The organism is Pseudomonas sp. 22526 (assembly GCF_052044735.1).
Taxonomy (GTDB): domain Bacteria; phylum Pseudomonadota; class Gammaproteobacteria; order Pseudomonadales; family Pseudomonadaceae; genus Aquipseudomonas; species Aquipseudomonas piscium.
The window spans coordinates 328828-386177 of the sequence record NZ_JBQENK010000004.1 but is presented as its reverse complement, the minus strand read 5'-3'; the positions used below and the strand labels follow the sequence as shown (position 1 = coordinate 386177).

The window sequence follows — 57350 nt, the reverse complement described above, 5'->3', positions numbered from 1 at the left end:
GCTGAATTTGAGCAGGGTCATGAGCTTCTCCAAAAACCGGGCGCGCATTCTACCTGAGTTGAGGCCTCAGAAGGCCGGCATTTTCGCTCCTGAAGCACCCTGAACAACATTTGCCGCGAACTGGCGACAAGAGGCCGGCAAAGCTTTCACCCGTTGCTGGCAAAAGGCTAAGCTAGGCAATAACTCAGTGTTGGCATTGTCGGCACTTGTCATGATTTCTCTGCCCGGATGTCTCATGCGCAGTCGCCTTTTCAGTCTTTTATCCTGCCTGCTTCTTTCTGCCTCTGCCGTGCACACCGCTCAGGCCGCGGACCTCTCACTCCAGCGTCAATATTACGATGAAGCCAAGCGCGCCCTGGCCAAGGGCGACTCCGGCCCGTATTTCCGCTACAGCCAGGTCCTGGCCGACTACCCGCTCGAGCCCTATCTGGCCTATGACGAACTGACCGCCCGGCTCAAGACCGCCAGCAACGCCGAGATCGAAAAGTTTCTCCGTGAACACGGCGACCTGCCCCAGGCCAACTGGATGAAACTGCGCTGGTTGCGCTGGCTGGCCGAACGCGGCGACTGGGCCACCTTCGTCAAGTATTACGACCCCAAGCTGAACTTCACCGAGCTGGACTGCCTGAACGCGCAATACCAGTTGGGCCACAACCTCAAGGCCGAAGGTTACGCCGCCACCGACAAGCTCTGGCTCAGCGGCAAATCCCTGCCGGCCACCTGCGACGCGCTGTTCGCCCAGTGGGCCGCCGAAGGCCAGTTGACTGAACAGAAACGCTGGCAGCGTGCCAAACTGGCCGCCGAAGCCCGCAACTATCCTCTGGCCAACAGCCTGGTCAAAAGCATGACCAGCCTCGCCCCTCAGGGCCGGCTGCTGGTGGACGTTGCCCAGAAGCCCGAGCTGCTCAGCCAGCCGTCGCGCTTCACTCCGGCCAGCGAAGCCATGTCCGACGTGGTCGGCCTGGGCCTGCGCCGCCTGGCTCGCCAGGATCCGGACAGGGCCATGGCCCTGCTCGACGGTTATGCCAGCAGCATGCACTTCTCCCGTGACGAAAAAGTGGCGATTGCCCGGGAAATCGGCCTGACCCTGGCGCGGCGCTTCGACAGCCGCGGCCTGGACGTGATGACAAAATACGATCCCGAGCTGCGCGACAACACGGTTTCCGAATGGCGCCTGCGCCTGCTGTTGCGCCTGGCTCGCTGGGAAGATGCCTACCAGTTGACCCGCAAGCTGCCCCAGGACCTGGCGACCACCAACCGCTGGCGCTACTGGCAGGCACGCAGCCTGGAACTGGCCCAACCGCAGAACCCTCAGGCACAGACCCTCTACAAAGGCCTGGCCAATGAGCGCGACTTCTATGGTTTCCTCGCGGCCGACCGCACCCAGCTGCCTTATCAGTTGAACAACAAACCGCTGGTGCTCAGCCAGCAGGTGATCAACAAGGTGCGCAATACGCCCGGCGTGCGGCGCGCCCTGGAGTTCCATGCCCGCGGCCAGATCGTCGATGGCCGTCGTGAGTGGTACCACGTCAGCCGTCATTTCAACCGTGACGAAATGGTCGCCCAGGCCAAGCTGGCCTACGACCTGAAATGGTACTTCCCGGCCATCCGCACCATCAGCCAGGCGAAATACTGGGACGACCTGGACATCCGCTTCCCGATGGCCCACCGCGACACCCTGGTGCGCGAAGCCAAGGTCCGCGGCCTGCACTCGAGCTGGGTATTCGCGATCACTCGCCAGGAAAGCGCGTTCATGGACGACGCCCGTTCGAGCGTCGGTGCGGCCGGCCTGATGCAACTGATGCCCGGCACCGCGAAGGAAACCGCGCGCAAGTTCAGCATCCCGCTGGCCTCGCCGCAGCAAGTGCTGAACCCGGACAAGAACATCCAGCTCGGCGCCGCCTACCTGAGCCAGGTGCACAGCCAGTTCAACGGCAACCGGGTACTCGCCTCCGCCGCCTACAACGCCGGCCCCGGCCGCGTGCGCCAATGGCTCAGGGGCGCCGACCACCTGAGCTTCGACGTCTGGGTCGAGAGCATTCCGTTCGACGAGACCCGCCAGTACGTGCAGAACGTGCTGTCCTATTCGGTGATCTACGGCCAGAAACTCAATTCGCCACAGCCACTGGTGGATTGGCATGAGCGGTATTTCGACGATCAGTAAGCGATAACGCCTCATAAAAAATGCCCGCAGCGATGCGGGCATTTTCGTTTCCAACGCTGGCTCAGGAGGCAGGCTGACCATCGCTGAACTGCAGCGCCGCCAGACGCGCATACAGCGGATTGCTGGCGACCAACTCCTGGTGGGTCCCCACCGCCACCAGCCGCCCCTGATCCATCACCGCGATCCGATCGGCGTTTTTCACCGTGGCCAGGCGATGGGCGATCACCAGGGTGGTGCGATTCTTCATCAGGCTCGGCAAGGCCTGCTGGATCAAATGTTCGCTCTGGGCATCCAGGGCGCTGGTGGCTTCATCCAGCAACAGGATCGGCGCATCCACCAGCAGCGCCCGGGCAATCGCCAGGCGCTGGCGCTGGCCACCGGAAAGTCCCAGCCCCGCATCGCCGAGATGGGTCTGGTAACCCTCGGGCATTTTCTCGATGAAGTCGTGGGCGTAGGCAATCCTTGCCGCCTCCCTGACCTGCTCCGGGGTGGCCGAGGGTTTGCCATAACGAATGTTCTCTTCGATGCTGCCGAAGAACAGCGCCGGGCTTTGCGACACCAGGGCAAAACAGCGACGCACATCCTGCGGGTCGAGTTGGGTCAAGGGCACGCCATCGAGCAGAATGCGCCCCTGCTCCGGGTCATAGAAACGCAGTAGCAGATCATAGATAGTCGACTTGCCCGCCCCCGACGGCCCGACCAGCGCCAGGGTCTCCCCCTCGCGAACAGTCAGGCTCAAGCCATCGACGGCATAACTGTCCGGACGCGACGGATAAGAGAAGCGCAGGTTCTCCAGCACCAGCTCGCCCCGCACCCGCTCGGGCAAGGTGGCCAGACCATCGCTCGGCGGCTGGATGAGGTTTTCCGAACGCAGCAACTCGGCAATCCGCTCCGCCGCGCCGGCGGCTCGTTGCAGCTCGCCGATCACTTCGCTCAGGGTGCCGAAGGCACTGCCGACGATCAGGCTGTAGAAGACAAAGGCCGCCAGCTCGCCGCTGGAAATGCGCCCGGCGATCACATCCATGCCGCCGACCCAGAGCATCACCCCGACCGCCCCCAGCACCAGCACGATCACCAGGGTAATCAGCCAGGCACGCTGGACGATACGCCGGCGCGCGGTGTTGAACGCCTCCTCCACCGTCAGGGCGAAACGCCGCTCATCCTGAGGCTGGTGGTTATAGGCCTGGACGGTCTTGATCTGGCCCAGGGCTTCCGCCACGTAGCTGCCGACATCGGCGATACGGTCCTGGCTCAAGCGCGACAGGCTGCGTACCCGACGGCCGAAAATCAGGATAGGCACCAACACCAGAGGCAAGGCGATCACCACGATGCTGGTGAGTTTGGGGTTGGTGACAAACAGCAGCACGATGCCGCCGATCACCATCAGCGCATTGCGCAAAAACAGCGAGAGCGAGGACCCGATCACCGATTGCAGCAAGGTGGTGTCGGCAGTCAGCCGCGACTGGATCTCCGAACTGCGGTTGTTCTCATAGAAGCCCGGGTGCAGGTAGATCAGGTGATTGAACACCTGCCGACGGATGTCCGCCACGCAGCGCTCGCCGATCCACGACACCAGGTAGAAACGCACGAAGGTCCCCACCGCAAGCCCCAGCACCAGCAGCAGAAACAGGCCGATAGACTGGTTGAGCAGGTCCGGTGATCCGGTCATGAAGCCCTGGTCCACCAACAGGCGGATGCCCTGCCCCATGGACAGGGTGATACCCGCGGTCACCACCAGCGCCAGCAACGCCCCCAAGGCCTGCCAGCGATAAGGCGCGATGAAACGACTGGCCAGGCGAATCGCCCGGCGTTGACGCGAAGAAAGCATGAAGTTCATCCGGGAGCACACCTGGGAACCGCCCCGCCCCATCCATCGCTGGGTGATCCAGCACAGTCATGAGGCGCAGCCCTGTTTGTCGGAACCGATTTCCTGGAATCTGTCTTCCTGGAATCTGGCTAAATCACAATGAGTCAGATTAATTATGTCCGCTGATACTGGAGCCTAGATGCTATTGGTCTAAGGTCCGAGTGGAAGTCCACAGGCATTTCTGTTGGACTGAGGACTTAACCGGATAGAAAACGCCGTAGTGGGACCTTGCAGGGAGTTGTCACAGCTTGGTCACCTGGCGGTTTTAAAGTAAGCGCACAACCTGATGAGGAGACAGGCCATGTCCTTGCAAAACAGCAGCAATGACAAGATTGAAGTGATTCGTACCCACCCCGACCAGTCTCTGGGATGCGCCATTATCGACGCTCAGGGTCGCGAAGTACCGATCACCGAAGACATGATCCAGAACGCCTGCCGCGAACTGGAAAAGCGACTGGTCAAGCCTGCGCAGCAAGATTGACACATAGCCTCACGTCCTCTTGACCCGGCCCTGAAGCCGGGTTTTTTATGCCTGCCAGAAACGTCCCGGCTCCAGACCCGATCAGCGAACCGACACCGCCCCCAGGGCCGATACGATCTGCTGCAAGCCTGGCGCTTCGCCCTGGATACGCACGGCCAGCCCATCGATTTCACGTCGCGGCGGATAACCCTTGCGCAACGCATCGAAGGCCGCGCGCTGCTCGGCCACGCTGCCCACCAGGCTGCGGCGGAAATCCGCATCGTCGCGCCGCGGGTCGTAAACCGCCCGACAGATCATCGCCAGGGACCAGGCCGGATCGCTATTGGCATCGAGGCTCACTTCCGACAGCCATGGCCGGGGCAGCAGGTCGCGCAAATGAATCGCTTGCGGCTGGCCGAGGTAATCGCAGAGCGCCTGATAGATCTGCGCCGTCCCGCGTTGCCGGCCATCGAGGCTGTAACCGGCGATATGCGGCGTGGCCAGCACGCACAGGTCGGCCAGGGCCACATCGACCTGGGGCTCGCCTTCCCAGACATCCAGCACCGCCTGTAGGTCTTCACGCTCGAGCAGCACTTCGCGCAGGGCGCTGTTATCCACCACCGCGCCGCGGCTGGCGTTGATCAGCCAGGCACCGGGGCGCAGCCGGCGCAGGCGCTGCTTGTCCAGCAGGTGCCAGGTCGGCAACTCGCCGGCCTTGGTCAAGGGTGTGTGCAGGCTGATGACATCGCACTGCTCAAGGATCTGCTCCAGGCTGACGTAGTCGCCCCCTTCCGCCACCTGTCGTGGCGGATCGCAGACCAGGACCTTCCAGCCCAGACCGCGCAGCACCTCGATCAGCCGTCCACCGACCTCGCCCGCGCCCACCACGCCGTACGTGCGTTGCGTCAGGTCGGCGCCTTCGATTTCCGCCAGGGTCAGCAGGCTGCCCAGCACATAGTCGACCACCCCGCGCGCATTGCAGCCCGGCGCACTGGACCAGCGAATGCCCGCCTCGTGGAAATACTCGAGGTCCAGGTGATCAGTACCAATGGTGCAGGTCCCGACAAACCGCACCTGGCTATTTTCGAGCAAAGCACGGCTGACCTGGGTCACCGAACGCACCAGCAGCACATCGGCGCCCTCGATCGCGGCGCGGTCGATGGCCCGCCCCGGAAAACGGCGGATCTCGCCGAAGCCGGCAAAAAAGGCATCGAGCAGGGGAATATTTTCGTCGGCAACAATCAGCATGGCAGGCTCCTTTCGCGGAGCCGCAGTTTAGGCGTAGAAGGCCATTTTGGGCCAGCAAGCAATCCACCCTGTCGCCCTCCGCCAGCACTTACAAATCGACAACAGAGGTTTTTTCCTGACTCATCTGTCAATGCGTAGAATACGCCGCCCTGCGCATCAACCCTGTGGACGCTTCGCCTGTGAATTCCGTGACCGATACCCCTGCCGCCTCCCTCAACCGCCCGGCCCGGGTGCGCCTTGAACTGCGCAGCCTGCTGGCCCTGTCCTTGCCGATCATGATCGCGCAGCTGGCGACCACGGCCATGGGATTCGTCGATGCGGTGATGGCCGGCCGGTACAGCCCACGGGACCTGGCGGCGGTGGCGCTGGGCAACTCGATCTGGATCCCGGTATTCCTGTTGATGACCGGCACCCTGCTGGCCACCACGCCCAAGGTGGCCCAGCGGGTCGGCGCCGGCACCTATGGCGAGATCGGCCCGCTCGTGCGCCAGGCGCTGTGGCTGGCCCTGGCGGTCGGCCTGAGCGCCAGCCTGATTCTGCTCAGTGCCGAGCCGGTGCTGCACCTGATGAAGGTCGACCCGACGCTGATCGGCCCCTGCATGGAATACCTGCACGGCATCGCCAGCGGCCTGCCGGCGGTGGCGCTGTATTACGTGCTGCGTTGCTGTAGCGATGCCCTGGGCCGTACCCGGCCGAGCATGGTCATCGGCCTGTTCGGCCTGGCCCTGAACATCCCCATCAACTACGTGTTCATTTATGGCCACCTCGGCGTGCCGGCCATGGGCGGCGTCGGTTGCGGCTGGGCCACGGCCATCGTGATGTGGGCAATGATGCTGGCCATGGCCGGCTGGACCCGCTGGGCTCCGGCCTACCAGAGCAGCCAGCTGTTCAAGCGTTTCGACTGGCCGCAATGGGCGGTGATCAAGCGTTTGCTGAGCGTTGGCCTGCCGATCGGCATCGCAGTGTTTGCCGAATCGAGCATCTTCGCGGTGATCGCCCTGCTGATCGGCAGCCTCGGCGCCACGGTGGTCGCCGGGCACCAGATCGCCCTGAACATCAGTTCCCTGCTGTTCATGATTCCGTATTCCCTGGGCATGGCGGTTACGGTGCGGGTCGGCCAGGCCCTGGGCGCCGGCAACCCGCATCAGGCACGCTTCGCCGCTGGCGTCGGCCTGGGCGCGGCGCTGGCCTTCGCCCTGTTCTCCGCGAGCCTGATCCTGCTGCTGCGCGAATCCATCGCCTCGATCTACACCCCGGACACCGCGGTGATCCAGGTGGCGGCGATGCTGATCGTGTACGCCGCGCTCTACCAGTTCTCCGACGCGATCCAGGTGATCTGCGCAGGGGCCCTGCGCGGCTACCAGGACACCCGAGTGACCATGGTCCTGACGCTGCTCGCCTACTGGGGCATAGGTTTGCCGGTGGGTTATGTGCTGGGGCTGACCGACTGGTTCGGCCCGGCCAGCGGCCCGAGCGGGCTGTGGGAAGGCTTGATTGCCGGCCTGAGCTGCGCGGCGCTGATGCTGTCGATCCGCCTGGCGCGCAGCGCGCGCAAGCGAATCCGCATCAGCCAGGCGGCGGGTTAACCGGACTTCTTGCGAATCCAGTACAGGTAGGTGCCGGCTTCTTCCTGCTGAGCGACCAGCTCATGGTCGAGGAACACGCAGAACTTGGGGATGTCGCGGCGGGTCGAGGGATCGGTGGCGATCACCTTGAGCAGGCCGCCGGGCTGCAGGTCACGAATATGCTGGTGCAGCATCATGACCGGCTCCGGGCAATTGAGCCCGGTGGCATCCAGCGTGCCGTCGACCGGCGTATCGATGATTTGACTCATAACTCACTCCTGAAACTGGCCGGCATTGTCGCGCAATGCCGGCATCGACGCTATCTGTGACATTGCGCCGCAACTCTGATCAACGGGCCTTGGGCTTCTTTTCATCCAGCCGGCGCAGGTGGCAGGTCACTTCTTCACGGTCGTGGTACAGCTGCTTGCAGCCGATGGCCACGCGAATGCCACGGGCCTTGAAGCCGTCCTCGATCCGTTCGAGCAAACGCTTCACTTCCGCGTAACGCTGTTTCATCGGCAGCTTCAGGTTGACCACCGCTTCGCGGCAATGACCCTCGCCGATCCAGGTTTCCAGCAAGGCGGCGTTGCGCGCCGGCTTCTCGACGATGTCGCAGACCATCCAGTCCACCGGCTGCTTGGGCTTGAAGGTGAAACCGTCGGCCATCAGGTGCTGCACCAGGCCGGTGTCCATCAGGCTTTCGGCCATAGGCCCGTTGTCGACAGCGGTGACCAGCATGCCGCGGTTGACCAGTTGCCAGGTCCAGCCACCCGGGGCGGCGCCCAGGTCGACGCCGGTCATGTCGCCGTGCAGGCGCTCGTCCCACTGATCGCGAGGAATGAAGTGGTGCCAGGCCTCCTCCAGCTTCAGGGTCGAGCGGCTGGGCGCTTCACGGGGGAACTTCAAGCGCGGAATGCCCATCGGCCACATGGCCGAATTGCCGGCATCGGCCAGGCCGACGAACACCTCGCGACCGCTTTTGAAGGTCAGCAGCAAGCGCGGCTTGCCGGCATCGTCCACCAGCTTGCCGGCCGCCGTCAGGGCCTTGCGCAGTGGCGCTTCGAATTTCTTGCAGAAGTTCGACAATTCTTTGCCGTCGTTGGTATCCAGCACTTCCAGCCACAGGCTGCCGCAGGTCGGGAAGCTCGCCAGATGGGCCAGGATCACACTGATACGGTCGGTTTCCGGCAGATCGACGAAGACGCCCCGCGCCCATTGCCGCGGGAAGATCAGCTCGGCGAAACGCAGCTCGCGCATCAGGCGCTCGGCGCCGTCTTCTTCGCTGCACACAAACTCGGCACAGGCGCTGCTCGGCTTGGCCTTGGCATACCCGGCCACGTTCAGGCGCGCGGCATGGTCGGCGATCTCGGAGCAGACTTCGCCTTCGAAGCCCGGCCGGCAGTGCATAAAGAGGGTGTTCATCGAATCTCCTGGGCAATTGGCAATCAATCATGCGCAAACCCGCTGTTGCAAAGCCTGTCACGAAAACCGGCGCATGATAGCCGAGTTCGGAACCTTGGACTTGTCCATAGAGTCCAGTTATTAGCCAGCTACTGAAAACAGGGCTAGCTTAAGAGCTCTGCCCTTCCCGTCAGGTCCGTAGCCGTGCGGACCAAAAGGAGTGATTCAATGCCGTCCCTCGATAGCCTGAAAACCCTTAAAACATTAAAAATCGACGACAAGACCTACCACTATTTCAGCCTGCCGGAAGCCGCCAAGCGCCTTGGCGATCTCGACAAGCTGCCGATGTCGTTGAAAGTCCTGCTGGAAAACCTGCTGCGCTGGGAAGACGAAAAGACCGTCACCGGCGCCGACCTCAAGGCCCTCGCCGCCTGGCTCAAGGAGCGTCGCTCGGATCGCGAGATCCAGTACCGCCCGGCGCGGGTGCTGATGCAGGACTTCACCGGCGTGCCAGCGGTGGTCGACCTGGCGGCCATGCGCGCCGCCATGGCCAAGGCCGGCGGCGACCCGCAACGCATCAACCCGCTGTCGCCGGTGGACCTGGTGATCGACCACTCGGTGATGGTCGACAAGTTCGCCAGCAGCACCGCCTTCGAACAGAACGTCGACATTGAAATGCAGCGCAACGGCGAGCGTTATGCCTTCCTGCGCTGGGGCCAGAGCGCCTTCGACAACTTCAGCGTGGTGCCGCCGGGCACCGGCATCTGCCACCAGGTCAACCTGGAATACCTGGGCCGCACGGTCTGGACCAAGGATGAAGACGGCCGCACCTACGCCTTCCCCGACACCCTGGTGGGCACCGATTCCCACACCACCATGATCAACGGCCTCGGCGTGCTCGGCTGGGGCGTGGGTGGTATCGAGGCCGAGGCGGCGATGCTCGGCCAGCCAGTGTCGATGCTGATCCCGGAAGTCATAGGCTTCAAACTGACCGGCAAGCTCAAGGAAGGCATCACCGCCACCGACCTGGTGCTGACCGTCACCCAGATGCTGCGCAAGAAAGGCGTGGTCGGCAAATTCGTCGAGTTCTATGGCGACGGCCTCGCCGACCTGCCGCTGGCCGACCGTGCCACCATCGCCAACATGGCCCCGGAATACGGCGCCACCTGCGGTTTCTTCCCGGTGGATGACATCACCCTGGAATACCTGCGCCTGTCCGGCCGCCCGGACGCCGTGGTGAAACTGGTGGAGGCCTACAGCAAGACCCAGGGCCTGTGGCGCCTGCCGGGCCAGGAGCCGGTGTTCACCGACAGCCTGGCACTGGACATGGATACGGTGGAAGCCAGCCTGGCCGGGCCGAAGCGGCCGCAGGACCGGGTCTCCCTGCCCAATGTCGGCCAGGCCTTCACCGACTTTCTCGACCTGCAGTTCAAGCCCACCAGCAAAGAAGAAGGCCGCCTGGAAAGCGAAGGCGGTGGTGGCGTGGCCGTGGGCAGCGCCGACCTGATAGGCGAAATCGATTACGCCCACAATGGCCAGACCTATCGCCTGAAGAACGGCGCAGTGGTGATCGCCGCTATCACCTCCTGCACCAACACCTCCAACCCCAGCGTGATGATGGCTGCCGGCCTGGTGGCGAAAAAGGCCGTGGAAAAAGGCCTGAAGCGCAAGCCCTGGGTGAAGAGTTCGCTGGCCCCGGGTTCGAAAGTGGTCACCGACTACTATCAGGCCGCAGGGCTGACCCAGTACCTCAACGCCCTGGGCTTCGACCTGGTGGGTTATGGCTGCACCACCTGCATCGGCAACTCCGGCCCCTTGCCGGAGCCGATCGAGAAAGCCATCCAGAAAGCCGACCTGACCGTCGCCTCGGTGCTGTCCGGCAACCGTAACTTCGAAGGCCGCGTGCACCCGCTGGTGAAAACCAACTGGCTGGCCTCGCCGCCGCTGGTGGTGGCCTATGCCCTGGCCGGCAGCGTGCGCATCGATATCAGCCGCGAGCCGCTGGGCGAAGACAAGGACGGCAAGCCGGTCTACCTGCGCGACATCTGGCCGAGCACCCAGGAAATCGCCGAGGCGGTCACCCAGGTCAACACCCGGATGTTCCACAAGGAATACGCCGAGGTGTTCGCCGGCGACGCCCAGTGGCAAGCCATCGAAGTGCCGCAGGCCGCGACCTATGTGTGGCAAGCGGATTCCACCTATATCCAGCACCCACCCTTCTTCGACGACATCGCCGGCCCTCTGCCGGTGATCGAGGATATCGAGGGCGCGCGGGTCCTGGCGCTGCTGGGCGACTCGGTGACCACCGACCACATCTCCCCGGCCGGCAATATCAAGGCCGACAGCCCGGCCGGACGCTACCTGCGCGAGCAAGGCGTGGAACCGCGGGACTTCAACTCCTACGGTTCGCGTCGCGGCAACCATCAGGTGATGATGCGCGGCACCTTCGCCAACATCCGCATCCGCAACGAAATGCTCGGTGGCGAAGAAGGCGGCAACACTCTCTATATCCCCACCGGCGAGAAACTGGCGATCTATGACGCGGCCATGCGTTACCAGCAATCGGGCACGCCATTGGTGGTGATCGCCGGCCAGGAATACGGCACCGGCTCCAGCCGCGACTGGGCCGCCAAGGGCACCAACCTGCTGGGGGTCAAGGCGGTGATCGCCGAGAGCTTCGAGCGTATCCACCGCTCCAACCTGGTGGGCATGGGCGTGTTGCCGCTGCAGTTCAAGCTCGACCAGAACCGCAAGAGCCTGAACCTCACCGGCAAGGAAACCCTGGATATCCAGGGCCTGACCGGCGTCGAACTGACGCCGCGGATGAACCTGACCCTGGTGATCACCCGCGAGGATGGCAGCCAGGAAAAGGTCGAGGTGCTGTGCCGCATCGACACCCTGAACGAAGTGGAATACTTCAAGTCCGGCGGGATCCTGCACTACGTCCTGCGACAGCTGATCGCCGCGTAACGCCATGCCGCAAAACCGACACCGCCTCCGGGCGGTGTTTTTGTTTCACTTATTCATCGCCCCCGCCTCGTTATACTGGCCCCCCGTTCGTTCTATCCAGTAACCGCTGACGCAGGTGGCGCGAGCGGCTGATTCCATTCTTTTCGCAACAAGGATTTCACATGACTGTTCTGCCATGGATGTACCTGGCACTTCTCTCCATTGGTTACGCCCTGGCCCTGAGCTACGGCCAACTGGGCCTGCTGGCGGCGGTTTCCGTCGCCTTGCTGCTGTGCGCGGGCTTTGCCGTGCGCCAGCAGAAAAGCCCTTACGCGCGCTACCTGGGGCACGGCCTGTTCGTGGTACTGGCCCTGGCGCTGGCCATGCACTGGCTGCCCGGCTTCTACAATGGCCGAGCGATCGGCCCGGAACGCTTCACCGCCGATGCCGTGCCATTTTCCATGTACCTGAACCAGGACAAGCCGCTGATCGGCTTCTGGCTGTTGCTGGTCTGCCCCTGGATCATCGGCCGGCGTTCGCTGCGCCTGTCCCTCTACACCACCGCCCTGGCCTTGACCCTGACCGCACTGGCGGCCCTGGGCGGCGCGGTGTTGCTGGGCATCATCGACTGGGCGCCGAAATGGCCGGATCAGGCCTGGCTGTGGGTGCTGAACAACCTGCTGCTGGTCACCCTGGTGGAAGAAGCGCTGTTTCGTGGCTACATTCAGGGCGGCCTGAGCCGTCGCTTCAAGCACCTGCCCTATGGTGAAAACCTGGCACTGATGTGCGCGGCCCTGCTGTTCGGCCTGATGCATGTGGGCGCCGGCTGGCAATGGTGGCTGCTGGCGAGCATCGCCGGGGTCGGTTACGGCCTGGCCTACCGCTTTGGCGGCCTGGGCGCCGCGGTGGCCACCCATTTCGGTCTGAACCTGCTGCACTTCGGGCTGTTCACCTACCCGATGCTGGCGGGTTGACCCTTGCGAAGCCGGGGCTCCCTGAACGGGCCTCGGCTTCGCCGCCTCCCCTCGCCCCTCCTTGAAGAATAAGGCCTCTGTCAATGAGACAATTCTCAAATTCCATAAAAAAACTTCAATAATTGGCGAAGACCGCCGACAACCTATCAAAGCCTTGCGGATAGAAAAACCATGCGTAACAACCAGCCCGTCACCCAGCGCGAACGTACCTTTCCGACTCAGCAACGGTTGATCTCCACTACCGATGCCAAAGGCGTGATCACCTACTGCAACGATGCCTTCGTTGAAATCAGCGGGTTTTCTCGTGAGGAACTGGTCCGCGCACCGCACAACCTGGTCCGTCACCCCGACGTTCCGGCCGCGGTGTTCGCGCATATGTGGGCCACCCTGAAACAAGGCTTGCCATGGATGGGCATTGTCAAGAATCGCTGCAAGACCGGTGACCACTACTGGGTCAACGCCTACGTGACACCGGTCTTCGAAGGTCAGCAAGTGGTCGGCTACGAGTCGGTGCGGGTCAAGCCCACCGCCGAGCAGATCCGCCGGGCCGAAGCGCTTTACCAACGTATCAACCAGGGCAAGTCGGCGATTCCGAAACGCGATAAATGGCTGCCAGTGCTCCAGGACTGGCTGCCGTTCATCCTGGTCAGCCAGCTGAGCTTCCTGATTGGCGTCTGGCTCAACTCTTCCTGGGGCTTTGCCCTCGCCGCCGGCCTTTCCGTGCCGCTCGGCCTGCTCGGGCTGAGCTGGCAACAGCGCGGCCTCAAGCGTTTGCTGCGCCTGGCCGAGCAGACCACCTCCGACCCGCTGATCGCCCAGATGTACACCGACAGCCGTGGCGCCCAGGCGCGCCTGGAGATGTCGATCCTCAGCCAGGAAGCCCGCCTGAAAACCTGCCTGACCCGTCTGCAGGACACCGCCGAGCACCTCAACGAGCAGGCACGCCAGTCCGACACCCTGGCGCACAACAGCTCCAGCGGCCTGGAACGCCAACGCGTGGAGACCGAACAGGTGGCCACCGCGGTCAACCAGATGGCCGCGACCACCCAGGAAGTGGCCAGCCACGTGCAGCGCACCGCCGACGCCACCCAGGAAGCCAATCGCCTCACCGGGCGTGGGCGCGACATCGCCGGGGAAACCCGCGAAGCGATCCAGCGCCTGTCGGTGGTGGTGGGTGAAACCGGCCTGACCGTGACCCAACTGGCCAAGGACAGCGACGAAATCGGCGGCGTGGTCGATGTGATCAAGGGCATCGCCGACCAGACCAACCTGCTGGCGTTGAACGCAGCCATCGAAGCGGCTCGCGCCGGGGAAATGGGCCGCGGCTTCGCAGTGGTGGCCGACGAGGTGCGCCAACTGGCGCAACGCACCAGCGAATCCACCGGCCAGATCCACACCCTGATCGCCAAGCTCCAGCAAACCGCCAGTACGGCGGTGCAGACCATGGACGCCGGGCATCGTCAGGCCGAGGAAGGCGTGGCCCGGGTACTGGAAGCCGACCAGGCGCTGGTGGGGATCAGCGAAGCGGTGGCCAACATCACCGACATGACCACCCAGATCGCTGCCGCCACCGAAGAGCAAAGCGCCGTGGCCGAAGAGATCAGCCGCAACATCAGCACCATCGCCCAACTGGCCGACCAAACCTCCGAGCAGGCCCTGAACTCGGCGCAACTCAGCGAAGAACTGACCCGCACCGCCAACACCCAGTACTCGTTGGTCGAACGCTTCAACCGCTAAGCCGCAAAACAAAAAACCCGGAAGGTTCGCCTTCCGGGTTTTTTATTGCCTGCTTTCCAGCCCCACGCGCATGTTTTCTGTAGGAGCGAAGCTTGCTCGCGATGCGGCCTGACAGTCGCCACCCTTGTCGCCTNCAATCGCGAGCAAGCTTCGCTCCTACAGAAGAGTCGTTCAGCCGTTCAACTGGCGCAAAACCTCAGCAACCTTCCGCGCGGCCGCCTCCAGGTGCTGCTCATGGCTGAAGCCTGAGGCCTTGAGCGGTTTCAGGTCATGGTCGGCGGCCGCCAGCCAGAACAGCTCGATAGCCGGCGCCAGCGCATAGACTTCGACCGCCTCGCGGTTACCCAGGGCATCGCGCTCGCCTTGGACGATCAGGGTCGTGGTGTGCAATTCGGCCAGGTGGGTGACCCGCGGTTTCTCCGGCTTGCCGACGGCATAAAACGGATACCCCAGGCACACCAGCGCATCGGCGCCCAGCTCGTCGGCCAGCAAACTGGCCATGCGCCCGCCCATGGACTTGCCGCCGATGGCCAGCCGCCCAGCGACATGAGGTCGCACCTGGGCATATACCTCGCGCCAGCACTCCAGCAGCTTCGGCGCCGGGTTAGGCGGCCGTTTGCCACCATCGAGGCGACGCTGGGCCATGTAGGGAAACTCGAAGCGCAGGACGTTGACCCCATGCGCCGCAAGGCGTGCGGCCATGTCGCTCATGAAAGCGCTGTCCATCGGCGCGCCGGCGCCATGGGCCAGGATCAGGGTCAGGGGTTCGCCGGCCAGCGGCTCCTGCGCGACATCCCAGAGCCAGCCCCGTTCCCGCACGCACTGCGCCCATTGATCCCCGTCAATAACAGCCCCTTGCCGTTTGCCCATGCTTACCTCGCTTTTAGTCTGCCTATAACTCCAGAAGAAGTGAGCGCGCCTTGCCGTGCGCAGTCGCTTTCACTTCAGCTGAACCGTGGATGGGGAACCATGAACACTTCTATCAGTACCGCCTACAACTACAAGGTGGTCCGCCAATTCGCCATTATGACGGTGGTGTGGGGCATCGTCGGCATGGGGCTCGGGGTTTTTCTCGCTGCCCAGTTGGTCTGGCCCGAACTCAACTTCAACCTGCCCTGGACCAGTTTCGGTCGCCTGCGCCCGTTGCATACCAACGCGGTGATCTTCGCCTTCGGTGGCTGCGCACTGTTCGCCAGCTCCTTCTACTCGGTGCAACGCACCTGCCAGACCCAGCTGTTCGCGCCGAAAATCGCCGCGTTCTGCTTCTGGGGCTGGCAGCTTGTCATCCTCCTGGCGGCCATCAGCCTGCCGCTGGGCTACACCAGTTCCAAGGAATACGCCGAGCTGGAATGGCCGATCGACATCCTCATCACCATCGTCTGGGTGGCCTACGCCATCGTGTTCTTCGGCACGGTGATGAAGCGCAACACCAAGCACATCTATGTCGGTAACTGGTTCTTCGGCGGCTTCATCATCACCGTGGCCATCCTGCACATCGTCAACAACCTGGAACTGCCGGTCAGCCTGACCAAGTCCTACTCGGTGTATGCCGGTGCGACCGACGCCATGGTGCAATGGTGGTACGGCCACAACGCGGTGGGCTTCTTCCTGACCGCGGGCTTCCTGGGGATGATGTACTACTTCGTGCCCAAGCAGGCCGAGCGTCCGGTGTATTCCTATCGCCTGTCCATCGTGCACTTCTGGGCACTGATCACCCTGTACATCTGGGCCGGCCCGCACCACCTGCACTACACCGCGCTGCCTGACTGGGCGCAGTCCCTGGGCATGGTGATGTCGCTGATCCTCCTGGCACCGAGCTGGGGCGGCATGATCAACGGCATGATGACCCTCTCGGGGGCCTGGCATAAGTTGCGCACCGACCCGATCCTGCGCTTTCTGGTGGTGTCCCTGGCGTTCTACGGCATGTCGACCTTCGAAGGTCCGATGATGGCGATCAAGACCGTCAACGCCCTCTCCCACTACACCGACTGGACCATCGGCCACGTACACGCCGGCGCCCTGGGCTGGGTGGCGATGATCTCCATCGGCGCGCTGTACCACATGATCCCGAAAGTCTTCGGTCGTCAGCAGATGCACAGCATCGGCCTGATCAACGCGCACTTCTGGCTGGCCACCATCGGCACCGTGCTCTACATCGCCTCGATGTGGGTCAACGGTATCGCCCAGGGCCTGATGTGGCGTGCCGTCAACGAGGACGGGACGCTGACCTACTCCTTCGTCGAAACCCTGGTGGCCAGCCACCCTGGTTTCATCGTGCGCTTCGTCGGTGGCGCGATCTTCCTCTTCGGCATGTTGCTGATGGCCTACAACACCTGGCGCACCGTACGCGCGGCCCAGCCTGCCGAAATCACCGCCGCTGCGCAGATGGCCTGAGGAGTCCGCCATGAAACACGAAGTCATCGAGAAAAACGTCGGCCTGCTGATGCTGTTGATGGTGTTTGCCGTGAGCATCGGCGGTCTGACCCAGATCGTCCCGCTGTTCTTCCAGGACGTCACCAACAAGCCGGTGGACGGCATGAAGCCCTACACCGCCCTGCAGCTGGAAGGCCGCGATATCTACATCCGCGAAGGTTGCGTCGGCTGCCACTCGCAGATGATCCGTCCGTTCCGCGCCGAGACTGAACGCTACGGCCACTACTCGGTCGCCGGTGAAAGCGTCTGGGACCACCCGTTCCTGTGGGGCTCCAAGCGTACCGGTCCGGACCTGGCCCGGGTCGGCGCCCGCTACTCCGACGACTGGCACCGCGCGCACCTGTACAACCCGCGCAACGTGGTGCCCGAGTCGAAGATGCCGGCCTACCCATGGCTGGTCACCCAGCAGGTCGACAGCAGCCACACCGAAACCAAGCTGCGTGCCATGCGCACCCTCGGCGTGCCGTACAACGACGAGGATATCGCCGGTGCCGTCGCTTCCCTCAAGGGCAAGACCGAGATGGACGCCCTGGTCGCCTATCTGCAAGTGCTTGGCACTGCGATCAAGAGCAAGAGGTGAGCCATGGGTCTTGAACTCGATACCGGCATGATCCGCGGGCTCGGCACGCTGGTGGTGATGATTGCCTTCATCGGCCTGTCGATCTGGGTCTTCAACGCCAAGCGCAACCCTGAGTTCGCCCAGGCGCGCCTGCTGCCCTTCGCCGACGAACCTTCGCCGGAAGTGCCCGGCAATCCATCTGATGACGCTCAATCCGAAGAGCATGCGACAAGGAGCATTCGGCCATGACCACCTTCTGGAGTACGTACATCTGCGTACTGACCATAGGCAGCCTGATCGGCCTGACCTGGCTGTTGATCGGCACGCGCAAGGGCGAGACCAAGGGCAGCGTCGACCAGACCATGGGGCACGCGTTCGATGGCATCGAGGAGTATGACAACCCCCTGCCGCAATGGTGGTTCCTGCTGTTCGCCGGCACCCTGGTGTTTTCCGTCGGCTACCTGATCCTCTACCCGGGCCTGGGCAACTGGAAAGGTATCCTGCCGGGCTATGAGGACGGCTGGACCCAGACCAAGGAATGGGAAAAGGAAATGAACAAGGCAGACGCCAAGTTCGGTCCGATCTTCGCCAAGTTCGCCGCCATGCCCGTGGAAGAAGTGGCCAAGGACCCGCAGGCGCTGAAAATGGGCGGACGCCTGTTCGCCTCCAACTGCTCGGTGTGCCACGGCTCGGATGCCAAGGGTGCGTTCGGCTTCCCTAACCTGGCCGACAACAACTGGCGCTGGGGCGGCAACGCCGACACCATCAAGGCCACCATCATGGGCGGTCGCATGGCGGCCATGCCGGCCTGGGGCGAAGTGCTGGGCGAGGACGGGGTGAAAAACGTCGCGGCCTATGTGCGTCACGAACTCGCCGGCCTGCCGTTGCCTGCCGACAGCAGCGCCGACCTCGTCGCTGGCAAGCAGGCGTTCAGCGCCACCTGCGTCGCCTGCCACGGCGCCAATGGCCAAGGCACTGAAATCATGGGCGCGCCGAACCTGACGCAACCGGCGGGCTTCATCTACGGCACCAGCCTGACCCAGTTGCAACAGACCATTCGCCACGGTCGCCAGGGCCACATGCCGGCGCAGAACGAACTGCTCGGCAACGACAAGGTCCAGTTGCTCGCGGCCTATGTCTACAGCCTGTCCCACAATGCGGCCAACCAGCCGCAGACTGAAACCTCAAGCGCGCAATAACCGCTCCACCCACTGCCGCATCGCTCGATGCGGCAGTTCCCTGCCTCTGCGCGACCAAGTGTCGCACCCTCTCTACTCCCTGCCTTTCAACTCTCCGGATTCGGGTCTAAGCTGCTTCGCAGTGGACTGGCACTGGCCGGTCACAGACCAGAAGTAGCCGCTCCATTCGAAGCCGTCGTTCGAGGACAGGCCGCAAAGGCTGGTTTATACCGGCTGTCGCGCCACTTACCGTCTGTCGCTCGTTCAATGGCTTTCCACACACCCGGTTACAACTGACCTGTACCCCCTCGCCTTTTTCATCCGCTGCGACATTTTGTCCGAGGCTGATTTTGTCCTTACTCCGCGCATGGAAAGGCCGCAGAATCAGCTTTTGAAAGCATTGACCCAGGTCATGGCGCGTTGCAATGACCCCCTGCTTTCTCCATACTTGCGGCCGATTTTTACTCCTAATAAAACACCCAAACCGTGGAACCTTAGAATGAGCACAGCAATCAGTCCGACTGCTTATAACTATAAGGTAGTCCGCCAGTTCGCCATCATGACGGTGGTCTGGGGGATCCTTGGCATGGGGCTCGGTGTCTTCATCGCCTCGCAACTGGTCTGGCCGGAGTTGAACTTCGACCTGCCATGGACGACCTTTGGACGCCTGCGCCCGCTGCACACCAACCTGGTGATTTTCGCCTTCGGTGGATGTGCATTGTTTGCCACTTCTTACTACGTCGTGCAGCGAACCTGCCAAACGCGACTGATTTCCGACAGCCTGGCGGCCTTCACCTTCTGGGGTTGGCAAGCCGTGATCGTCGGCGCGATCGTTACCTTGCCGCTGGGTTACACCACCACCAAGGAATACGCGGAACTGGAATGGCCCCTGGCTATCCTGCTGGCCATCGTCTGGGTCACCTACGGCCTGGTGTTCTTCGGCACCATCGTCAAGCGCAAGACCAAGCACATCTATGTGGGTAACTGGTTCTACGGTGCCTTCATCGTGGTCACCGCGATGCTGCACATCGTCAACCACGCTTCCCTGCCGGTCAGCTTCTTCAAGTCCTACTCGGCTTACTCGGGCGCGACCGACGCCATGATCCAGTGGTGGTACGGCCACAACGCCGTGGGCTTCTTCCTGACCACCGGCTTCCTGGGGATGATGTACTACTTCGTGCCGAAACAGGCCGAGCGTCCGATCTACTCCTATCGCCTGTCCATCGTGCACTTCTGGGCACTGATCACCCTGTACATCTGGGCCGGTCCGCACCACCTGCACTACACCGCGCTGCCGGACTGGGCGCAGTCCCTGGGCATGGCCATGTCGATCATCCTGCTGGCGCCAAGCTGGGGCGGCATGATCAACGGCATGATGACCCTCTCGGGCGCCTGGCATAAGCTGCGCACCGACCCGATCCTGCGGTTCCTGGTGGTATCCCTGGCGTTCTACGGCATGTCGACCTTCGAAGGTCCGATGATGGCGATCAAGACCGTCAACTCGCTGTCGCACTACACCGACTGGACCATCGGCCACGTACACGCAGGTGCCCTGGGCTGGGTAGCGATGATCTCGATCGGCGCCCTGTACCACATGATCCCGAAAGTCTTCGGTCGTCAGCAGATGCACAGCATCGGCCTGATCAACACCCACTTCTGGCTGGCTACCATCGGTACCGTGCTGTACATCGCCTCGATGTGGGTCAACGGCATCACCCAGGGCCTGATGTGGCGTGCAATCAACGATGACGGCACCCTCACCTACTCCTTCGTCGAAGCCCTGCAGGCCAGCCACCCTGGTTTCATCGTGCGTGCCCTGGGCGGTGCGTTCTTTGCCGCCGGCATGCTGTTCATGGCGTACAACGTGTTCCGTACCGTTCGCGCCTCGAACCCGGCTGACGCTGAAGCCGCCGCTCAGATCTCTGTAGTTGGAGCTCACTGATGAAGCATGAAGCAGTAGAGAAGAATATCGGCCTGCTGGCCTTCTTCATGGTCATCGCCGTCAGCATCGGCGGCCTGACCCAGATCGTCCCGCTGTTCTTCCAGGACGTCACCAACAAACCGGTGGAAGGCATGAAGCCGCGCACCGCCCTGGAACTGGAAGGCCGCGACGTCTATATCGCCAACGGCTGTGTCGGCTGCCACTCGCAGATGATCCGTCCGTTCCGTGCCGAAACCGAACGTTACGGCCACTACTCGGTCGCCGGTGAAAGCGTCTGGGACCACCCGTTCCTGTGGGGTTCCAAGCGTACCGGTCCGGACCTGGCCCGCGTTGGCGGTCGTTACTCCGATGACTGGCAGCGTGCGCACCTGTACAACCCGCGCAACGTTGTACCTGAGTCGAAAATGCCGGCTTACCCGTTCCTCGTAGAAAACAAGCTCGACGGCAAAGACACCGCGAAAAAAATGGAAGTCTTGCGCACGCTCGGCGTCCCTTACACCGACGAAGACATCGCCGGTGCCAAGGATGCCGTGAAGGGCAAAACCGAAATGGACGCGCTGGTGGCCTATCTGCAAGGCCTGGGCACCATCATCAAAAGCAAACGGTGATTCTTAATGGATATCGGGATGATTCGTGGCCTGGGCACCGTAGTGGTGATGGTGGCCTTCATCGGCCTGGCGCTGTGGGTGTTCAGCCCCAAGCGCAAGTCCGAGTTCGAAGACGCCACCTTGCTGCCGTTCGCGGATGATCCCGAAGCCATCAAGCACGTCGAGCAAGCTTCTAGGAGTAACAAAGAATGACTACGTTCTGGAGTCTGTACGTCACAGTCCTCAGTCTGGGTACCATTTTCGCCCTGACCTGGCTGCTGCTGTCGACCCGCAAGGGCCAGCGCGCCGAGCAGACCGACGAGACGGTCGGCCACTCCTTCGACGGGATCGAGGAGTACGACAACCCGCTGCCGAAATGGTGGTTCATGTTGTTCGTCGGCACCATCGTCTTCGCCCTGGGTTACCTGGTGCTGTACCCGGGTCTGGGTAACTGGAAAGGCATCCTGCCAGGCTACAACTACCTGGATACCGAAAAGCAGACCCCCTTCGCCAACGGCCAGACCGGCTGGACCGGCGTGCACGAGTGGGAAAAGGAAATGGCCAAGTCGGACGCCAAGTTCGGCCCGATCTTCGCCAAGTTCGCCTCCATGCCGATCGAGGAAGTCGCCAAGGACCCGCAAGCCCTGAAGATGGGTGGCCGCCTGTTCGCCTCCAACTGCTCGGTCTGCCACGGTTCCGACGCCAAGGGTGCCTACGGCTTCCCGAACCTGACCGACGCCGACTGGCGCTGGGGCGGCGAGCCGGAAACCATCAAGACCACCATCATGGGCGGTCGTCACGCGGTGATGCCGGCCTGGGCCGAAGTCATCGGCGAGCAAGGCGTCAGCGATGTGGCCGCCTATGTGCTGACCAACCTCGATGGCCGCAAGCTGCCGGAAAGCGCCAAGGCCGATCCGGCCAACGGCCAGAAGATCTTCGCCGCCAACTGCGTGGCGTGCCACGGTCCGGCCGGTAAAGGTACCCCAGCCATGGGCGCGCCTGACCTGACCCACCCGGGCGCGTTCATCTACGGCTCGAGCTTCGCCCAACTGCAGCAGACCATCCGTTACGGCCGTCAGGGCCAGATGCCTGCCCAGGAACAGCTGCAAGGCAACGACAAGGTTCACCTGCTGGCCGCTTACGTCTACAGCCTGTCCCACAGCGACAAGCCGGCGGACGCCGAGTAAGGCAGACACCTTCAGGTAACAGAAAAGGCCCCGCCAATGGACATTGGCGGGGCCTTTTTATTTTCCTCTCCCCTTACGTCCGTCGCTCCGCCCCGCTTGAGATTGCCCCCTCCACGCCAAGAGTAGTAACGTTGCTACATGAAACTTTTGTCGAGGGCATGACCATGGCCACCATCACCATCTCCAGTCGCGAATTCAATCAGGACACAAGTGGTGCCAAAAAAGCCTCAAGAAACGGCCCGGTCATCATCACCGACCGTGGCAGGCCCGCCCATGTGCTGCTAAGCATTGAGGACTACGAAAAACTGAGCGGCCTGAACACCAGCATCGTCGACATGCTGGCCATGCCTGAAGCGCCTGAAATCGATTTCGAAACAGAGCGCGCCACCATCATTCCTCGCGAGATCGATCTGTCCTGATGTTTTTGCTCGATACCAACGTTGTGTCCGAATTACGCAAGCCCAACGCTGATCGCCAGGTAGTGGCCTGGGCTCAGACCGTGGCGCCGACCAGCCTGTTTTTGTCAGTCATTACGTTATTGGAACTGGAAACCGGCATCCTGCGGCTGGAACGCCGTGATCGCACCCAAGGGGCGCTGCTGCGCGCCTGGCTGGAACTGCGCGTGATGCCCGCTTTCGACGGACGAATACTGGCCATTGACCACGCCATCGCGATGCGCTGCGCCCGGTTGCATGTTCCGGATCGCAGCAATGAATGCGATGCCCTGATTGCGGCGACCGCCCTGGAACACGGGCTGACAGTAGTGACCCGCAACATCACCGACTTCCAGCCCAGCGGTGTGCGACTGCTCAACCCGTGGAAGGATTGAACGCGGTCGCGGCGAAAAGCGTCCATAATTCACAAGTCAATTGATTCAAGTCATTACACCATCAATTGATTTCCCCCAACGCGACCAAAGGTCGCACCCTTGAGCTAGAGCGACAGGCGTATCATTGCGCCACTGCAACACCCCTATTTGATCGCGGTCGGCACGTACTGACCGGGGCATTTCTCCACTGCCGTGGGATGCAATGATGAGCAACCAGATTCCGGTACATGACGTTACCCCTCCTGCCAAGAATTCGAACAACAGCGTAGACCTCTACGCCTCTCGGGAAAAAATCTACACACGCGCTTTCACCGGCCTCTTCCGCAACTTGCGGATGGTGGGCGGGGCGGCCCTGTTCCTGCTGTATTTCGGTACGGTGTGGCTCAACTGGGGCGGCCACCAGGCCGTCTGGTGGAACCTGCCGGAGCGCAAGTTCTTCATTTTCGGCGCCACCTTCTGGCCCCAGGACTTCATCCTGCTGTCCGGCCTGCTGATCATCGCCGCCTTCGGCCTGTTCTTCATCACCGTGTACGCCGGGCGCGTCTGGTGCGGCTATACCTGCCCGCAAAGCGTCTGGACCTGGATCTTCATGTGGTGCGAGAAGGTCACCGAAGGCGACCGCAACCAGCGCATCAAGCTCGACAAGGCGCAGATGAGCGTCAACAAGTTCCTGCGCAAGTTCAGCAAGCACAGCCTCTGGCTGCTGATCGGCTTCGTCACCGGCATGACCTTCGTCGGCTATTTCTCGCCGATCCGCGAGCTGGTCATCGACTTCTTCACCGGCCAGGCCGATGGCTGGTCGTACTTCTGGGTCGGCTTCTTCACCCTCGCCACCTATGGCAACGCCGGCTGGCTGCGCGAACAGGTGTGCATCTACATGTGCCCCTACGCCCGCTTCCAGAGCGTGATGTTCGACAAGGACACCCTGATCGTCTCCTACGACCCGCGCCGCGGCGAAGGTCGCGGCCCGCGCAAGAAAGGTGCCGACTACAAGGCCATGGGCCTGGGCGACTGCATCGACTGCACCATGTGCGTGCAGGTCTGCCCGACCGGCATCGACATCCGTGACGGCCTGCAGATCGAATGCATCGGCTGCGCCGCCTGTATCGATGCCTGCGACAACATCATGGACAAGATGGACTACCCGCGCGGCCTGATCAGCTACACCACCGAACACAACCTGTCCGGGCAGAAAACCCATAAACTGCGCCCACGCCTGATCGGCTATGCGCTGGTGCTGCTGGCGATGATCAGCCTGCTGATCACCGCCTTCTTCATGCGCTCGCTGGTGGGCTTCGATGTCAGCAAGGACCGCGTGCTCTATCGCGAGAACGCCGAAGGCCGGATCGAGAACGTCTACAGCCTGAAGATCATGAACAAGGACCAGCGCGACCATACCTACGTACTGGACGCCGCCGGCCTGCCGGACCTCAAGCTGCAAGGCCGACGCGAGATCAAGGTGGCGGCCGGCGATATCGTCAGCATGCCGGTCGAGCTGTCGAGCTCGCCGGAGCAACTGCCGTCGAGCACCAACGAGGTGAAATTCATCCTCAAGGACGCCGACGACGAAAGCGTCCAGGTTGAAGCCAAGAGCCGGTTCATCGGCCCACAAATTCGTTAAGAGAAGTCATCATGCCCGCAGCGACCGCCACAAGCCCCTGGTACAAGCACCTCTGGCCCTGGATCATCATCGGTATCCTGGCCTGTTCGGTGACCTTGACCCTGTCCATGGTGACCATCGCGGTGAACAACCCGGACAACCTGGTCAACGACAACTACTACGAGGCCGGCAAAGGCATCAACCGCTCCCTGGACCGCGAACTGCTGGCCCAGACCCTGCAAATGCGCGCCAGCGTGCACCTGGACGATCTCACCGGCGAAGTCGACCTGCGCCTGAGCGGCAACAGCGCGCCCACCACCCTGGAGCTGAACCTGATCTCGCCGACCCAGCCGGAAAAGGACCGCAAGATTACCCTCGCCCGCAGCGAGACCGAACAAGGCCGCTACATTGGCCAACTGAGCGACAAGGTCGATGGCCGCCGTTTTGTCGAACTGCTGGGGGTTGAAGGCGACAAGACCTGGCGCATGTTCGAGGAAGAACAGGTCAGCCACGACAAGGACCTGCTGCTGGGTGACGAACCGCTGCAAGGCGCGGAACACCTGGACAAGTAAGCGCCCTCCGAGTATCGCCGGCAGGCCGCCTGCCGGCGATGAGGTCCGCCCACAGAACAAAGACCCGCGATGACCACGCCACTGCCCTGCTACCACTGTGCCCTGCCGGTTCCCGCCGGCAGCCGCTTCACCGCCGTCGTGCTCGGCGCCACCCGCGAGTTCTGCTGCCCGGGTTGCCAGGCGGTGGCCGAAGCCATAGTCGCCGGCGGCCTGGAAAGCTACTACAGCCATCGCAGCGAAGCCTCGGCCAACCCGCAAGCCCTGCCGGTGCAACTGGTGGACGAACTGGCGCTGTACGACCGGGCGGACGTTCAGCAACCCTTTGTCCGGCATGAAGGCGAACTGGCCGAAACCACCCTGCTGATGGAGGGCATCAGTTGCGCCGCCTGCGGCTGGCTGATCGAGAAACACCTGCGCAGCCTGTCGGCGGTGGCCGAGGCGCGGCTGAACCTGTCCAACCATCGCCTGCATGTGCGCTGGGCCGACAGCCAGCTGCCGCTGAGCCAGGTGCTCAGCGAACTGCGCCTGATCGGCTACGCCGCGCATCCCTACCAGGCCGACCGCGCCTCCGAGCAACTGGCCAGCGAAAACCGCCTGGCCCTGCGCCAACTGGGCGTGGCCGGACTGCTGTGGTTCCAGGCGATGATGGCGACCATGGCCACCTGGCCGGAATTCAATATCGATCTCAGCCCCGAGCTGCACACCATCCTGCGCTGGGTCGCGCTGTTTCTCACCACGCCAATCGTGTTCTACAGCTGCGCGCCGTTTTTCAAGGGTGCCCTGCGCGACCTGCGCACCCGCCACCTGACCATGGACGTCTCCGTGTCCCTGGCGATTGGCGCCGCCTACATTGCCGGGATCTGGACCTCGATCACCGGGGTCGGCGAGCTGTACTTCGATGCCGTGGGCATGTTCGCCCTGTTCCTGCTGGCCGGGCGCTACCTGGAACGCCGCGCCCGCGAACGCACTGCCGCCGCCACCGCGCAACTGGTGAACCTGCTGCCAGCCTCGTGCCTGCGCCTGGGCGCCGACGGCCAGAGCGAACGCATCCTGCTCAGCGAACTGCGCCTGGGCGACAAGGTGCTGGTGCATCCCGGCGCCATCCTGCCGGCCGACGGCAAGATCCTCGATGGCCAGTCGAGCATCGACGAATCCCTGCTCACCGGCGAATACCTGCCGCAACCGCGCAGCATCGGCGACACGGTCACCGCCGGCACCCTCAACGTCGAGGGCGCGCTGACCGTGGAAGTCCTGGCCCTGGGGCAGGACACGCGCCTGTCGGCCATTGTCCGCCTGCTGGACCGGGCCCAGGCGGAAAAACCGCGCCTGGCGGAGATCGCCGACCGCGCCGCCCAATGGTTCCTGCTGTTCTCCCTGATCGCCGCGGCCGCCATCGGCCTGCTCTGGTGGCAGCTGGACGCCTCACGGGCGTTCTGGATCGTCCTGGCCATGCTGGTCGCCACCTGCCCCTGCGCCCTGTCCCTGGCCACCCCGACCGCGCTCACCGCCGCCACCGGCACCCTGCACAAACTCGGCCTGCTGCTGACCCGCGGCCATGTGCTCGAAGGCCTGAACCAGATCGACACGGTGATTTTCGACAAGACCGGCACCCTCACCGAAGGGCGCCTGGCCCTGCGCTCGATTCGCCCCCTCGGCGAGCTCGACAGCCAGCAATGCCTGGGCCTGGCCGCCGCCCTGGAAAACCGCTCCGAACACCCGATTGCCCGGGCCTTCGGCCGTGCGCCGCTGGCCGCGGAAGAAGTCCTGAGCATGCCCGGGCTGGGCCTGGAAGGCCTGGTGGGCGAACAACGCCTGCGCATCGGCCAGCCTGCCTTCGTCTGCGAACTCAGCGCCTGTGCGGTCCCGGCGATGCCGGACGAAGCCGGCCAATGGCTGCTGCTGGGCGATACCCAAGGACCGCTGGCCTGGTTTGTCCTCGACGATCGCCTGCGCAGCGACGCACCGACGCTGCTGGCCGCCTGCAAGGCGCGGGGCTGGAACACCCTGCTGCTCTCGGGCGACAGCTCGCCGATGGTCGCCAGCGTCGCCGCCGAACTGGGCATCGACGAAGCCCGCGGCGGCCTGCGCCCGGATGACAAGCTGCAAGTGTTGCAACAACTGCATCGCCAAGGCCGCAAAGTGCTGATGCTCGGCGACGGGGTCAACGATGTGCCGGTGCTGGCCGCCGCCGATATCAGCGTGGCCATGGGCTCGGCCACCGACCTGGCCAAGACCAGCGCCGATGCGGTGCTGCTGTCCAACCGCCTGGATGCGCTGGTGCAGGCCTTCAGCCTGGCCCGCCGCACACGCCGGATAATCGTCGAGAACCTGCTGTGGGCCGGGCTGTACAATGGCCTCATGCTGCCGTTCGCCGCCCTCGGCTGGATCACTCCGGTATGGGCCGCCATCGGCATGTCCATCAGTTCGTTGACCGTGGTGCTCAATGCCCTGCGCCTGACTCGCCTGCCGCGTCAGCCCCAGGCCGAGGCCACGCCCCACACCCGCCCGCTGCCGGCCTGAGCCGCGCGGGCATGGAGCCTACCCATGCCAGCTCTCTACGTGATGATCCCGGCAGCGCTGCTGATCGTCGCCATCGCCATCTACATCTTCTTCTGGGCGGTCGACAGCGGTCAGTACGACGACCTCGACGGCCCCGCCCACAGCATTCTGTTCGACGACCAGGACCCCAAGCACACCGCCGCGGTCGACGAGGCCCAGGGCCAGCCAACGGCCGAGCAGCCGCCGCACAAAGACCAGGCGCCGCCCCATGCTTGAGCTGGCGCCACTACTGGTTTCCGCCGTGATCCTCGGCCTGCTCGGCGGCGGTCACTGCCTGGGCATGTGCGGCGGCTTGATGGGCGCCTTGACCCTGGCCATTCCCCAGGAGCAACGCAGCCGGCGTTTTCGCCTGCTGCTGGCCTACAACCTGGGGCGCATCCTCAGTTACGCCACCGCGGGCCTGCTGATCGGCCTGGCCGGCTGGGCCGTGGCCAGCAGCCCTGCGGCCATGGCCATGCGCGTGCTGGCCGGCCTGTTGCTGATTGCCATGGGCCTGTACCTGGCCGGCTGGTGGAGCGGCCTGACCCGTATCGAAAGCCTCGGACGCGGCCTGTGGCGCCATATACAGCCCGTGGCCAACCGTCTGCTGCCAGTGTCGAGCCTGCCGCGCGCCTTGCTGCTGGGCGCGCTCTGGGGCTGGCTGCCGTGCGGCCTGGTCTACAGCACCCTGTTGTGGTCCGCCAGCCAGGGCAATGCCCTCGACAGCGCCCTGTTGATGCTGGCCTTCGGCCTGGGGACCTGGCCGGTGCTGCTGGCCACCGGCCTGGCGGCGGAACGGGTCACCGCGCTGCTGCGTCGGCGCAGCGTGCGCATGGCCGGTGGCCTGCTGGTGATCCTGTTCGGCATCTGGACCTTGCCCGGTCCGCATCAGCATTGGTTGATGGGGCACTGAGGCAATCCTTCCCGACGTATTCGGCTCTCGGCAGAGACGACAAAAGGCCCGCCTGGCGGGCGCTGTCCACCCGCCACCCTTGATGCAAATCAAGATGACCGAGGCGCTAACCCCCTAGACTCGCGAACACTGCCTGCCTACCGGGGGAATTCCCGCATGCTCGACGCCATTCGTTGGGACACCGATCTGATCCGCCGTTACGACCTGGCGGGACCGCGCTACACCTCCTACCCCACCGCTGTGCAATTCCACAGCCAGGTGGGCACCTTCGACCTGCTCCACGCCCTGCGCGAAAGCCGCAAGGCGCTGCGCCCGCTGTCGCTGTACGTGCACGTGCCGTTCTGCGCGAACATCTGCTACTACTGCGCCTGCAACAAGGTCATCACCAAGGACCGCGGGCGCGCCCTGCCCTACCTGCAGCGCCTGGAACAGGAAATCCAGCTGATCGCCTGCCACCTCGACCCCGGGCAGAAGGTCGAGCAACTGCATTTCGGCGGCGGCACCCCGACCTTCCTCAGCCATGACGAACTGCGGCAGCTGATGGGCCATCTGCGCCAGCACTTCAACCTGCTGGACGACGATTCGGGCGACTACGGCATCGAGATCGACCCCCGCGAAGCCGACTGGTCGACCATGGGCCTGCTGCGCGAGTTGGGCTTCAACCGGGTCAGCATCGGCCTGCAGGACCTCGACCCGGCGGTACAGCGCGCGGTCAATCGCCTGCAGAGCCTGGAAGAAACCCGCGCGGTGATCGAAGCAGCGCGCACCCTGCAATTTCGTTCGATCAACATCGACCTGATCTACGGCCTGCCGAAACAGACGCCGGACAACTTCGCCCGCACCGTCGAGGAAGTCATCAACCTGCAACCGGACCGGCTGTCGGTGTTCAACTACGCGCACCTGCCGGAACGCTTCATGCCGCAACGGCGGATCAACAGCCACGAGCTGCCGGCCCCGGCGGAAAAGCTGCAGATGCTGCAGCGCACCATCGAACAACTGACGGCCGCGGGTTATCGCTACATCGGCATGGACCATTTCGCCCTGCCCGACGACGAGCTGGCGATCGCCCAGGAAGAATCGACCCTGCAACGCAACTTCCAGGGCTACACCACCCACGGCCACTGCGACCTGATCGGCCTGGGCGTCTCGGCCATCAGCCAGATCGGCGACCTGTACTGCCAGAACAGCAGCGACCTGAACCAGTACCAGAACCTGCTGGGCGGCGCGCAACTGGCCACCAGCCGCGGCCTGGTGTGCAATCAGGACGACCGCGTCAGACGCGCGGTGATCCAGCAGTTGATCTGTAACTTCAGCCTCGACTTCGAGGCCATCGAGCAGCAGTTCAACATCGACTTTCGAGGCTACTTCGGCGAGCTGTGGCCGCAACTGCAAGCCATGGCCGAAGACGGCCTGATCAAGCTGAGCAACGAAGGCATTGAAGTGCTGCCGGCCGGGCGCCTGCTGGTGCGTTCGGTGTGCATGGTGTTCGATACGTATCTGGAGCAACAGAATCGACAGCGTTTTTCCCGGGTCATCTAGCCGCGACCTGACCGTTCGGCGCGGCAACTTGTCGCAGATGGCGGGCAAAAACTGTCTGGAGAGACAGGACGCAAGCAAGCCTGATACTTGACGCCAAGACAATCGGCGAGTGCAAGTGACGGTCAGCGCTGGAAATACCCTGAATGGACTGCACGAGCGCATTTTTCCGGAGTGGCCTGGAGGCTACGAACGGACAGCTTTACGACTAAGCGCCAATACGCCACGGACTGGCCGGAACCTCCTCCCGTGAGTTACCCTTACGGCTTATGTGTGTTTTCCCACAAGGATTCTATTGAATGTCCGAGCCAGTAAAACTGCGCGCTCACAACCAGGCCCATTGCAAGGATTGCAGCCTGGCCCCCCTCTGCCTGCCACTTTCTCTGAATCTGGAAGACATGGATGCGCTGGACGAAATCGTTAAACGCGGCCGCCCCCTGAAAAAAGGCGAGTTCCTGTTTCGCCAGGGCGACGCATTCGACTCCGTCTATGCTGTGCGCTCCGGTGCGCTGAAGACCTTCAGCCTCAGCGACAGCGGCGAAGAACAGATCACCGGCTTCCACCTTCCCAGCGAACTGGTCGGTCTGTCCGGCATGGACACCGAGATCCACCCGGTTTCCGCCCAGGCCCTGGAAACCACGTCGGTCTGTGAAATCCCCTTCGAACGCCTCGACGAACTGGCCCTGCAGTTGCCCCAACTGCGCCGCCAGCTGATGCGGGTGATGAGCCGCGAGATCCGCGACGACCAGCAGATGATGCTGTTGCTGTCGAAAAAGACCGCCGACGAGCGCATCGCCACCTTCCTGGTCAACCTGTCGGCACGCTTCCGCGCCCGCGGCTTCTCGGCCAATCAGTTCCGCTTGAGCATGTCGCGCAACGAGATCGGCAACTACCTGGGCCTGGCGGTGGAAACCGTGTCCCGGGTGTTCACCCGCTTCCAGCAGAACGCGTTGATCGCCGCTGAAGGCAAAGAGGTGCACATTCTCGATCCTATCCAGCTGTGCGCCCTCGCCGGCGGCTCCCTGGAAGGCTGAGGCAGAGCCTCCCGGCCGAGCCAAGCGGCTCGGCCGGGGTTATACTGGCGCGCTCCACTTCATGCCCGCCAGGACCGCCACGATGGCCTTCGACTCCTTCGACATCAAATCCCTGATCCGCCCAGTCATCGACTTCCCCAAGCCGGGCGTGATCTTCCGTGACATCACCCCGCTGTTCCAGTCACCCAAGGCCTTGCGCCTGGTCGCCGACACCTTTGCCCAGCGTTATGTCGAAGAAGACTTCACCCACATCGGCGCCATGGACGCCCGCGGCTTCCTGATCGGCTCGATCATCGCCTACCAGTTGAACAAACCGCTGATCCTGTTCCGCAAGCAAGGCAAGCTGCCGGCCGATGTGCTTGCCGAGGGTTATCAGACCGAATACGGCGAAGCCTTCCTGGAAGTGCATGCCGACAGCCTGTGCGAAGGCGATTCGGTGCTGATGTTCGATGATCTGATCGCCACCGGTGGCACCCTGATCGCCGCGGCCAACCTGGTGCGCCGCATGGGGGCAAAAGTCTACGAGGCCGCCGCCATCATCGACCTGCCGGAACTGGGCGGTTCGCAACTCCTGCAAGACATGGGCATTCCTACCTTCTGCCTGACGCAATTCTCGTTGAGCGAGCGGTAAATCGCTGCCATTTGGGTTGTCAGGACCGGCGTTATCGCGAGCAAGCTTCGCTCCTACAGGGGTAGAGTCGAACGCCTCCGGCAGGCCTACAGCCCCATCTGCTTGCTGATGATTTCGTTCATCACTTCCCGGGTGCCGCCACCGATGGACAGGATGCGGTTGTCGCGATACAGCCGCTCCACCAGGCTTTCGCGCATATAACCCAGCCCGCCGAGAATCTGCACGGCATCGTGGGTGATGCGGTCGGCCGTGTCGGTGGCGAAGTTCTTGGCCATGGAAATCTCCTTGATCAGGCTCTGGCCCGCCGCCATCTTCGCCGCCTGGCGATAGGTGAACTCGCGGGACACCTCCAGCGCGGTGGCCATCTCCGCCAGACGATGCTTGATCACCTGGAACTTGCCGATGGGCTTGCCGAACGCCTCGCGCTGCCGGGCCCACTTCAGGCTCTCCTCCAACGCCAGCTGTGCGGTCATGTTGGCCATCAGGGCCAGCGCCAGGCGCTCGCTCTGGAAGTTGCCCATGATGCAGGCGAAGCCCATGTTCTCGACGCCGATCAAGTGGCTGGCCGGCACCCGGCAATCGTCGAAAAACAGCTCGGCGGTATCGGACGCCCACCAGCCCATCTTCTTCAGTTGCCGGCCGACGGTGAATCCCGGCGTACCCTTGTCAATCAACAACAGGCTGATGCCACCGAAACCAGGCTCGCCGGTACGCACCGCCACCGTGTAGAAATCGGCGCGCACGCCACTGGTGATAAAGGTCTTGCTGCCGCTGACGCGGTAGAAGTCGCCATCGCGCACTGCTCGGGTCTGCAGGTTGGCCACGTCCGAACCGCCGCCGGGCTCGGTGACTGCCAGGGCGCTGATCTTCTCGCCCGCCAATACCTGCGGCACCACCCGCTCACGGACCTCGGGGCGCGCCCATTTGACGATCGGCGGCAAACCGATGTCCAGCGAGCCCAGGCCCGCCACCAGGCCGCCGGAGCCACAGCGCATCAGCTCCTCGCTGGCAGCGATCTTGGCGAACAGGTCGCCCTCGTGGCTGCCACCCAGGGCCTCGGGATAACCAATGCCCAGGATGCCAGCCGCGCCGGCCTTGAGGTACAGCTCGCGGGGGAAGCCTTGCGCCTCCTCCCACTGATCGATGTCCGGAAGGATTTCCCGCTCGACGAAACGTCGAACGCTGTCGCGGACCAACTGATGGCTAGGGTCGAAGTATTCCTGGCAGGCAGACATCGGCAAGCTCCTCTGAAGGTTGAGGAAACTTACCTAGCGCTTGCTTGGTTTTCAAGAAGAGTCGCGTTCAGGCGATGGAACGCAAATCCCGAGCAAACCCTTCTCCTGTAGGAGCGAGCTTGCTCGCGATAAGGTCGATGCGGGTCGAAACGCTTACAGCGTGATCGGCTTGCGCCCGGCAAACGAGTGCGCCAGGGTGCCGCCGTCCACCAGTTCCAGCTCGCCGCCCAGGGGCACGCCATGGGCGATACGCGAGGTGACCAGGCCTTTGTTGCTCAACAGCTGAGCAATGTAATGGGCGGTCGCTTCGCCTTCCACCGTCGGGTTGGTGGCCAGGATCACCTCGGTGAAACTGCCCTGTTCTTCGATCCGCGCCAGCAGCTGGGGAATGCCGATGGCTTCCGGGCCCAGGCCGTCGAGAGGCGACAGATGGCCCTTGAGCACGAAGTAACGACCGCGATAGCCGGTCTGCTCCACCGCGTAGACATCCATAGGCCCCTCGACCACGCACAACAGCGTGTCGTCACGCCGTGGATCGGCGCATTGCGGGCACAGATCGTCCTCGGTCAGGGTGCGGCACAGGCGGCAGTGGCCGACGCCTTCCATGGCTTGGCTCAGTGCCTGGGCCAGCCGCGTACCGCCGCTGCGGTCGCGCTCCAGCAGCTGCAAGGCCATGCGCTGGGCAGTTTTCTGACCCACGCCCGGCAAAGTGCGCAGGGCATCGATCAGTTGGCGAATCAGGGGGCTGAAGCTCATGGGTAAAGGTCCGACAAAACGACGAGACGCGGTTTATACCCGCGCCTCCGATTAGCGTCAAATGCTCAGGCCATACAGACTACAGACCATCGTCCAGCGCTCGGCGTTCGCTGTTTCTCCTACCGCAGCCGCTGCCGCAGGCTGCAACCGCGGCCATCCAGGTAGACTCCGTCGCCTGAATGACGACCGCTCCGCGCTCGATCGCAGCCTGCGACAGCGGCTACAGGCGCCACAAACAAAAATGCCAGGCGCAATGCCTGGCATTTTCGAGTCCGACCGATGCGCTGGCGCGAATCAGAACGGCAGTTTCATACCCGGCGGCAGTTGCATGCCAGCGGTCACGCCGGACATCTTGTCCTGGCTATTGGCTTCGATCTTGCGCACAGCGTCGTTGACGGCGGCGGCGAACAGATCCTCCAGCACTTCGCGGTCATCTTCGCTAACGCCTTCCAGCAGGCTTGGGTCGATGCTCACGCGCTTGATGTCGTGACGACCGGTCATGACCACGGTGACCATATCGCCACCCGCCTTGCCGGTGACTTCGGCGTTGGCCAGCTCTTCCTGCATCTTGGCCATCTTTTCCTGCATCTGCTGCGCCTGCTTCATCAGGCCGGCCATGCCACCTTTCATCATGGGAATCACCTCAAAGTACTTGGATAAAAACAGCGCCCGGCCTCAAGGCCCGGCGCCCTTCAGTTATTAACCCTGGCTGACCAGGGCCTCGACAGGTTCAATAGTATCGTGACGGACCACCGCGCCGAACTCCCGCACCATCTGCTGGATGAACGGATCGCCGTGGATCGACTCCTCGGCTTCCCGCTGGCGATTGGCGCGACGGCGCGAAGCGGCCTGGGCCGGGGTTTCCTGCTCGGGCTTGATCAGCTCGATGCTCACCGTCAGCGTGCGCTGGTGGTACTGGTTCAGGGCGTCGTTCAGACGGCGCTGCTGGGTGGCGTTGAACAGGGCGCTGTGGGCCGGGTCCAGGTGCAACAACCAGTTGTCGCCCTCGGCGGCGATCAAGGTGCAGTTGGCAGCGATGCTCGCGGTCATCCCGGAAATCGGCAGTTTCGGGAACAGCTCCAGCCACTCCAGCGCCAGACCGGTGGCCGGCTGGGCGGCCGGCAACGGTTCGGGTTCCGGCTCAGGATCGGCGGCGTGTTCGCTGGCCAGTTCGTCCAGGTAGCTGTAGGCCGAATCCATGTCCGGCTCGATGTAGTCTTCGTCCAGCGGCGGTTCGTCGTCCAGGTCGATACCCGGTGTCGCGGCATCGACCTCGGCAACGCTGGGCTCCGGCACCGGGGCGCTGACCCACTCCGGCGCATCCGGCACCACGCTGTCCGGGGTCGGGGTTGGCATCGGGGTCAGCTCAGGCTGCTCCGCGGCGGTCTCCAGCACGGGCTCGACAGCCGGTTGCTGCGCGACGACCGGCTCGACCGGGTCGTTCCACGGCAAGTCGACCACCTCCTCGGCGACGACAGGCGCTGCCTGCGGCGGCGTCTCGACCACGGGTTGCGGCGCAGGCGCCACGGGCGCTACAGGAGCAGGCGCGGGTACTGCGACAGGGGCAACCGCGGGAGCGGCCTCGACCACCGGTGCCGCAACCGGTGCGGAAGCGGCAACTACCGGCGCAGCAACGGCTGCGCCAGCCACGGATTGGGCGGAATCAACTGTGGCCTGGCTGATCCCCACTGGCTTTAGCGGCTGTCTCGGCGCGTCTGCCGAGTCCGCTGGCCGGAAGGCCAGCATCCGCAGCAGGACCATCTCGAAACCACCGCGCGGGTCCGGCGCCAGCGGCAGGTCGCGCCGGCCGATCAGGCCCATCTGGTAATAGAACTGCACATCTTCGGCCGGCAACGCCTGGGCCAGGGCCAGCACCCGGTCGCGGTCGCCATGCCCGTTGTCGACCCCGTCCGGCAAGGCCTGGGCAATGGCCACACGGTGCAGGACGTTGAGAATCTCCGACAGCACGCCGTTCCAGTCCGGGCCCTGTTCGGCCAGGTGGCGCACGGCTTCCAGCAGGGCCTTGGCATCGCCGTTGATCAGCGCATGCAGGACGTCGTAGACCTGGCCGTGATCGAGGGTACCGAGCATCGCCCGCACATCGGCGGCCATGACCTTGCCTTCGCCAAAGGCGATGGCCTGGTCGGTGAGGCTCATGGCATCGCGCATCGAACCGTCGGCGGCGCGGCCCAACAGCCACAGCGCGTCGTCTTCGAACGGCACGTTCTCGACGCCCAGCACATGGGTCAGGTGCTCGACCACCCGCTCCGGGGTCATGTTCTTCAGGGAGAACTGCAAGCAGCGCGAAAGAATCGTTGCCGGAAGTTTCTGCGGGTCGGTGGTCGCCAGAATGAATTTGACGTAGGGCGGCGGCTCTTCCAGGGTCTTCAACAAGGCGTTGAACGAGTGGCTGGACAGCATGTGCACTTCGTCGATCAGGTAGACCTTGAAGCGCCCGCGGCTCGGCGCGTACTGCACGTTGTCCAGCAGCTCGCGGGTGTCCTCGACCTTGGTCCGGCTCGCGGCGTCGATCTCGATCAGGTCGACGAAGCGCCCTTCGTCGATCTCGCGGCATACCGAGCAGGTGCCACAGGGCGTGGAAGTGATACCTGTTTCACAGTTCAGGCATTTGGCAATGATCCGCGCGATGGTGGTCTTGCCCACCCCGCGGGTGCCGGTAAACAGATAGGCATGGTGCAGCCGCTGGCTGTCCAAGGCATTGATCAGAGCCTTGAGCACATGGGTCTGGCCGACCATTTCGCGGAACGAGCGCGGACGCCATTTACGTGCAAGAACCTGATAACTCATCGAAAACCGTCGCGACTGGGAAGCGGAAGCCCGTAATGCTAGCGGAGCAAGGGCAAAATTGCATCCGGTGCGCTCGTCTAATCTGGCTAAGCTGCTCTTTGTAAGGCTCGTCAGTGGCCTTTTTCCTGCATGGAGACTCTATGCGTTTAGCCTTGGGCGCCTTTTTGCTGGTTGCCATGGAAGGTTTTGCCGCAGAACCGGCCCTGCGCTTTTCGATCGCCGACAGCTGGGCCATGCCCGTGGTGCAGATCGAACACGGCCGGCCCACCCAGGGCATTCTCCACGACATGATGGCCAGCCTCGCCACCCAGGTCGGCAGCCCGGCCGAATTCCACGTCCTGGCCCGGGCCCGCGTACAGACGGCCATGGACCACAAGGAAATCGATATCCGCTGCTATGCCGCCCAGTCCTGGCTGCCCAACCAGGCCGGCAATTACATCTGGAGTATTCCGCTGTTCATTCAGCGCGACCTGCTGGTCAGCCGGGAGCGCGCCCCGGTCATTCCCCGGGAACTGCCGCCGCAGCATATCGGTACTGTCCTCAGCTACACCTACCCCTCCCTGCAACCCTTGTTCGACAGCCGCCAGTTGATCCGCGACGACGCGCGCAACCAGGAACAGGTGCTGAAAAAACTCTGGGCCGGCCGCTACCGCTATGCGGTGAGCAACCAATGGACACTGGACTGGTTCAATCAGACCTTACCGCCCGGCCAGCAACTGCACGGCGTGGCCGTCCTGCAGGAACAGGCGGTCGGCTGCATCATCCGCAACGATCCGGCGCTGCCGATACAGCGAGTGCTGCGCACCCTGTTGCGGATGAAAATGTCAGGAGAGATCGACGACATCATCGGCCTGTACACCGGCCGCAGGCCGACCGAGAACCTCCCGCAGAGCTACGAGACACCCTAGGCGTCAGCTGGCCTCGTCCTGCGGGCACCATTCCAGCGGCGGCAAGAAGGTCGCCACCCAACCCGGCACCTCGCTGGCCGGCATGGGCGGGGCGATGAAATAGCCTTGCGCCACGTCGCAGCCCAGCGACATCAGCAACTCGCCGTGCTCCAGGGTTTCCAGGCCCTCGGCCACCACCTGCCGATCAAACGCCCGGGCCAGGCCGATCAAGGCCTGGGTCAGCGCCAGGTCGCCCTTGTCGTGCAGCATGTCGCGCACGAACATGCGGTCGATCTTGATGGTCTGGGTGCGCAAGCGCTTGAGATAACTCAGGGACGAATGACCGGTGCCGAAATCCCCCAGGGAGAACTGCACCCCCAACGCCTGGCAAGCCTCGAGGCACGCGCTGACGTGCTGGATATTCTCCACCGCCACCGCCTCGACGATTTCCAGGTCCAGCAACTGCGGGGCAATCTGCGGATGGCGCTCGAGCACTGCCTTGAGCCGGTCAACGAAATCCGCCCGCTGGAAATGCCGCGCTGCGATATTGACGCTGATCGGCCAGCGCTGTCCGGCCAGCTGCCATTGCCGCAACTGGGCCATGACCTGCTCCATCACCCACTCGCCGATATCGACGATCAGGTCGGTCTCCTCCACCAGCGGCAGGAACTCCCGAGGCGCGACCATGCCCCGCTGCGGATGCTGCCAACGCAGCAACGCCTCGAAACCCACCACCTCGCCGCTGCGCATATTGACCTTGGGCTGAAAGTGCAGGCACAACTCGCCGGCCGCCAGCGCCTGGCGGACCCGCTCGACGGTCTGGTGGGTGGCCTTGACCTCGCGGTCCCGCGACACATCGAACAGGTGAAAGCGATTGCGCCCGCTCTGCTTGGCCACGTACATCGCCTGGTCGGCATGCCGCAGCAAGGTGTCGGCATCGTCGTTGTCGGCGGGGAACAGCGTCACGCCGATGCTGGCGCAGACGTTGATCTCCTTGTCCTGGATCAGATAAGGCGTGGAGATCACCCCCAACACTCGATGCAGCGCCGAGCGCAGCTCGCGAATGTCGCGCACATGGCGCAGGATCAGCACGAACTCGTCCCCGGCCAGGCGCGCCACCACGTCTTCGCCGCGAATGATCGAACGCAAACGTGCCGCCACCTCCACCAGCAACAGGTCGCCGCTGGCATGCCCGTAGCCATCGTTGACCGCCTTGAAGCCGTCGAGATCGAGCATGCACACCGCCAGCGCAATGTTCTCCTTGCGCGAGTAATCCAGCGCCTGGTTGAGCAGATCGGAAAGGAAGGAACGGTTGGGCAAACCGGTCAGCACATCGTGGCCGACACGCCATTGCAGGGAGTGCAACAAACGCCGTTTTTCACTGATATCGAAACGAATTGCCACATAACGCTGGACCCGACCAGTGGCCTCATCGAGCAAGGGCACCACGGTACTGTCGACCCAATACAGGGTCCCGTCCTTGGCCCGGTTGCAGATCTCCCCCTTCCAGACCTGGCCCAGGGCAATGGTGCGCCACATGCTGCTGAAAAACTCAGGAGGATGCAGGCCGGAGCCGAGGATCCGGTGATTGGAACCCAGCAGCTCTTCGCGGCTGTAGCCGGAAATCGAACAGAACTGGTCGTTGACGTAAGTGATCCGGCCGTTCAGGTCGGTCTCGGAAAAAATGGCGGCTGCATCCACGGCCCTGCGGTATTTCTCATCCATGAGTCTGGCTCACTGTCGCTAGCGGTTAAACCGCTCGACCAAGGCACGAGGCCCGGAAGAGATGTTTGGGCGTTCACCCTCAATATTTTCGCAATCCCAGGCAGGCCCAGGCTGCTGGTCCGAAAATATCTGCTCAACAGAGGTGACCGGCACATTCAGACGCACGTTAAAACTCCATAGACAGCATTCGACAATGCCAGCCCAAACAAGCCGGCAAGAGGCCGACTCACGGAAAATGGCGCACCGTCTCGCCCCACCTGACACAATTGCAACCGTACAGCGACCGGCGCCGTCATTGACCTTCGAATCGACGAAGATCAACTAAAATCAGTTATGGATCAGCCGAATTTGGCGGGTGGGACACTGGTAATCATCAGCGAGACGTTCGCGCCTGCGCCATACCCTCGATTCTGGTGAACAAGGAAAATGCAATGAGTTCTTGTTTCATCAGTTCATCTTCTGAAACTAGATCACCAAATGCCTGTCCGAAGCGTCGATTCTACGAATTGCATCACATTTTGCAAGGCAAGGTGATGAATCATGGCGTTGCCTAATGCAAAGATTTATCGTTAAGTTCTTGATTCTAAATGGGAATTGAGCGATGCAAATTTCAAGTTTGGGTCCAGCCATCAGGCGTTACCGCAAGGTAGCGGGGCTTACTCAGGCTGAACTAGGCGAAAAAACCGGTTTTGACCCTAAAACCATCAGCCGCTTCGAAACCGGCACCTACACCCCCAGTGTGGAAGCCCTGTTCCTGCTGGCCGATGTACTGGGAGTGAAGCTGAAAGCCTTTTTCGCAGATCTGGGCGACGAAGACGAACAGCGAGCGTACCTGTTCGGTGTCATTCACAAAGCCACCCCGAAGGACCTGGGAAAGCTGATAGCAGCGGTAGACCTGGCCTTGTCCAAGCCTTAGAGCCGAGCAACACAAAGAGGAGGCAGCCCTATCGAAGCCGATAGCCTGCCTCCTCTTTATTTCCCCCAGATGACTCCTGACAGGAACTGACAGCGGCGCCCCATAAGCTGGCGTGCACAGCCCAACCTTTCCAGGAGTCCAGATGATCGCCACCAGCACCTACCTTCTGCTTTATGTCGACAGCCCCGCCACCAGCGCCAACTTTTACAGCCGCCTGCTGGACAGGCCGCCGGTCGAGCTGTCGCCGACCTTCGCCCTGTTCGTGCTCGATTCGGGGCTCAAGCTAGGCCTCTGGTCCAGGCAGGATGTCGAGCCGGCCACCCAGATCGCCGGCGGTGGTGGCGAACTGGCCCTGGCCGTGGCCGATAACCAGGCCGTCGACCGGCTGCACGGCCAATGGGCCGAATCCGGCGTAAGCATCGCCCAGCCCCCGACCACAATGGACTTCGGCTACACCTTCGTCGCCCTGGACCCGGACGGGCATCGACTCAGGGTGTTCTGCCCGACCCTGGAGTGAACTGCGCCGATAGCACCCGGCGGTACGGAGCGGCGCCGCCCCCAGCGCCCCTCCAGCTGCATCGCCATCACGCTGCCGAGGACGATCGCCGCCCCCACGACCACCGCGCCATGCACCCGCTCATGCAGGACCAGCGCTGCCAGCAGCATGGCGATCGGCGGTATCAGGTACATGGCGATGGATGCCCGGCTGACCTCGACCCGCGCCAGTACATAGGCCCACGCCAGGTACGCCAGCGCACTGGGAAACAGCCCCAGCAGCAACACCGCCAGGTTCACCCGCCACGGCGCCTGGACCACTGCGGCCGTCAGCCCCGGCCAATACAGGCTCAACAGCAAGGTGCCGACCCAGACCATGTAGCACACGGTGGTCAACAGGTCGTAACGCCCCGAATAACGCCGCTGCAACACGAAGTACAAACCCCAGGAGAAGGCCGCCAGCAGCACCAGCAATCCCTGGGGCTTGATCGACGCCACGCCCTGGTCGCCCCAGACCACCACGACCGCGCCGAGCAACCCCAGCCCGACACAGCCCCAGCGCCAACCGCTCACCGGCTCCTTCAACCAGAAAAACGCAATCAGGGTGCTGAAGATCGGCGCCGACTGCGCTAGCACACTGGACGCCCCCGCACTCAAACCCTGCTGACCATGGTTGAGGCTGACGTGATGCAGGGCGATGGCAAAAAAGCCCAGCACCAGCAACCAGGGCAGATCGCGCCAGCGTGGCAGAGAGATTCTTTTCACCAGGGCGATGACACCCATGAACAGCGAAGCGATCAGAAAGCGCAGCAACGCCAGATGGCCGGGCTCGTAGCCTTCCAGGCCGATGTGGATACCCACCGGTGAATAGGCCCAACACAGAATGACCGCGGAGGTCGCCAGGACCAGCTTCAACGCAGGGGAGATGTTCAAGACACAGGCACTCGGCAGCACAAGGAAGGCCTTCAGTCTCTCGCCCACCACAACTCACCACAATTAACGGATACTGAGACCAGACCTCACTGGAAATGAGCAATGGAACTGAGCCAACTGAAGATGGTGAAAGCAGTCGCCCGCACCGGCAGCATTGCCCGGGCGGCCGAACAACTGCACTGCGTGCCCTCCAATATCACCAACCGCCTCAAGCAACTGGAAGGCGAGCTGGGCACCAGCTTGTTTATCCGCGCCGGTCGCGGGCTGAAAATCAGTCCGGATGGGGAGATCTTTCTGGGTTACAGCGAGCGCATCCTGGCCCTGGTGGACGAGGCCAAACGCGCCGTCGATCGCCAGGCCGAACCCAGCGGCATCCTGCGCATCGGCGCCATCGAGTCCTGTGCTGGCGGACGCCTGCCGCCGCTGCTGGCGGAATTCCATCAGCGCTTTCCCCAGGTCACCCTGGAGCTGGTCACCGGTACCTGGTCGCAACTGTTCGAAGAGCTGCAACACCACCGGATCGACGGCGCGCTGGTCGCGGTTGACACACCCCAGCCGAAGCTGGACCGCACCGCCCTCTACAGCGAACCCCTGGTGCTGGTCGCCAGCGCCGATGCCGCCCCCGTGCTGAGCCCGCGAGACCTGCAGGACCAGACCCTGTTCATGTGGCCCGGCGGCTGCCCTTACCGCCGCGCCCTGGAGCATTGGCTGAACGCCCACGACGTGACCGCGACCATCATCGGCTACGCCAGCTGGGGCACCATCATCGACTGCGTCAGCGCCGGCGCCGGCATGACCCTGGCCCCGGAAGGCGTGCTCGACCGCTACACCCTATCCGCGGGCCTGACGCGCCACCGCTTCGCCGACCTGCAGCCGATCGACATTCGTTTTGTCTGGAACAAGGAAATAGAACGCCACACCGCACGGGATGCGTTTGCGCAGTTGTTGCAGGAACGATTGGGGAAATGAAACGAGCGACTGGCGAGAAGCCAGATCAGGATGAAAGCAGGGGGAGAATTCAGATATTCGTCGAGGACCGACAGAAGGCGTTATGGAGGCAACCCCACCAGCCACACCCCGGCACACAATGTCACCGCTGCGGCTGCTCCCTTCCAGGCCTGACCGGGTTCACGGCTGATCGTTGCGAGGGGACCAATGGGGTCACCATAACGACGCTCACCTGACGGCGAGCCGCGCCATTGTACCTATCTGCGGCGAAGTTACAACCGCTCTGTAAAGATTAAAAAATCTGAACGGCTTCAAGCACTTGGATCATTACCCCTCTCCCCCGCCCACTCGCCGATTCCTGTAGCCGCTGCCGCAGGCTGCGTTCGGTCGCGCAGCGGCCGCAATCGGGGGTGGCACCGTATTTCGGTGGCGCGCAATCAAATGGCTGGCGACTGCTTCGCAGTCGATCGCAGCCTGCGGCAGCGGCTACAGGGGTCCGCGCATGAGCGGAATGGCAGTTTTGCGGTAAGGCGGCAGTCGATTTTTCGCTTTGTTTTGTAAGGGGTTTCCTAGAAACTCTGGAACGCCTTTGGGCCGGTTGTACCCCTGAATGTGATCGGGCAGTCTGCGTGGGTCGTTGCAGTTTCAACGACCCGGATGTGGAAGTCTGGAAAAGTCATTGGTACAGCGCTCAACAGCGACTGCTGACGTTTTGCGTCCGCAGATCCGTGTTATGGCGACCATGCGTGGGGCACCTTCGGGTGCGCCGGGCTTTGGGTACCAAGGACTCCCCGGTCTTCCACACCCACGCATGGCTGCCACCCTCTCGTGTGGAAGCGAGACTGGCGGCTTTCATCTTTCAGAGAGTCGTAGGTACCCACATGAAAAAGCTGGTCCCCGATCCGCCACTCACTACCCCGCGCCGACTACGCGACCCCGAACTGGATGCGGCGAATATCTCCCTGCTCCTGTCGCTCAACGACCAGAAGCAACCGCTGCTCACACAGCTCAAAGAAACCCGCAGCCAGCCGTTCGGCCTGCGCGATGCCCAGCAGCGCCCGTTGTTCGCGGTGCAGGCCGGGGTGAATGCCGAAGAAGCCTTGATGCATGTTTCGCTGCTGCTCAAATGCGCCGAAGAAGTCTCGGATGAAATCACCGAACAGGGCAGCGGCATCGAGCGCGGGCTGATCTGGTCCATGGTGCATTCCGTGGAGATGGCCCGTGCGGTGGTCGATGCCTTGCTCGATGGCGTGCGCACAGCTCGCTGACCGCCCTTGGTAGGAGCGAAGCTTGCTTGCGATAGCATCGCCGCGGTCTTCTGCCGGACCGAGTCGCCTGCATCGCGAGCAAGCTTCGCTCCTACAGAGGCAGGTGATGGATTCAGGCTTGTTCGAGTACTTCGTCGGCCTTGCCGCCGACTTGCTGGATCACCAGGTGGATGAAGTGCAGTTTGGCGATCACCGCCGGTGGCAGGATGAAGGGATAGAAGTCCGGCTGGCCCATGCTGCGTGACAGTTCGTTGAGCATGCCTGCCAGTTCGATCCAAGCGTTGACGAAAGAGAGGAAGGCCAGACCGCCGGGGTGCTGTGGGTCATACAGGGTATCGAGCGGGAACGGCTGGTAGTCGAAGTCCATTTCCCGGGCACTCATACCGAAGCCCAGCGCGGTGTCGACCGCGTCCATCATGTGCAGGTAGTGCGCCCAGGTTTCCGCCCAGTCTTCCCAGGGGTGCATGGTGGCGTAGGCGCTGACGTAGGCCTGCGACCAATCGTTCGGCGCGCCCTGTTGATAATGCCGGTCCAGGGCTTCGGCGTAGCTCGCGCGCTCGTCGCCGAACAGCGCGCGACAGGGTTCCAGCCAATGGCTGTCGGCGATCAGGCGATCCCAGTAGTAATGCCCCACCTCATGCCGGAAGTGCCCGAGCAAGGTGCGATAGGGTTCGTGCATCTGCACCCGCACCTGCTCGCGATACGCGTCATCGGCCTCCTTGATATCGAGGGTGATCAGGCCGTTGGCGTGGCCGGTCATCGGCGCCCTGCCCTGCAGATCGACGCCGACAAAATCGAAAGCGAGGCCAGCCGCTTCATCCTCGGTCTTGGCGATCAATGGCAACCCAAGGCTTACCAGTTGCGCCACCAGACGGCGCTTGGCGATTTCCACCTTGCGCCAGCGTTCGGGGTTTTCCGCCACGCCAAGATCGGGAATGGTTCGGTTCAACCGGCACGCCACGCACAAGATGCCAGCACCATAAGCCGGCAGCAGCCAGTTACAGGCCGCTGGGGTATCGAGGTTGGCGCAGCGCCGGAACAGCCCCGCCTGCGGGTCGACATCCAGCAGCCAGGTATCGAGCTCCGGCCCTGGCTGCAGCGATGACAGACGGCTCTGCTCGGGCTGATAACCCAGGGTCGCCGAACAGGCCAGGCACTGACTGTTGCGAAAGAACAGCGACTGCCCGCAGCGACACGGCCAGACCTTGCTGTTGCGGCTGTTCTCGCGAACAAAGGGCGCGGCGATACGGGAACTGAGCTGCTCGAAGAAGCGGTACATGGCGATCTCTCCCTGGGCTTGCCAAGACTAGATCATGGGGACGGGACTATTGTTCCATCGCCTTGCTGGCGATCCGCCTTTCTGTAGGAGCGAGCTTGCTCGCGAAGCGATTTCCCTGTCGCATCGTGCGCAAGCCGGGAGATTTTTCGCGAGCAAGCTCGCTCCTACAAGGGAACGCGATTCCCTGTAGCCGCTGCCGCAGGCTGCGATAAGGTCCGCAGGACCTTCTGGCGCCCGACAAAGCAACGCCCTCTGCGCGGTCGATCGCAGCCTTCGGCAGCGGCTACAGGGTTATGCCGAGATGCCGTGCTGGCCGAGGAAGGCCACGAAGGTTTCTTCATCCAGCACCTTGAGGCCCAGCTCGTTGGCCTTGGCCAGCTTCGAGCCGGCGCCCGGGCCAGCCACCACGCAGTGGGTCTTGGCCGAAACGGAACCGGCAACCTTGGCGCCCAGGCTTTCCAGCTTGTCCTTGGCCACATCGCGACTCATCAGCTCCAGGGAGCCAGTGAGCACCCAGGTCTGGCCGGCCAGCGGCAGCCCTTCCACCACCTTCTTCTCGCTCTGCCAGTGCATGCCGAAAGCCTGCAATTGCGCTTCGATGGCCAGCGCCCGCTCGGCGTTTTCCGCGATATCGAAGAAGTCGCGCACCGCCTTGGCCTGCTTCTCCGGCAGGGTCTGGCGCATGTCCAGCCAGTCCGCCTTGACCACACCATCCAGGGTGACGAACTTGTCCGCCAGCTTCTGTGCGGCGCCCGGCCCCACCGACGGGATGTTCAACTTGTCGAGCATGCCACCCAGGGTGGTGCTGGCGGCGAACTCGGCACCGAGGTCGCCCTGGTCCTGCAGCTCGAGAGCGCATTGCTGCGGATCGAGCAAGGCACCAATCACCTCTTGGTTATGACTGTCCTCAAAGAAACTGTGAATCTCGTGAGCCACTTCCAGGCCGATATCCGGCAGGTAGGTCAGCACTTCCGGCAGGGCCTGCTGGACGCGCTCCAGAGAGGCCAGGGAGCGCGCCAGGACCTTGGCCGTCTCCTCGCCTACATCGGGAATGCCCAGGGCGTAGATGAAGCGCGCCAGGCCCGGCTGCTTGCTGTCTTCGATGGCCTTGAGCAGCTTGTTGCTGGAGACCTCGGCGAAGCCTTCCAGGTCGATGATCTGCTCGTACTTGAGCTTGTAGAGATCAGCCGGCGAACCGATGAGTTTTTCGTCCACCAGCTGTTCGATGGTCTTGTCGCCCAGCCCTTCGATATCCATCGCCCGCCGGGAAACGAAGTGAATGATCGCCTGCTTGAGCTGCGCGCCACAGGCCAGGCGACCGACACAGCGGTACACCGCGCCCTCGCTGATGGTTTCCTTGCCCTTGCTGCGCTTGATCAACTGCGTGCGTTCGACATGGGAACCGCACACCGGGCAGGTCTGCGGGATATGCACCGGGCGCGCATCCTGTGGCCGGCGCTCGGCCACCACCTGCACCACTTGCGGAATCACGTCGCCGGCGCGGCGGATGATCACGGTGTCGCCGATCATCAGGCCCAGGCGCGCCACTTCATCCATGTTGTGCAGAGTCGCGTTGGAGACGGTGACACCCGCCACCTTGACCGGCTTCAGGCGCGCCACCGGAGTCACCGCGCCGGTACGACCGACCTGGAATTCCACGTCCAGCAGCTCGGTCAGCTCTTCCATCGCCGGGAACTTATGGGCGATCGCCCAGCGCGGCTCACGCGCCCGGAAACCCAGCTCGCGCTGCGAGGCAACGCTGTTGACCTTGAACACCACGCCGTCGATTTCATAGGGCAAGCCATTACGGCGCTCGCCGATATCGCGGTAGTAATCCAGGCATTCGTCGATGCCCTTGGCCAGTTTCAGCTCGCGACTGACGGGCATGCCCCAGTGCTTGAGCTGCTCCAGATTGCCGATATGGGTGTCGGCAATGTCAGCGGTGACCTGGCCAATCCCGTAGCAGCAGAACTCCAACGGACGGCTGGCGGTGATCTTCGAGTCCAGCTGGCGCAAGCTGCCGGCCGCAGCGTTCCGCGGGTTGGCGAAGGTCTTGCCGCCAACCTCCAGTTGCGCGGCATTGAGCCGCTCGAAACCGGCCTTGGACATGTAGACCTCGCCGCGCACCTCGAGGGTTGCCGGCCAGCCGCTGCCGTGCAACTTCAGCGGAATGTTGCGCACGGTGCGCACGTTGACGCTGATGTCTTCGCCGGTGGTGCCGTCGCCGCGGGTCGCGCCGCGCACCAGCACACCGTCCAGATACAGCAGGCTGACCGCCAGGCCATCGAGCTTCGGCTCGCAGCTGTATTCCACCGCCGCCCCACCACCGAACAGATCGCCCACCGGCAGGTCGAGCCCCTCGGTCACCCGGCGGTCGAACTCGCGCATGTCGGTTTCTTCGAAGGCGTTGCCCAGGCTGAGCATGGGGATTTCGTGGCGCACCTGAGTGAAAGCCGAGAGCGCCGCGCTGCCCACGCGCTGGGTAGGCGAGTCGCTGCTGACCAGCTCCGGATGCTCGGCTTCCAGCGCCTTGAGTTCGTGGAACAGGCGATCGTATTCGGCGTCGGGAATGCTCGGCTCGTCGAGTACGTGGTAGCGGTAGTTGTGCTGATCCAGCTCAGCGCGCAGCTCAAGAATGCGGGTTTCGACGGCGGTCATGATGTTCTCTCAAAAAGCAAAAGAGCAGCCTAGGCTGCTCAATATTTGTCTGGAGGGTCTTACGACCCTGTCGCGAGCCTGCTCCGGCAGGCCAAGGGTTATGCCGGAGCGGCTGGCTCGCGAAGCGCTCAGCGCTTCTGGGTCAGGGCGCGACGCTCGAATTCGACGATGCGCTGACGGTAGTGTTCGATGGTCTGGGCGGTCAGCACGCTGCGCTGGTCGTCCTTCAGTTCGCCGTTCAGTTCCTGGGACAGCTTGCGCGCCGCGGCCACCATCACGTCGAAAGCCTGCTTCGGATGACGCGGGCCTGGCAGGCCGAGGAAGAAGCTCACGGCCGGGGTGCTGAAGTGGTCGATGTCGTCCAGGTCGAACACGCCCGGCTTGACCGCGTTGGCCATGGAAAACAGCACTTCGCCGTTGCCGGCCATGCTTTCGTGGCGGTGGAAAATATCCATCTCGCCAAAACGCAGGCCGCTTTCCAGGATGTTCTGCAACAGCGCCGGGCCCTTGAAGCCGCCGGCATCACGGCAGATCACGCTGATCACCAGCACTTCTTCGGCTTGCGGCTGGTCCTTGTCGGCGTAGCCGGAAACCTTGGTTTCATCCGGGAAGTCGTCGTCACGGCTGCTGAAGCTCGGGCCGCCGTCCAGATCCAGGTTGAGGTTCAGGTCGCCCTGCTGTGGCTCGCTGGCACGCTTGCCACGCTTGGAGCCGGACTCGCGCGGTTCGCGCACCGGCGCGCTCATCGACGGCAGGTCGTGCTCATCGAGTTGCGGTTCCTTATGGGTATCCAGCACGCGGGGCGGGCCCAGCAGTTCGGCACTGCTGTCGTCGTCCGGCAGGTTGGACAGGCTGCGATCCAGACGGAATTTCAACTTTCCTTTGCCGCCGCGCATACGGCGCCAGCCATCAAAAAGAATACCGGCAATGACAATGATGCCGATGACGATCAGCCACTCGCGCAGACCGATTTCCATGTAATCCCGTGCCTCTATGAAAAATGCTGAAAAATAAGAGGTTTAGCAAACTGCAAACCGCTTTAAAACGTGGCGCCAACTCTATGTTCTGACTGGCGTTTTGCCCACGTATAGGAAAAATTGACATTAAACTAGCACGACCAAAGACAACTTTACACCGTCTGTCGCAACGGCTTCATTCAATATGTCGATCAGCCAGTACTCGGCACAGGTAAAAACCTCTTACTTGTCACTTACATACCGGCTTTGGTCGCCCGGATATCAGGCGTCCACCATCGCCATCGCCTCCTCGACATCCACCGCTACCAGGCGCGAACAGCCGGGCTCGTGCATCGTCACGCCCATCAACTGATCGGCCATCTCCATGGCGATCTTGTTGTGGGTGATATAGATGAACTGCACCGTCTGCGACATCTCTTTAACCAGCCTTGCGTAGCGTCCAACGTTAGCGTCATCCAGCGGGGCGTCAACTTCATCGAGCATGCAGAACGGCGCCGGGTTCAACTTGAAGATGGCAAATACCAGCGCCAGCGCCGTCAATGCTTTCTCACCACCGGACAACAAATGAATGGTGCTGTTCTTCTTCCCTGGCGGACGCGCCATGATCGTTACCCCTGTATCGAGTAGATCTTCGCCCGTCAGTTCCAAATAAGCGCTGCCGCCACCGAAAACTTTTGGAAAGAGCGCCTGTAAACCGCCGTTAATCTGATCAAAGGTATCCTTGAAACGATTACGGGTTTCCTTGTCGATCTTGCGAATCACGTTTTCCAGGGTTTCCAGGGCTTCCACCAGATCGGCGTCCTGGGCATCCAGATAACGCTTGCGCTCGGACTGCTGCTGGTACTCATCGATGGCCGCGAGGTTGATCGCCCCCAGGCGTTGAATGCGCGCGGCAATCCGCTCGAGTTCTTCCTCGGCTTCTTTCTCGCTGGCCTGTTCGGTCAGCGTGGCGAGCACGCCCTGCAAGTCGTAGCCGTCTTCCAGTAACTGGTCCTGCAAGGTCTTGCGGCGCACGCTCAGGGCCTGCCATTCCATGCGCTGCTGTTCGAGCTGGCCACGGATCAATTGCGATTGCTGTTCGGCCTGGGTCCGACGTTTTTCCGCGTCGCGCAATTCGCGGTCGGCATCCTCCATGGCGATCTGCGCGCTCTTGAGCTCGACGTCGACGGTCATGCGTTTTTCCAGCAATTCCTCGAGCTTCAGGCGCAGCTCTTCCAGCGGTGCGGCGCCCTCCTCCAGGTTCAGGCTGAGCTGTTCGCGCTTCTCCGTCAGACGCTCCGATTGCAGCTCCAGGCGCTCCAGGGCATGACGGGTGGAATCGTGCTGGGCCTTGAGCGAGCCCAGGCGTACCGCCAACTGGTGAGCGTGATCCTTGTGCTGACGCGCCTCCTGGCGCACCCGGTCCAGGCGCTCGCGCAAACTGTCGCGCTGGGCCAGCAGCAACTCACGCTGCTCGGTGTCCAGGGCCATGCTGTCGAGGGCTTCCTGCAGTTGCAGACGGGCTTCGCCCACCTGCTCGTGTTCCACGGCGCGCTGCTCGCCCAGCTCCGCTACTTCTTCATCCAGACGGGTACGGCGCAGGGCCAGCTGTTCGGCCTTGGCCTTGCCGGCGGACAGCTTGGCTTTCAATTCACCCTGCTGACGGGCTTCGTCCTGCAACAGGCGGCGCAGGTGTTCGCGACCGTTCTCCTGCTGCCGCTGCTGAGCACGCAGGTTCTGCAAGTGGGTTTCCAGGTCTTCCACACTGGCTTCGCGCTCATCGCACTCCTGGCTCAGTTGCTCGATTTCCTGGTTGCGCGCGAGCATGCCGCTTTCCGCTTCGCTGGCGCGACGCACCCGCAGGAAATGCCGGCCGACCCAGAAGCCGTCGCGGCTGATCAGGCTCTCGCCTACCGCCAATTGGCCACGCAGAGCGAGGGCCTGCTCAAGGCTTTCCACCGGCTTGACCTGGCCCAACCAGGGCGCCAGATCGACCTGGGCATCGACCTTGTCCAGCAGGCTGCCGGGGATTCGCGCACCCTCGCCCGCCAGCTGGAGCAGGCGCAGGTCGCCCTGCTCGAACCCGGCCAGGTCAAAGCCGGCAAAGTCGTCGACCAGCACCGCTTGCAGGTCGGCGCCGAGCACGGTTTCCACCGCCAGCTCCCAACCCGCCTCGACCTTCAAGCCTTCGGCCAGACGCGGACGCTCAGCCAACTGTTGCTCGCGCAGCCACTCCGTCGCACCGGTCCCCGGATTGAGCGCCGCCTGCTGCAAAGCCTCCAGCGAGGCCAGGCGCCCGTTGAGACGCTGCAATTCGCCCTGGGCCTGCTGCTGGGCCTGGGTCGCCTGATGCAGCTCCTGGCGCAACTGCTCCAGGCGCTCGACCTGGCCGTCTTCGCTGGCCTGCAAATCTTCCAGGGTCGCTTCGCTGGCCGCGAGTTGTTCGTTGAGTTCGAGGATCGCCGCGTCTTCCGGATCGGCGGCCAGCAAGGCTCGCTCCTCCACCAGGCGCCGCTGGCGCTCGCCCAGACGCTCCATGCTGCCTTCGAGCTGCTGGATACGCGACTGCTGCACCTCGGCCTGGCGCCGCGGTTCGGCGGACTTGAGGTTAAAACCGTCCCACTGCTCCTGCCAGCCGTGCATGGTGGTTTCGGCTTCTTCCAGGGCCGCGGCAGCCTCTTCGGCGGCGGCGCTGCTGACCTCCTGCTCGGGCTCGAGCATTTCCAGCTCTTCGCCGAGGGTGGCGAGCAAGGTGCGGTCGTGGCCCAGGTGGGATTCGGTTTCCAGGCGCGCCCGTTCGGCCTCGCGCAGGTCGTCCTGCAACTGGCGCAAACGCTGCTGGCCGTGCTGGATGCTCTGCTCGACCCGGGCGATATCGCCGCCGACCGAATAGAAGCGCCCCTGCACCTGATTGAAGCGCTCGGACAGTTCATGGTGCCCGTCACGCAGGCGTTCGATGGCGGCATCGGCATTGCGTTGTTCCGCCACCAGGGCTTCGAAGCCGACTTCCTGGTTGCCGATGATCGACTCGCGCTGGCCGACCTGCTCGTTAAGCTCCTGCCAGCGCAGCGCCGACAGCTGGGCCTTGAGCTGACGCTCCTCGGCTTTGTATTCCTGGTACTTCTCGGCAGCCTGGGCCTGGCGGTGCAGGCGTTCGAGCTGGCGCTCCAGCTCTTCGCGCAGGTCGGTCAGACGCGCCAGGTTTTCGTGGGTACGGCGGATGCGGTTTTCGGTTTCCCGGCGGCGCTCCTTGTACTTGGAAATCCCCGCTGCTTCTTCGATGAAGTTGCGCAGGTCTTCCGGCTTGGCTTCGATCAGCTTGGAGATCATGCCCTGCTCGATGATCGAGTAGCTGCGTGGCCCCAGGCCGGTGCCGAGGAAGATGTCGGTGATGTCGCGACGGCGGCACTTGGCGCCGTTGAGGAAATAGCTGTTCTGGCTGTCGCGGGTGACCTTGCGGCGGATGGAGATTTCCGCGTAGGCCGCGTACTCGCCGATCAGGGTGCCGTCGGAGTTGTCGAAGACCAGCTCGATGCTGGCCTGGCTCACCGGCTTGCGGCTGGTGGAGCCGTTGAAGATGACGTCGGTCATCGACTCGCCGCGCAGGTTCTTGGCCGAGCTCTCGCCCATTACCCAGCGCACGGCGTCGATGATGTTCGACTTGCCGCAGCCATTGGGCCCGACCACCGCCGCCATGTTACTGGGGAAGTTCACCGTGGTCGGGTCGACGAAGGACTTGAACCCCGCCAGCTTGATGCACTTGAGCCGCACGCTCAGGCAACCGTCAAGGCGGCGACTACCAGGTCGCAACTGCGCCGGGCATAGGCCGTCAGCACCAGGCGGATGGTCGGCAGGTCACGGGCCAGCACGGCGGCCAGCAGTTGCTCGAACAGGTCGAGGAATTCGCTCATTTCCGCCTTGCGCTGCTCCAGGGCCAGGAAATAGGCACGGCTCATCGCCGGCTGCAGGTTCTCGACGGTTTCCTGCAGGTACGGGTTGTCGGCGAACGGATAGGCGGCGCGCATCACGTTGAAGCTGTCTTCGACGAAGCTGCGGATGTCCTGGCGCTCGTAGGCGGCGATCAACCGTTGCTGGATCTGCAGGAACGGCGCCATGTCCGCTTGCAGTTCCCAGCCGTTGGCCACCGAGTTGCCCAGCAGGATGTACAGCTCGCTCATCAGGGTGCACAGGCTCTGCACCTTGTGCGGGGTGAGTTCGGTCACATGGGCGCCACGACGCGGCAGGATCGCGATCAGGTGGCGGCGTTCGAGGATCAGCAGGGCCTCGCGGACCGAGCCGCGGCTGACGTTGAGGGCCAGCGTGACCTTCTGTTCCTGAATCCGCTCCCCAGGCTTGAGCTCGCCGCGAATGATGCGTTCGGCGAGGTGGTGAGCGATTTGCTCGGCGAGGCTGTCCGGCGCCTTGAACGTCATGGTTTTCCTTCAAACTCTTAGATCGGTACAAGCGGCGCAGTGTAGCGCAATTGCTACCTCATGGCGGAGTGCCCAAGGGCCTGAATTTGGCACGGAATAAGCAAAAAGCACTGCGGCCCGGGAGGGTCAATACTGTTTAAAAGCGCTTGTTGATCGGCAGAAAGCAGTTTCCTGACCCTTAAGTCAGAAATTCATTGACCGAAAAGTCAGACATGACTAAATTCGGCCCCAGTCGGTTAACAACAATAATGAGTCTGCGAGGCCTTCCGTGATCCAGTTTTTACTCAACCAGGAACTCCGTAGCGAGCACAGCCTGGACCCGAATCTGACGGTGCTCAATTATCTGCGCGAGCATCTGGGCAAGCCCGGCACCAAGGAAGGCTGCGCCAGTGGCGACTGTGGCGCCTGCACCGTGGTGGTCGGCGAATTGCAGACCGATGACAGGGGCGCGGAGCACATCCGTTATCGCAGCCTCAACTCGTGCCTGACCTTCGTCTCGTCGCTGCACGGCAAGCAACTGATCAGCGTCGAAGACCTCAAGCACCAGGGCCAGTTGCACAGCGTGCAGAAGGCCATGGTCGAGTGCCACGGCTCGCAGTGCGGCTTCTGTACGCCAGGTTTCGTCATGTCGCTGTTCGCCCTGCAGAAGAACTCCGAGCAACCCGACTCGCACAAGGCCCATGAAGCCCTGGCCGGCAACCTGTGCCGCTGCACCGGCTACCGGCCGATCCTCGCCGCCGCCGAGCAGGCCTGCTGCGGCAAACAGCCGGACCAGTTCGACGCCCGCGAAGCCGAGACCATCGCGCGCTTGAAAGCCATCGCCCCCAGCGACACCGGCGAGCTGAACAGTGGCGACAAACGTTGCCTGGTGCCGCTGACCCTCTCCGACCTGGCCGACCTGTATGACGCCTACCCGCAAGCCCGGCTGCTGGCCGGCGGCACCGACCTGGCGCTGGAAGTCACCCAGTTCCACCGTCCGCTGCCGGTGATGATCTACGTCGGCAACGTCGCCGAAATGAAACGCGTCGAACGCTTCGACGACCGCCTGGAAATCGGCGCCGCCACTGCCCTCTCCGATTGCTACGACGCCCTCAAGGCCGAGTACCCGGACTTCGGCGAACTGCTGCAACGCTTCGCCTCGTTGCAGATCCGCAACCAGGGCACCCTGGGCGGCAACATCGGCAACGCCTCCCCTATCGGCGACTCGCCGCCCTTGCTGATCGCCCTGGGCGCACAGATCGTCCTGTGCAAGGGCAACACCCGCCGCACCCTGGCCCTGGAAGACTATTTCATCGACTACCGCGTCACCGCGCGCCAGGAAAGCGAGTTCATCGAGAAGATCATCGTGCCGCGGGCCAGCGCCCAGCAGCTGTTCCGCGCCTACAAGGTGTCCAAGCGCCTGGACGACGACATTTCCGCGGTCTGCGCGGCCTTCAACCTGCGCATCGAGGACGGCGTGATCGCCGACGCCCGCGTGGCCTTCGGCGGCATGGCCGCCACCCCGAAACGCGCCAAGCACTGTGAAGCCGCGCTGCTCGGCGCGCCCTGGAGCGAGGCCACTGTCGAGCGTGCGTGCGCCGCCCTGGGCGAGGACTTCACCCCGCTTTCGGACTTCCGCGCCAGCAAGGAATACCGCCTGCTCAGCGCCCAGAACCTGCTGCGCAAATACTTTATCGAACTGCAAACACCGCACATCAAGACCCGGGTGACCGCTTATGTCTAATCATCACAAAGTCGAGAAGACTCAAGCCGAACTGAGCGCCCTGTTTCAGCAGGACCTGGCCACCGGCGTCGGGCGCAGCGTCAAGCACGACAGCGCCGTCAAGCATGTGTCCGGCGAAGCGGTGTACATCGATGACCGGCTGGAATTCCCCAACCAGCTGCATGTGTATGCGCGCCTCTCGGACCGTGCCCACGCGAAGATCCTCAGCATCGACACCGCGCCTTGCTACGCCTTCGACGGCGTGCGCATCGTCATCACCCACAAGGACATCCCGGGGCTGAAAGACATCGGCCCGCTGCTGCCCGGCGACCCGCTGCTGGCTATCGACGACGTGCAGTTCGTTGGTCAGCCGGTGCTGGCCGTGGCTGCCCGCGACCTGGAAACCGCGCGCAAGGCAGCCATGGCCGCGGTCATCGAATACGAAGACCTGGAGCCGGTGCTGGACGTGGTCGAAGCCCTGCGCAAACGCCACTTCGTCCTCGACAGCCACACCCACCAGCGCGGCGACTCGGCCAAGGCCCTGGCCAGCGCCGAGCATCGTATCCAGGGCACCCTGCACATCGGCGGCCAGGAACACTTCTACTTGGAGACGCAGATTTCCTCGGTGATGCCCACCGAAGACGGCGGCATGATCGTCTACTGCTCGACCCAGAACCCCACCGAAGTGCAGAAACTGGTGGCCGAGGTGCTGGACGTATCGATGAACAAGATCGTGGTCGACATGCGCCGCATGGGCGGCGGTTTCGGCGGCAAGGAAACCCAGGCCGCCAGCCCGGCATGCCTGTGCGCGGTGATCGCACACCTCACCGGCCAGCCGACCAAGATGCGCCTGCCGCGGGTCGAAGACATGCTGATGACCGGCAAACGCCACCCCTTCTACATTGAGTACGACGTCGGCTTCGACAGCACCGGGCGCCTGCATGGCATCCAGCTGGAGCTGGCCGGCAACTGCGGTTGCTCGCCGGATCTGTCGGCCTCGATCGTCGACCGGGCGATGTTCCACGCCGACAACTCCTACTACCTGGGCGACGCCACCATCAACGGCCATCGCTGCAAGACCAACACCGCGTCGAACACCGCCTACCGCGGCTTCGGCGGCCCGCAAGGCATGGTCGCCATCGAGGAAGTGATGGATGCCATCGCCCGTCATCTGGCGCTCGACCCGCTGGCCGTGCGCAAGGCCAACTACTACGGCAAGACCGAACGCAACGTCACCCACTACTACCAGACCGTCGAGCACAACATGCTCGAAGAAATGACCACCGAGCTGGAAGCCAGCAGTCAGTACGCCGAGCGCCGCGAAGCGATCCGCCGCTATAACGCCAACAGCCCGATCCTGAAAAAGGGCCTGGCGCTGACCCCGGTGAAATTCGGCATATCCTTCACCGCCAGCTTCCTCAACCAGGCCGGCGCGCTGGTGCATGTCTACACCGACGGCAGCATCCATCTGAACCACGGCGGCACGGAAATGGGCCAGGGCCTGAACACCAAGGTGGCGCAGGTGGTGGCCGAGGTGTTCCAGGTGGAAATCGACCGAGTGCAGATCACCGCGACCAACACCGACAAGGTGCCCAATACCTCGCCGACCGCCGCCTCCAGCGGCGCCGACCTGAACGGCAAGGCCGCGCAGAACGCAGCGGAAATCATCAAAAAACGCCTGGTGGAGTTTGCCGCCCGGCAGTACAAGGTCAGCGAGGAGGATGTGGAATTCCACAACGGCCACGTGCGGGTCCGCGACCAGATCCTGAGCTTCGAGGAGCTGATCCAGCAGGCCTATTTCGCCCAGGTCTCGCTATCCAGCACCGGCTTCTACAAGACCCCGAAAATCTACTACGACCGCGCCCAGGCCCGTGGCCGGCCGTTCTACTACTACGCCTACGGCGCCGCCTGCGCCGAGGTGATAGTCGACACCCTGACCGGCGAGTACAAGATGCTGCGCACTGACATCCTGCATGACGTCGGCGCCTCGCTGAACCCGGCCATCGACATCGGCCAGGTGGAAGGCGGCTTTATCCAGGGCATGGGCTGGCTGACCATGGAAGAACTGGTGTGGAACGCCAAGGGCAAGCTGATGACCAACGGCCCGGCCAGCTACAAGATTCCCGCGGTGGCCGACATGCCGCTGGACCTGCGGGTCAAGCTGGTGGAGAACCGCAAGAACCCGGAAGACACGGTGTTCCACTCCAAGGCCGTGGGCGAGCCGCCGTTCATGCTCGGCATCGCCGTCTGGTGCGCGCTCAAGGACGCCGTGGCCAGCCTTGGCGATTACCGGCACCAGCCAAGGATCGATGCGCCGGCCACGCCGGAGCGGGTGCTGTGGGGCTGCGAGCAGATGCGCCAGCTGAAGGTGACCAAGGCCGTCGAGGCCGAGTCTGAACTGGCGCCGCTCTAGAACCGAGGTGCGCCCATCGCGGGCAAGCCTCGCT

Annotated in this window: 48 protein-coding genes and 1 other RNA gene (1 of these 49 running past the window's edge); 31 read left to right on the top strand and 18 right to left on the bottom strand. The window is 63.2% G+C overall.

The features are described 5' to 3' along the window. On the bottom strand, positions 1–21 hold the beginning of the coding sequence (locus ACTJKT_RS08665; RefSeq protein ID WP_063429269.1) for an ATP-binding cassette domain-containing protein. The gene continues 1899 nt to the left of window position 1, outside the view; the window shows 21 of its 1920 coding nt (coding positions 1–21); the start codon lies at positions 19–21; its stop codon lies off the left edge, out of view. 214 nt (positions 22–235) lie between these two features. On the opposite strand from ACTJKT_RS08665, the gene ACTJKT_RS08660 reads away from it, so the two are divergent. After that, on the top strand, positions 236–2164 hold the full coding sequence (locus ACTJKT_RS08660) for a transglycosylase SLT domain-containing protein (protein ID WP_440786792.1): 1929 nt from the start codon (positions 236–238) through the stop codon (positions 2162–2164). 61 nt (positions 2165–2225) lie between these two features. Here ACTJKT_RS08660 and ACTJKT_RS08655 read toward each other — a convergent pair whose 3' ends face one another. Next, on the bottom strand, positions 2226–4001 hold the full coding sequence (locus ACTJKT_RS08655; protein ID WP_440786791.1) for an ABC transporter transmembrane domain-containing protein: 1776 nt from the start codon (positions 3999–4001) through the stop codon (positions 2226–2228). 331 nt (positions 4002–4332) lie between these two features. On the opposite strand from ACTJKT_RS08655, the gene ACTJKT_RS08650 reads away from it, so the two are divergent. Further along, on the top strand, positions 4333–4512 hold the full coding sequence (locus ACTJKT_RS08650; RefSeq protein WP_007921326.1) for a PA1571 family protein: 180 nt from the start codon (positions 4333–4335) through the stop codon (positions 4510–4512). Between the two features lie 81 nt (positions 4513–4593). On the opposite strand, the gene pdxB is transcribed toward ACTJKT_RS08650, so the two are convergent. Further along, positions 4594–5739 (bottom strand): 4-phosphoerythronate dehydrogenase PdxB, encoded by a 1146-nt coding sequence (gene pdxB, locus ACTJKT_RS08645; RefSeq protein WP_440786790.1) that lies wholly within the window; start codon positions 5737–5739, stop codon positions 4594–4596. A gap of 179 nt (positions 5740–5918) precedes the next feature. Here pdxB and ACTJKT_RS08640 point away from each other — a divergent pair, with 179 nt between their 5' ends. After that, on the top strand, positions 5919–7325 hold the full coding sequence (locus ACTJKT_RS08640) for an MATE family efflux transporter (protein ID WP_440786789.1): 1407 nt from the start codon (positions 5919–5921) through the stop codon (positions 7323–7325). On the opposite strand, the gene tusA is transcribed toward ACTJKT_RS08640, so the two are convergent. Both tusA and rlmM read right to left on the bottom strand, forming a co-directional pair. Continuing rightward, complete coding sequence (tusA, locus tag ACTJKT_RS08635; protein ID WP_007921329.1) at positions 7322–7573, bottom strand: sulfurtransferase TusA; 252 nt, start codon at positions 7571–7573, stop codon at positions 7322–7324. The two genes, ACTJKT_RS08640 and tusA, sit on opposite strands and share 4 nt — an antisense overlap. 79 nt (positions 7574–7652) lie before the next feature. Continuing rightward, positions 7653–8726 carry a 23S rRNA (cytidine(2498)-2'-O)-methyltransferase RlmM gene (rlmM, locus tag ACTJKT_RS08630; RefSeq protein WP_440786788.1) on the bottom strand — a complete coding sequence of 358 codons (1074 nt, stop codon included), beginning with the start codon at positions 8724–8726 and terminating at the stop codon, positions 7653–7655. Between the two features lie 207 nt (positions 8727–8933). Between rlmM and acnA the strand changes: the two genes are divergently transcribed. The 3 genes from acnA (at position 8934) to ACTJKT_RS08615 (ending at position 14365) form a co-directional block, all read left to right on the top strand. Next, on the top strand, positions 8934–11675 hold the full coding sequence (acnA, locus tag ACTJKT_RS08625) for an aconitate hydratase AcnA (RefSeq protein ID WP_097302683.1): 2742 nt from the start codon (positions 8934–8936) through the stop codon (positions 11673–11675). A gap of 161 nt (positions 11676–11836) precedes the next feature. Next, positions 11837–12628 (top strand): CPBP family intramembrane glutamic endopeptidase, encoded by a 792-nt coding sequence (locus ACTJKT_RS08620; protein ID WP_097302682.1) that lies wholly within the window; start codon positions 11837–11839, stop codon positions 12626–12628. Positions 12629–12799: 171 nt separating this feature from the next. Then, a complete protein-coding gene (locus ACTJKT_RS08615; RefSeq protein ID WP_226304940.1) occupies positions 12800–14365 on the top strand; it encodes a methyl-accepting chemotaxis protein in 1566 nt (521 codons plus the stop codon). A gap of 171 nt (positions 14366–14536) precedes the next feature. On the opposite strand, the gene ACTJKT_RS08610 is transcribed toward ACTJKT_RS08615, so the two are convergent. Beyond that, positions 14537–15235, bottom strand: coding sequence for an alpha/beta family hydrolase (locus ACTJKT_RS08610; RefSeq protein WP_440786787.1), 699 nt, complete (start codon positions 15233–15235; stop codon positions 14537–14539). Positions 15236–15334: 99 nt separating this feature from the next. Here ACTJKT_RS08610 and ccoN (ACTJKT_RS08605) point away from each other — a divergent pair, with 99 nt between their 5' ends. The 18 genes from ccoN (ACTJKT_RS08605) to ACTJKT_RS08520 all read left to right on the top strand — a co-directional run bounded on the left by ccoN (ACTJKT_RS08605) (position 15335) and on the right by ACTJKT_RS08520 (position 31904). After that, positions 15335–16759 carry a cytochrome-c oxidase, cbb3-type subunit I gene (gene ccoN, locus ACTJKT_RS08605; RefSeq protein WP_025804237.1) on the top strand — a complete coding sequence of 475 codons (1425 nt, stop codon included), beginning with the start codon at positions 15335–15337 and terminating at the stop codon, positions 16757–16759. Positions 16760–16769: 10 nt separating this feature from the next. Beyond that, positions 16770–17378 (top strand): cytochrome-c oxidase, cbb3-type subunit II, encoded by a 609-nt coding sequence (gene ccoO, locus ACTJKT_RS08600; RefSeq protein ID WP_025804238.1) that lies wholly within the window; start codon positions 16770–16772, stop codon positions 17376–17378. A gap of 3 nt (positions 17379–17381) precedes the next feature. Next, on the top strand, positions 17382–17606 hold the full coding sequence (locus tag ACTJKT_RS08595; protein ID WP_009047946.1) for a cbb3-type cytochrome oxidase subunit 3: 225 nt from the start codon (positions 17382–17384) through the stop codon (positions 17604–17606). After that, positions 17603–18556, top strand: a complete 954-nt coding sequence (gene ccoP, locus ACTJKT_RS08590; protein ID WP_440786786.1) for a cytochrome-c oxidase, cbb3-type subunit III — start codon at positions 17603–17605, stop codon at positions 18554–18556. The genes ACTJKT_RS08595 and ccoP (ACTJKT_RS08590) overlap by 4 nt, the downstream gene beginning before the upstream one ends. Positions 18557–19034: 478 nt before the next feature. Further along, on the top strand, positions 19035–20477 hold the full coding sequence (gene ccoN / locus ACTJKT_RS08585; RefSeq protein WP_440786785.1) for a cytochrome-c oxidase, cbb3-type subunit I: 1443 nt from the start codon (positions 19035–19037) through the stop codon (positions 20475–20477). Further along, the gene (ccoO, locus tag ACTJKT_RS08580; protein ID WP_009042961.1) at positions 20477–21085 is read left to right on the top strand and encodes a cytochrome-c oxidase, cbb3-type subunit II; all 609 of its coding nucleotides are present in this window, start codon (positions 20477–20479) and stop codon (positions 21083–21085) included. Before ccoN (ACTJKT_RS08585) ends, ccoO (ACTJKT_RS08580) begins: the two co-directional genes overlap by 1 nt. 6 nt (positions 21086–21091) lie before the next feature. Continuing rightward, entirely contained in the window at positions 21092–21277 is a 186-nt protein-coding gene (locus ACTJKT_RS08575; RefSeq protein WP_003175465.1) for a CcoQ/FixQ family Cbb3-type cytochrome c oxidase assembly chaperone, read from the top strand. After that, on the top strand, positions 21274–22251 hold the full coding sequence (ccoP, locus tag ACTJKT_RS08570; protein ID WP_009047944.1) for a cytochrome-c oxidase, cbb3-type subunit III: 978 nt from the start codon (positions 21274–21276) through the stop codon (positions 22249–22251). Before ACTJKT_RS08575 ends, ccoP (ACTJKT_RS08570) begins: the two co-directional genes overlap by 4 nt. A gap of 164 nt (positions 22252–22415) precedes the next feature. Next, the gene (locus tag ACTJKT_RS08565; RefSeq protein ID WP_053278143.1) at positions 22416–22670 is read left to right on the top strand and encodes a type II toxin-antitoxin system Phd/YefM family antitoxin; all 255 of its coding nucleotides are present in this window, start codon (positions 22416–22418) and stop codon (positions 22668–22670) included. Beyond that, positions 22670–23080 carry a type II toxin-antitoxin system VapC family toxin gene (locus tag ACTJKT_RS08560; RefSeq protein ID WP_440786784.1) on the top strand — a complete coding sequence of 137 codons (411 nt, stop codon included), beginning with the start codon at positions 22670–22672 and terminating at the stop codon, positions 23078–23080. Before ACTJKT_RS08565 ends, ACTJKT_RS08560 begins: the two co-directional genes overlap by 1 nt. 205 nt (positions 23081–23285) lie before the next feature. After that, positions 23286–24701 carry a cytochrome c oxidase accessory protein CcoG gene (ccoG, locus tag ACTJKT_RS08555; protein ID WP_440786783.1) on the top strand — a complete coding sequence of 472 codons (1416 nt, stop codon included), beginning with the start codon at positions 23286–23288 and terminating at the stop codon, positions 24699–24701. 11 nt (positions 24702–24712) lie between these two features. Beyond that, on the top strand, positions 24713–25252 hold the full coding sequence (locus ACTJKT_RS08550; protein ID WP_440786782.1) for a FixH family protein: 540 nt from the start codon (positions 24713–24715) through the stop codon (positions 25250–25252). Positions 25253–25321: 69 nt separating this feature from the next. Continuing rightward, positions 25322–27772: a heavy metal translocating P-type ATPase gene (locus ACTJKT_RS08545; protein ID WP_440786781.1), complete on the top strand. Its 2451-nt coding sequence runs from the start codon at positions 25322–25324 to the stop codon at positions 27770–27772. Positions 27773–27796: 24 nt separating this feature from the next. After that, positions 27797–28027, top strand: coding sequence for a cbb3-type cytochrome oxidase assembly protein CcoS (gene ccoS, locus ACTJKT_RS08540; RefSeq protein WP_025804247.1), 231 nt, complete (start codon positions 27797–27799; stop codon positions 28025–28027). Then, a complete protein-coding gene (locus ACTJKT_RS08535) occupies positions 28020–28703 on the top strand; it encodes a sulfite exporter TauE/SafE family protein (RefSeq protein ID WP_053278139.1) in 684 nt (227 codons plus the stop codon). The genes ccoS and ACTJKT_RS08535 overlap by 8 nt, the downstream gene beginning before the upstream one ends. A 156-nt stretch (positions 28704–28859) precedes the next feature. Further along, positions 28860–30242, top strand: coding sequence for an oxygen-independent coproporphyrinogen III oxidase (gene hemN, locus ACTJKT_RS08530; protein WP_025804249.1), 1383 nt, complete (start codon positions 28860–28862; stop codon positions 30240–30242). Positions 30243–30538: 296 nt separating this feature from the next. Next, positions 30539–31273, top strand: a complete 735-nt coding sequence (gene fnrA, locus ACTJKT_RS08525) for a Crp/Fnr family transcriptional regulator FnrA (RefSeq protein ID WP_009047936.1) — start codon at positions 30539–30541, stop codon at positions 31271–31273. Between the two features lie 82 nt (positions 31274–31355). Next, positions 31356–31904, top strand: a complete 549-nt coding sequence (locus ACTJKT_RS08520; RefSeq protein ID WP_440786780.1) for an adenine phosphoribosyltransferase — start codon at positions 31356–31358, stop codon at positions 31902–31904. Between the two features lie 86 nt (positions 31905–31990). Here ACTJKT_RS08520 and ACTJKT_RS08515 read toward each other — a convergent pair whose 3' ends face one another. From ACTJKT_RS08515 to dnaX, 4 genes are all read right to left on the bottom strand, one after another. Beyond that, complete coding sequence (locus ACTJKT_RS08515) at positions 31991–33139, bottom strand: acyl-CoA dehydrogenase family protein (RefSeq protein WP_440786779.1); 1149 nt, start codon at positions 33137–33139, stop codon at positions 31991–31993. A 153-nt stretch (positions 33140–33292) separates the two neighbouring features. Then, positions 33293–33895, bottom strand: a complete 603-nt coding sequence (recR, locus tag ACTJKT_RS08510) for a recombination mediator RecR (RefSeq protein WP_440786778.1) — start codon at positions 33893–33895, stop codon at positions 33293–33295. Between the two features lie 294 nt (positions 33896–34189). Further along, positions 34190–34528 carry a YbaB/EbfC family nucleoid-associated protein gene (locus tag ACTJKT_RS08505; RefSeq protein WP_007922383.1) on the bottom strand — a complete coding sequence of 113 codons (339 nt, stop codon included), beginning with the start codon at positions 34526–34528 and terminating at the stop codon, positions 34190–34192. 66 nt (positions 34529–34594) lie between these two features. Continuing rightward, a complete protein-coding gene (gene dnaX / locus ACTJKT_RS08500) occupies positions 34595–36703 on the bottom strand; it encodes a DNA polymerase III subunit gamma/tau (RefSeq protein ID WP_440786777.1) in 2109 nt (702 codons plus the stop codon). 140 nt (positions 36704–36843) lie between these two features. Here dnaX and ACTJKT_RS08495 point away from each other — a divergent pair, with 140 nt between their 5' ends. Further along, on the top strand, positions 36844–37611 hold the full coding sequence (locus ACTJKT_RS08495) for a substrate-binding periplasmic protein (protein WP_440786776.1): 768 nt from the start codon (positions 36844–36846) through the stop codon (positions 37609–37611). Between the two features lie 3 nt (positions 37612–37614). On the opposite strand, the gene ACTJKT_RS08490 is transcribed toward ACTJKT_RS08495, so the two are convergent. Beyond that, positions 37615–39315, bottom strand: coding sequence for a putative bifunctional diguanylate cyclase/phosphodiesterase (locus ACTJKT_RS08490; RefSeq protein ID WP_440786775.1), 1701 nt, complete (start codon positions 39313–39315; stop codon positions 37615–37617). A gap of 601 nt (positions 39316–39916) precedes the next feature. Here ACTJKT_RS08490 and ACTJKT_RS08485 point away from each other — a divergent pair. Continuing rightward, the gene (locus tag ACTJKT_RS08485; protein WP_007922376.1) at positions 39917–40231 is read left to right on the top strand and encodes a helix-turn-helix domain-containing protein; all 315 of its coding nucleotides are present in this window, start codon (positions 39917–39919) and stop codon (positions 40229–40231) included. A 142-nt stretch (positions 40232–40373) separates the two neighbouring features. Next, positions 40374–40748, top strand: coding sequence for a VOC family protein (locus tag ACTJKT_RS08480; protein WP_440786774.1), 375 nt, complete (start codon positions 40374–40376; stop codon positions 40746–40748). On the opposite strand, the gene ACTJKT_RS08475 is transcribed toward ACTJKT_RS08480, so the two are convergent. Beyond that, positions 40682–41659, bottom strand: coding sequence for a DMT family transporter (locus ACTJKT_RS08475; protein ID WP_440786828.1), 978 nt, complete (start codon positions 41657–41659; stop codon positions 40682–40684). The two genes, ACTJKT_RS08480 and ACTJKT_RS08475, sit on opposite strands and share 67 nt — an antisense overlap. Before the next feature lie 102 nt (positions 41660–41761). Between ACTJKT_RS08475 and ACTJKT_RS08470 the strand changes: the two genes are divergently transcribed. Then, complete coding sequence (locus ACTJKT_RS08470) at positions 41762–42628, top strand: LysR family transcriptional regulator (protein ID WP_440786773.1); 867 nt, start codon at positions 41762–41764, stop codon at positions 42626–42628. 92 nt (positions 42629–42720) lie between these two features. On the opposite strand, the gene ffs is transcribed toward ACTJKT_RS08470, so the two are convergent. Then, positions 42721–42817: signal recognition particle sRNA small type (ffs, locus tag ACTJKT_RS08465), an RNA gene on the bottom strand. Positions 42818–43488: 671 nt separating this feature from the next. Between ffs and ACTJKT_RS08460 the strand changes: the two genes are divergently transcribed. Next, complete coding sequence (locus ACTJKT_RS08460; RefSeq protein ID WP_063429227.1) at positions 43489–43875, top strand: DUF6124 family protein; 387 nt, start codon at positions 43489–43491, stop codon at positions 43873–43875. 112 nt (positions 43876–43987) lie between these two features. Here ACTJKT_RS08460 and ACTJKT_RS08455 read toward each other — a convergent pair whose 3' ends face one another. The 5 genes from ACTJKT_RS08455 to ACTJKT_RS08435 all read right to left on the bottom strand — a co-directional run bounded on the left by ACTJKT_RS08455 (position 43988) and on the right by ACTJKT_RS08435 (position 53201). Then, positions 43988–45154 carry a zinc-binding metallopeptidase family protein gene (locus tag ACTJKT_RS08455; protein WP_440786772.1) on the bottom strand — a complete coding sequence of 389 codons (1167 nt, stop codon included), beginning with the start codon at positions 45152–45154 and terminating at the stop codon, positions 43988–43990. A gap of 291 nt (positions 45155–45445) precedes the next feature. After that, positions 45446–47812 carry an NAD-dependent DNA ligase LigA gene (gene ligA, locus ACTJKT_RS08450; protein WP_440786771.1) on the bottom strand — a complete coding sequence of 789 codons (2367 nt, stop codon included), beginning with the start codon at positions 47810–47812 and terminating at the stop codon, positions 45446–45448. A gap of 128 nt (positions 47813–47940) precedes the next feature. Further along, the gene (zipA, locus tag ACTJKT_RS08445) at positions 47941–48789 is read right to left on the bottom strand and encodes a cell division protein ZipA (RefSeq protein ID WP_440786770.1); all 849 of its coding nucleotides are present in this window, start codon (positions 48787–48789) and stop codon (positions 47941–47943) included. A 261-nt stretch (positions 48790–49050) separates the two neighbouring features. Continuing rightward, positions 49051–52539 (bottom strand): chromosome segregation protein SMC, encoded by a 3489-nt coding sequence (gene smc / locus ACTJKT_RS08440; RefSeq protein ID WP_440786769.1) that lies wholly within the window; start codon positions 52537–52539, stop codon positions 49051–49053. A 2-nt stretch (positions 52540–52541) separates the two neighbouring features. Then, positions 52542–53201 carry a GntR family transcriptional regulator gene (locus ACTJKT_RS08435; protein ID WP_009042939.1) on the bottom strand — a complete coding sequence of 220 codons (660 nt, stop codon included), beginning with the start codon at positions 53199–53201 and terminating at the stop codon, positions 52542–52544. A gap of 268 nt (positions 53202–53469) precedes the next feature. On the opposite strand from ACTJKT_RS08435, the gene xdhA reads away from it, so the two are divergent. Both xdhA and xdhB read left to right on the top strand, forming a co-directional pair. Next, positions 53470–54924, top strand: coding sequence for a xanthine dehydrogenase small subunit (gene xdhA, locus ACTJKT_RS08430; RefSeq protein ID WP_440786768.1), 1455 nt, complete (start codon positions 53470–53472; stop codon positions 54922–54924). Continuing rightward, complete coding sequence (xdhB, locus tag ACTJKT_RS08425) at positions 54917–57316, top strand: xanthine dehydrogenase molybdopterin binding subunit (protein WP_440786767.1); 2400 nt, start codon at positions 54917–54919, stop codon at positions 57314–57316. The genes xdhA and xdhB overlap by 8 nt, the downstream gene beginning before the upstream one ends. The last annotated feature ends 34 nt before the right edge of the window (positions 57317–57350 follow it).

Bases quoted from the DNA above. Each gene is read 5' to 3' on its own strand.
- dnaX (WP_440786777.1), bottom strand. From the start codon at position 36,703: ATGAGTTATCAGGTTCTTGCACGTAAATGGCGTCCGCGCTCGTTCCGC.
- ACTJKT_RS08460 (WP_063429227.1), top strand. From the start codon at position 43,489: ATGAAAAAGCTGGTCCCCGATCCGCCACTCACTACCCCGCGCCGACTA.
- ccoP (WP_440786786.1), top strand. From the start codon at position 17,603: ATGACCACCTTCTGGAGTACGTACATCTGCGTACTGACCATAGGCAGC.
- ACTJKT_RS08505 (WP_007922383.1), bottom strand. From the start codon at position 34,528: ATGATGAAAGGTGGCATGGCCGGCCTGATGAAGCAGGCGCAGCAGATG.
- ACTJKT_RS08655 (WP_440786791.1), bottom strand. From the start codon at position 4,001: ATGAACTTCATGCTTTCTTCGCGTCAACGCCGGGCGATTCGCCTGGCC.
- zipA (WP_440786770.1), bottom strand. From the start codon at position 48,789: ATGGAAATCGGTCTGCGCGAGTGGCTGATCGTCATCGGCATCATTGTC.
- xdhB (WP_440786767.1), top strand. From the start codon at position 54,917: ATGTCTAATCATCACAAAGTCGAGAAGACTCAAGCCGAACTGAGCGCC.
- ACTJKT_RS08545 (WP_440786781.1), top strand. From the start codon at position 25,322: ATGACCACGCCACTGCCCTGCTACCACTGTGCCCTGCCGGTTCCCGCC.
- rlmM (WP_440786788.1), bottom strand. From the start codon at position 8,726: ATGAACACCCTCTTTATGCACTGCCGGCCGGGCTTCGAAGGCGAAGTC.
- ACTJKT_RS08610 (WP_440786787.1), bottom strand. From the start codon at position 15,235: ATGGGCAAACGGCAAGGGGCTGTTATTGACGGGGATCAATGGGCGCAG.
- pdxB (WP_440786790.1), bottom strand. From the start codon at position 5,739: ATGCTGATTGTTGCCGACGAAAATATTCCCCTGCTCGATGCCTTTTTT.
- ACTJKT_RS08520 (WP_440786780.1), top strand. From the start codon at position 31,356: ATGGCCTTCGACTCCTTCGACATCAAATCCCTGATCCGCCCAGTCATC.
- ccoS (WP_025804247.1), top strand. From the start codon at position 27,797: ATGCCAGCTCTCTACGTGATGATCCCGGCAGCGCTGCTGATCGTCGCC.
- ACTJKT_RS08515 (WP_440786779.1), bottom strand. From the start codon at position 33,139: ATGTCTGCCTGCCAGGAATACTTCGACCCTAGCCATCAGTTGGTCCGC.
- ccoG (WP_440786783.1), top strand. From the start codon at position 23,286: ATGAGCAACCAGATTCCGGTACATGACGTTACCCCTCCTGCCAAGAAT.
- tusA (WP_007921329.1), bottom strand. From the start codon at position 7,573: ATGAGTCAAATCATCGATACGCCGGTCGACGGCACGCTGGATGCCACC.
- ACTJKT_RS08565 (WP_053278143.1), top strand. From the start codon at position 22,416: ATGGCCACCATCACCATCTCCAGTCGCGAATTCAATCAGGACACAAGT.
- ACTJKT_RS08480 (WP_440786774.1), top strand. From the start codon at position 40,374: ATGATCGCCACCAGCACCTACCTTCTGCTTTATGTCGACAGCCCCGCC.
- ACTJKT_RS08575 (WP_003175465.1), top strand. From the start codon at position 21,092: ATGGATATCGGGATGATTCGTGGCCTGGGCACCGTAGTGGTGATGGTG.
- ACTJKT_RS08650 (WP_007921326.1), top strand. From the start codon at position 4,333: ATGTCCTTGCAAAACAGCAGCAATGACAAGATTGAAGTGATTCGTACC.
- ccoO (WP_009042961.1), top strand. From the start codon at position 20,477: ATGAAGCATGAAGCAGTAGAGAAGAATATCGGCCTGCTGGCCTTCTTC.
- ccoP (WP_009047944.1), top strand. From the start codon at position 21,274: ATGACTACGTTCTGGAGTCTGTACGTCACAGTCCTCAGTCTGGGTACC.
- ACTJKT_RS08560 (WP_440786784.1), top strand. From the start codon at position 22,670: ATGTTTTTGCTCGATACCAACGTTGTGTCCGAATTACGCAAGCCCAAC.
- ACTJKT_RS08490 (WP_440786775.1), bottom strand. From the start codon at position 39,315: ATGGATGAGAAATACCGCAGGGCCGTGGATGCAGCCGCCATTTTTTCC.
- fnrA (WP_009047936.1), top strand. From the start codon at position 30,539: ATGTCCGAGCCAGTAAAACTGCGCGCTCACAACCAGGCCCATTGCAAG.
- ACTJKT_RS08485 (WP_007922376.1), top strand. From the start codon at position 39,917: ATGCAAATTTCAAGTTTGGGTCCAGCCATCAGGCGTTACCGCAAGGTA.
- ACTJKT_RS08435 (WP_009042939.1), bottom strand. From the start codon at position 53,201: ATGACGTTCAAGGCGCCGGACAGCCTCGCCGAGCAAATCGCTCACCAC.
- ACTJKT_RS08470 (WP_440786773.1), top strand. From the start codon at position 41,762: ATGGAACTGAGCCAACTGAAGATGGTGAAAGCAGTCGCCCGCACCGGC.
- ccoO (WP_025804238.1), top strand. From the start codon at position 16,770: ATGAAACACGAAGTCATCGAGAAAAACGTCGGCCTGCTGATGCTGTTG.
- ACTJKT_RS08535 (WP_053278139.1), top strand. From the start codon at position 28,020: ATGCTTGAGCTGGCGCCACTACTGGTTTCCGCCGTGATCCTCGGCCTG.
- ACTJKT_RS08550 (WP_440786782.1), top strand. From the start codon at position 24,713: ATGCCCGCAGCGACCGCCACAAGCCCCTGGTACAAGCACCTCTGGCCC.
- ACTJKT_RS08455 (WP_440786772.1), bottom strand. From the start codon at position 45,154: ATGTACCGCTTCTTCGAGCAGCTCAGTTCCCGTATCGCCGCGCCCTTT.
- recR (WP_440786778.1), bottom strand. From the start codon at position 33,895: ATGAGCTTCAGCCCCCTGATTCGCCAACTGATCGATGCCCTGCGCACT.
- ACTJKT_RS08660 (WP_440786792.1), top strand. From the start codon at position 236: ATGCGCAGTCGCCTTTTCAGTCTTTTATCCTGCCTGCTTCTTTCTGCC.
- ACTJKT_RS08620 (WP_097302682.1), top strand. From the start codon at position 11,837: ATGACTGTTCTGCCATGGATGTACCTGGCACTTCTCTCCATTGGTTAC.
- ACTJKT_RS08615 (WP_226304940.1), top strand. From the start codon at position 12,800: ATGCGTAACAACCAGCCCGTCACCCAGCGCGAACGTACCTTTCCGACT.
- ccoN (WP_025804237.1), top strand. From the start codon at position 15,335: ATGAACACTTCTATCAGTACCGCCTACAACTACAAGGTGGTCCGCCAA.
- ccoN (WP_440786785.1), top strand. From the start codon at position 19,035: ATGAGCACAGCAATCAGTCCGACTGCTTATAACTATAAGGTAGTCCGC.
- ACTJKT_RS08495 (WP_440786776.1), top strand. From the start codon at position 36,844: ATGCGTTTAGCCTTGGGCGCCTTTTTGCTGGTTGCCATGGAAGGTTTT.
- hemN (WP_025804249.1), top strand. From the start codon at position 28,860: ATGCTCGACGCCATTCGTTGGGACACCGATCTGATCCGCCGTTACGAC.
- ACTJKT_RS08595 (WP_009047946.1), top strand. From the start codon at position 17,382: ATGGGTCTTGAACTCGATACCGGCATGATCCGCGGGCTCGGCACGCTG.
- ligA (WP_440786771.1), bottom strand. From the start codon at position 47,812: ATGACCGCCGTCGAAACCCGCATTCTTGAGCTGCGCGCTGAGCTGGAT.
- acnA (WP_097302683.1), top strand. From the start codon at position 8,934: ATGCCGTCCCTCGATAGCCTGAAAACCCTTAAAACATTAAAAATCGAC.